The organism is Paraburkholderia sp. UCT31, assembly GCF_014397655.1.
GTDB lineage: Bacteria > Pseudomonadota > Gammaproteobacteria > Burkholderiales > Burkholderiaceae > Paraburkholderia > Paraburkholderia tuberum.
The window spans coordinates 1-57,671 of record NZ_VZQP01000045.1 but is presented as its reverse complement, the minus strand read 5'-3'; the positions used below and the strand labels follow the sequence as shown (position 1 = coordinate 57,671).

49 protein-coding genes and 3 pseudogenes (1 of these 52 running past the window's edge) are annotated in these 57,671 nt (G+C 60.7%); 16 read left to right on the top strand and 36 right to left on the bottom strand.

Annotated features, from left to right (window positions below):
- A protein-coding gene (locus tag F6X40_RS30350; RefSeq protein ID WP_187630368.1) for a L,D-transpeptidase crosses the window boundary here: on the bottom strand, positions 1-926 show its 5' portion. It extends 22 nt beyond the left edge of the window; 926 of the gene's 948 nt are visible here — the first part of the coding sequence; its start codon is at positions 924-926; its stop codon lies beyond the left edge, outside the window.
- A gap of 450 nt (positions 927-1,376) precedes the next feature.
- Here F6X40_RS30350 and nadE point away from each other — a divergent pair, with 450 nt between their 5' ends.
- Positions 1,377-2,237 carry an ammonia-dependent NAD(+) synthetase gene (gene nadE, locus F6X40_RS30345; protein WP_187630367.1) on the top strand — a complete coding sequence of 287 codons (861 nt, stop codon included), beginning with the start codon at positions 1,377-1,379 and terminating at the stop codon, positions 2,235-2,237.
- 111 nt (positions 2,238-2,348) lie between these two features.
- On the opposite strand, the gene F6X40_RS30340 is transcribed toward nadE, so the two are convergent.
- The 5 genes from F6X40_RS30340 to F6X40_RS30320 form a co-directional block, all read right to left on the bottom strand.
- Positions 2,349-2,615: an RNA recognition motif domain-containing protein gene (locus F6X40_RS30340; RefSeq protein WP_184036671.1), complete on the bottom strand. Its 267-nt coding sequence runs from the start codon at positions 2,613-2,615 to the stop codon at positions 2,349-2,351.
- A gap of 427 nt (positions 2,616-3,042) precedes the next feature.
- The gene (locus tag F6X40_RS30335) at positions 3,043-3,393 is read right to left on the bottom strand and encodes a hypothetical protein (RefSeq protein WP_184071367.1); all 351 of its coding nucleotides are present in this window, start codon (positions 3,391-3,393) and stop codon (positions 3,043-3,045) included.
- A gap of 78 nt (positions 3,394-3,471) precedes the next feature.
- Complete coding sequence (locus F6X40_RS30330; protein WP_187630366.1) at positions 3,472-4,146, bottom strand: hypothetical protein; 675 nt, start codon at positions 4,144-4,146, stop codon at positions 3,472-3,474.
- A 183-nt stretch (positions 4,147-4,329) separates the two neighbouring features.
- Positions 4,330-5,994, bottom strand: a complete 1,665-nt coding sequence (locus F6X40_RS30325; RefSeq protein ID WP_184071369.1) for a S10 family peptidase — start codon at positions 5,992-5,994, stop codon at positions 4,330-4,332.
- 80 nt (positions 5,995-6,074) lie between these two features.
- Complete coding sequence (locus F6X40_RS30320; RefSeq protein ID WP_187630365.1) at positions 6,075-7,634, bottom strand: protease pro-enzyme activation domain-containing protein; 1,560 nt, start codon at positions 7,632-7,634, stop codon at positions 6,075-6,077.
- A gap of 310 nt (positions 7,635-7,944) precedes the next feature.
- Here F6X40_RS30320 and F6X40_RS30315 point away from each other — a divergent pair, with 310 nt between their 5' ends.
- A complete protein-coding gene (locus F6X40_RS30315; protein ID WP_184071373.1) occupies positions 7,945-8,457 on the top strand; it encodes a DUF1993 family protein in 513 nt (170 codons plus the stop codon).
- Positions 8,458-8,492: 35 nt separating this feature from the next.
- Here F6X40_RS30315 and F6X40_RS30310 read toward each other — a convergent pair.
- Both F6X40_RS30310 and F6X40_RS30305 read right to left on the bottom strand, forming a co-directional pair.
- Positions 8,493-8,681: pseudogene (locus F6X40_RS30310) on the bottom strand (hypothetical protein).
- A gap of 145 nt (positions 8,682-8,826) precedes the next feature.
- A complete protein-coding gene (locus F6X40_RS30305) occupies positions 8,827-9,507 on the bottom strand; it encodes a LysE family translocator (protein ID WP_187630364.1) in 681 nt (226 codons plus the stop codon).
- Positions 9,508-9,661: 154 nt separating this feature from the next.
- Between F6X40_RS30305 and F6X40_RS30300 the strand changes: the two genes are divergently transcribed.
- Complete coding sequence (locus tag F6X40_RS30300) at positions 9,662-10,132, top strand: Lrp/AsnC family transcriptional regulator (protein WP_184071377.1); 471 nt, start codon at positions 9,662-9,664, stop codon at positions 10,130-10,132.
- Positions 10,133-10,219: 87 nt separating this feature from the next.
- Positions 10,220-10,453: a hypothetical protein gene (locus F6X40_RS30295; RefSeq protein ID WP_013091435.1), complete on the top strand. Its 234-nt coding sequence runs from the start codon at positions 10,220-10,222 to the stop codon at positions 10,451-10,453.
- A 51-nt stretch (positions 10,454-10,504) separates the two neighbouring features.
- On the opposite strand, the gene F6X40_RS30290 is transcribed toward F6X40_RS30295, so the two are convergent.
- A complete protein-coding gene (locus tag F6X40_RS30290) occupies positions 10,505-10,981 on the bottom strand; it encodes an OsmC family protein (protein WP_187630363.1) in 477 nt (158 codons plus the stop codon).
- 47 nt (positions 10,982-11,028) lie between these two features.
- Positions 11,029-11,412 (bottom strand): hypothetical protein, encoded by a 384-nt coding sequence (locus F6X40_RS30285; protein WP_187630362.1) that lies wholly within the window; start codon positions 11,410-11,412, stop codon positions 11,029-11,031.
- 151 nt (positions 11,413-11,563) lie between these two features.
- Here F6X40_RS30285 and F6X40_RS30280 point away from each other — a divergent pair, with 151 nt between their 5' ends.
- From F6X40_RS30280 to F6X40_RS30265, 4 genes are all read left to right on the top strand, one after another.
- A complete protein-coding gene (locus F6X40_RS30280) occupies positions 11,564-13,567 on the top strand; it encodes a bifunctional DedA family/phosphatase PAP2 family protein (RefSeq protein WP_187630361.1) in 2,004 nt (667 codons plus the stop codon).
- Between the two features lie 790 nt (positions 13,568-14,357).
- Positions 14,358-15,599 carry a phospholipase A gene (locus F6X40_RS30275; protein WP_187630360.1) on the top strand — a complete coding sequence of 414 codons (1,242 nt, stop codon included), beginning with the start codon at positions 14,358-14,360 and terminating at the stop codon, positions 15,597-15,599.
- A 297-nt stretch (positions 15,600-15,896) separates the two neighbouring features.
- The gene (locus F6X40_RS30270) at positions 15,897-17,129 is read left to right on the top strand and encodes a hypothetical protein (protein ID WP_184036638.1); all 1,233 of its coding nucleotides are present in this window, start codon (positions 15,897-15,899) and stop codon (positions 17,127-17,129) included.
- 16 nt (positions 17,130-17,145) lie between these two features.
- The gene (locus F6X40_RS30265) at positions 17,146-19,743 is read left to right on the top strand and encodes a response regulator (RefSeq protein ID WP_187630359.1); all 2,598 of its coding nucleotides are present in this window, start codon (positions 17,146-17,148) and stop codon (positions 19,741-19,743) included.
- A 36-nt stretch (positions 19,744-19,779) separates the two neighbouring features.
- Here F6X40_RS30265 and F6X40_RS30260 read toward each other — a convergent pair whose 3' ends face one another.
- From F6X40_RS30260 to F6X40_RS30240, 5 genes are all read right to left on the bottom strand, one after another.
- Entirely contained in the window at positions 19,780-20,886 is a 1,107-nt protein-coding gene (locus F6X40_RS30260; RefSeq protein WP_187630358.1) for a porin, read from the bottom strand.
- A 107-nt stretch (positions 20,887-20,993) separates the two neighbouring features.
- Positions 20,994-22,253: an MFS transporter gene (locus F6X40_RS30255; protein WP_187630357.1), complete on the bottom strand. Its 1,260-nt coding sequence runs from the start codon at positions 22,251-22,253 to the stop codon at positions 20,994-20,996.
- Positions 22,254-22,345: 92 nt separating this feature from the next.
- Positions 22,346-23,308 carry a PDR/VanB family oxidoreductase gene (locus F6X40_RS30250; protein ID WP_187630356.1) on the bottom strand — a complete coding sequence of 321 codons (963 nt, stop codon included), beginning with the start codon at positions 23,306-23,308 and terminating at the stop codon, positions 22,346-22,348.
- A gap of 14 nt (positions 23,309-23,322) precedes the next feature.
- On the bottom strand, positions 23,323-24,105 hold the full coding sequence (locus tag F6X40_RS30245) for an SDR family NAD(P)-dependent oxidoreductase (protein WP_090806258.1): 783 nt from the start codon (positions 24,103-24,105) through the stop codon (positions 23,323-23,325).
- A 105-nt stretch (positions 24,106-24,210) separates the two neighbouring features.
- Positions 24,211-25,485 carry an aromatic ring-hydroxylating dioxygenase subunit alpha gene (locus tag F6X40_RS30240; protein WP_184071569.1) on the bottom strand — a complete coding sequence of 425 codons (1,275 nt, stop codon included), beginning with the start codon at positions 25,483-25,485 and terminating at the stop codon, positions 24,211-24,213.
- Positions 25,486-25,626: 141 nt separating this feature from the next.
- Here F6X40_RS30240 and F6X40_RS30235 point away from each other — a divergent pair, with 141 nt between their 5' ends.
- A complete protein-coding gene (locus F6X40_RS30235) occupies positions 25,627-26,415 on the top strand; it encodes an IclR family transcriptional regulator (protein WP_187630355.1) in 789 nt (262 codons plus the stop codon).
- A gap of 452 nt (positions 26,416-26,867) precedes the next feature.
- Here F6X40_RS30235 and F6X40_RS30230 read toward each other — a convergent pair whose 3' ends face one another.
- Together F6X40_RS30230 and F6X40_RS30225 are read right to left on the bottom strand one after the other, a co-directional pair.
- Positions 26,868-28,352: a mannose-1-phosphate guanylyltransferase/mannose-6-phosphate isomerase gene (locus F6X40_RS30230; RefSeq protein WP_187630378.1), complete on the bottom strand. Its 1,485-nt coding sequence runs from the start codon at positions 28,350-28,352 to the stop codon at positions 26,868-26,870.
- Positions 28,353-28,445: 93 nt separating this feature from the next.
- Positions 28,446-28,631 (bottom strand): hypothetical protein, encoded by a 186-nt coding sequence (locus tag F6X40_RS30225; RefSeq protein ID WP_187630354.1) that lies wholly within the window; start codon positions 28,629-28,631, stop codon positions 28,446-28,448.
- Between the two features lie 152 nt (positions 28,632-28,783).
- Between F6X40_RS30225 and F6X40_RS43635 the strand changes: the two are divergent.
- Positions 28,784-28,966 (top strand): annotated as a pseudogene (locus F6X40_RS43635) (NAD-dependent epimerase/dehydratase family protein); the annotation flags it as partial.
- A gap of 154 nt (positions 28,967-29,120) precedes the next feature.
- Here F6X40_RS43635 and F6X40_RS30215 read toward each other — a convergent pair.
- From F6X40_RS30215 to F6X40_RS30205, 3 genes are all read right to left on the bottom strand, one after another.
- Positions 29,121-30,389 carry a glycosyltransferase family 1 protein gene (locus tag F6X40_RS30215; protein WP_316251863.1) on the bottom strand — a complete coding sequence of 423 codons (1,269 nt, stop codon included), beginning with the start codon at positions 30,387-30,389 and terminating at the stop codon, positions 29,121-29,123.
- Positions 30,390-30,709: 320 nt separating this feature from the next.
- Positions 30,710-31,720, bottom strand: coding sequence for a GlxA family transcriptional regulator (locus tag F6X40_RS30210; protein WP_187630353.1), 1,011 nt, complete (start codon positions 31,718-31,720; stop codon positions 30,710-30,712).
- Positions 31,721-31,724: 4 nt separating this feature from the next.
- Positions 31,725-31,946 (bottom strand): hypothetical protein, encoded by a 222-nt coding sequence (locus F6X40_RS30205; protein WP_187630352.1) that lies wholly within the window; start codon positions 31,944-31,946, stop codon positions 31,725-31,727.
- A gap of 245 nt (positions 31,947-32,191) precedes the next feature.
- Between F6X40_RS30205 and F6X40_RS30200 the strand changes: the two genes are divergently transcribed.
- On the top strand, positions 32,192-32,959 hold the full coding sequence (locus tag F6X40_RS30200) for a class I SAM-dependent DNA methyltransferase (RefSeq protein ID WP_187630351.1): 768 nt from the start codon (positions 32,192-32,194) through the stop codon (positions 32,957-32,959).
- A 223-nt stretch (positions 32,960-33,182) separates the two neighbouring features.
- On the opposite strand, the gene F6X40_RS30195 is transcribed toward F6X40_RS30200, so the two are convergent.
- Positions 33,183-34,343 carry a DegT/DnrJ/EryC1/StrS family aminotransferase gene (locus F6X40_RS30195; protein ID WP_187630350.1) on the bottom strand — a complete coding sequence of 387 codons (1,161 nt, stop codon included), beginning with the start codon at positions 34,341-34,343 and terminating at the stop codon, positions 33,183-33,185.
- Complete coding sequence (locus F6X40_RS30190) at positions 34,340-34,897, bottom strand: hypothetical protein (RefSeq protein ID WP_316251862.1); 558 nt, start codon at positions 34,895-34,897, stop codon at positions 34,340-34,342. Before F6X40_RS30190 ends, F6X40_RS30195 begins: the two co-directional genes overlap by 4 nt.
- 359 nt (positions 34,898-35,256) lie before the next feature.
- Here F6X40_RS30190 and F6X40_RS30185 point away from each other — a divergent pair, with 359 nt between their 5' ends.
- Positions 35,257-36,207 (top strand): GDP-L-fucose synthase family protein, encoded by a 951-nt coding sequence (locus F6X40_RS30185; RefSeq protein WP_187630349.1) that lies wholly within the window; start codon positions 35,257-35,259, stop codon positions 36,205-36,207.
- Positions 36,208-36,377: 170 nt separating this feature from the next.
- Here F6X40_RS30185 and F6X40_RS30180 read toward each other — a convergent pair whose 3' ends face one another.
- From F6X40_RS30180 to F6X40_RS30120, 13 genes are all read right to left on the bottom strand, one after another.
- Positions 36,378-37,427: an IS630 family transposase gene (locus F6X40_RS30180; protein ID WP_187630348.1), complete on the bottom strand. Its 1,050-nt coding sequence runs from the start codon at positions 37,425-37,427 to the stop codon at positions 36,378-36,380.
- 47 nt (positions 37,428-37,474) lie between these two features.
- On the bottom strand, positions 37,475-38,641 hold the full coding sequence (locus tag F6X40_RS30175; protein WP_187630347.1) for a glycosyltransferase: 1,167 nt from the start codon (positions 38,639-38,641) through the stop codon (positions 37,475-37,477).
- Positions 38,626-40,008 (bottom strand): hypothetical protein, encoded by a 1,383-nt coding sequence (locus tag F6X40_RS30170; RefSeq protein ID WP_187630346.1) that lies wholly within the window; start codon positions 40,006-40,008, stop codon positions 38,626-38,628. The genes F6X40_RS30175 and F6X40_RS30170 overlap by 16 nt, the downstream gene beginning before the upstream one ends.
- 45 nt (positions 40,009-40,053) lie before the next feature.
- A complete protein-coding gene (gmd, locus tag F6X40_RS30165) occupies positions 40,054-41,172 on the bottom strand; it encodes a GDP-mannose 4,6-dehydratase (RefSeq protein WP_184071416.1) in 1,119 nt (372 codons plus the stop codon).
- A gap of 55 nt (positions 41,173-41,227) precedes the next feature.
- Complete coding sequence (locus F6X40_RS30160) at positions 41,228-43,474, bottom strand: polysaccharide biosynthesis tyrosine autokinase (RefSeq protein WP_187630345.1); 2,247 nt, start codon at positions 43,472-43,474, stop codon at positions 41,228-41,230.
- Positions 43,475-43,785: 311 nt separating this feature from the next.
- Entirely contained in the window at positions 43,786-44,028 is a 243-nt protein-coding gene (locus F6X40_RS30155) for a DUF6429 family protein (protein ID WP_187630375.1), read from the bottom strand.
- A 142-nt stretch (positions 44,029-44,170) separates the two neighbouring features.
- A complete protein-coding gene (locus F6X40_RS30150) occupies positions 44,171-46,168 on the bottom strand; it encodes a hypothetical protein (protein ID WP_187630344.1) in 1,998 nt (665 codons plus the stop codon).
- A 99-nt stretch (positions 46,169-46,267) separates the two neighbouring features.
- Entirely contained in the window at positions 46,268-47,695 is a 1,428-nt protein-coding gene (locus tag F6X40_RS30145) for a lipopolysaccharide biosynthesis protein (protein ID WP_187630343.1), read from the bottom strand.
- Between the two features lie 141 nt (positions 47,696-47,836).
- Positions 47,837-48,988 carry a glycosyltransferase gene (locus F6X40_RS30140; RefSeq protein WP_222946200.1) on the bottom strand — a complete coding sequence of 384 codons (1,152 nt, stop codon included), beginning with the start codon at positions 48,986-48,988 and terminating at the stop codon, positions 47,837-47,839.
- A gap of 50 nt (positions 48,989-49,038) precedes the next feature.
- The gene (locus F6X40_RS30135; protein WP_184071426.1) at positions 49,039-49,908 is read right to left on the bottom strand and encodes a glycosyltransferase family 2 protein; all 870 of its coding nucleotides are present in this window, start codon (positions 49,906-49,908) and stop codon (positions 49,039-49,041) included.
- Complete coding sequence (locus F6X40_RS30130) at positions 49,871-50,509, bottom strand: putative colanic acid biosynthesis acetyltransferase (protein WP_221307854.1); 639 nt, start codon at positions 50,507-50,509, stop codon at positions 49,871-49,873. The genes F6X40_RS30135 and F6X40_RS30130 overlap by 38 nt, the downstream gene beginning before the upstream one ends.
- 66 nt (positions 50,510-50,575) lie before the next feature.
- Positions 50,576-52,126 carry a GMC oxidoreductase gene (locus F6X40_RS30125; protein ID WP_187630341.1) on the bottom strand — a complete coding sequence of 517 codons (1,551 nt, stop codon included), beginning with the start codon at positions 52,124-52,126 and terminating at the stop codon, positions 50,576-50,578.
- Positions 52,116-52,931, bottom strand: coding sequence for an aldo/keto reductase (locus F6X40_RS30120; RefSeq protein WP_187630340.1), 816 nt, complete (start codon positions 52,929-52,931; stop codon positions 52,116-52,118). Before F6X40_RS30120 ends, F6X40_RS30125 begins: the two co-directional genes overlap by 11 nt.
- Before the next feature lie 464 nt (positions 52,932-53,395).
- Between F6X40_RS30120 and F6X40_RS30115 the strand changes: the two genes are divergently transcribed.
- The 4 genes from F6X40_RS30115 to F6X40_RS30100 all read left to right on the top strand — a co-directional run bounded on the left by F6X40_RS30115 (position 53,396) and on the right by F6X40_RS30100 (position 56,646).
- Entirely contained in the window at positions 53,396-54,649 is a 1,254-nt protein-coding gene (locus F6X40_RS30115; RefSeq protein WP_184071432.1) for a glycosyltransferase WbuB, read from the top strand.
- A 93-nt stretch (positions 54,650-54,742) separates the two neighbouring features.
- A complete protein-coding gene (locus F6X40_RS30110; protein WP_187630339.1) occupies positions 54,743-54,958 on the top strand; it encodes a hypothetical protein in 216 nt (71 codons plus the stop codon).
- Positions 54,959-55,407: 449 nt separating this feature from the next.
- Complete coding sequence (locus F6X40_RS30105; protein WP_187630338.1) at positions 55,408-55,620, top strand: hypothetical protein; 213 nt, start codon at positions 55,408-55,410, stop codon at positions 55,618-55,620.
- 120 nt (positions 55,621-55,740) lie between these two features.
- Positions 55,741-56,646 carry a GlxA family transcriptional regulator gene (locus F6X40_RS30100; protein ID WP_316251861.1) on the top strand — a complete coding sequence of 302 codons (906 nt, stop codon included), beginning with the start codon at positions 55,741-55,743 and terminating at the stop codon, positions 56,644-56,646.
- Positions 56,647-57,045: 399 nt separating this feature from the next.
- Here the strand turns inward: F6X40_RS30100 and F6X40_RS30095 are convergent.
- Positions 57,046-57,495, bottom strand: a pseudogene (locus tag F6X40_RS30095) (transposase); the annotation flags it as partial.
- Positions 57,496-57,671: the final 176 nt, after the last annotated feature.

The window sequence follows — 57,671 nt, the reverse complement described above, 5'->3', positions numbered from 1 at the left end:
GCGGGCATTTTCGCTCGCGCAACCGCGCCCGGTGCTGGCGACCACGCCGGCCGACTCTTGCGCTGCGAATCGACCACGACGATAAAACGCCCCGCCCACGGCATGATCTGCCGGTCGCTTTTCAGCACCCACAGCGATTGGCCGGAATCGACGAGCTGCGCATATGCTGCGTCGAGAATCCCGTAGTGATCGAGAAACGTGTTCAGCGATGCGGGAATCCGCACGCAGCCCTTCGAATGACGAATGCCGAGCAGCGGTTCGAGCCGCTCGGGGTCGGTCGCGTGCATCTGGAAGCGCATCTGCGACATGCCGCCCTTGCCCCAACCGCGTTCACCCTGCGCCCAGCCGAGGTCGAAGATGCGCATATCGCGCCGTCCGTAGCCGCGAATATGGTTTTCGTTCTGCGTGCCCTCGGAGCGGAAATCCATGTTGTCGGGCGTATGTTCGAACACGCCGAGCGGCGTGATGAAGTGGTCGTACTCGCCGGGCCGTCCCGTGGATACCGGCGATGCGCCGATCATCTGCCAGTTGTCGGCGGGCGCCGGGCGGAAGTAAATCAGGAGCGCCTGCACGTTCGCATTGCGATCGACGAGCACCACGTACTCGCCCGACAGATTGCCAAGCTCGTTCTCATTGAGCGCCGTCTCCAGACGGTTGGCGTATGCACGCTGCTCCGCGACGGGCAGTCTGAGCCGGCGCGTCACGTCCCGCGCGAATACGTCGCGCAGCAGGAACGCGCGGCGCGGATCGACGACGCCAGCCGCGTCGGGCGCGGCGATGGTGGCGGCGTCGATCGTGGGCAACGTTCGGCTCGCGCCATTCCGTGCGTTGGCCGGATTGGCCAGACTCACCGTATGCGCCGCTGATGTCGCGGATGCAGGTGACTGAGCGCTACCGGGCGCCGCCGCATGAACCGGCGCCGCCATCGCACCGGCACTCGAGACGACGGCTGCGCAAACCCACGCGCAAATCCTCAGGCGGTTCAATCCAGGCTGGCCAGGCCGATCTGGGTATCTCATCGCGTCTTGGAGCAAACATGATTATTATTGATCGCACGCCGGGTCCCTGCGGCGTTCGGCACGACCGATGTTACTCAGCGAAGCGAGGCGTGTCGATGAAAATACCTTCTAACCTGCGAACTCTTCAAAAATGATCGGCTATTTTTCGACAATCGACATGCCGGCGAAAACGCAATTAATACGCAATTAAATCGGTCATCGGAAAATCAAACCCCAACAGGCGATATACGATTTCGTTCGACGAAAGGTAGACCGAAGACGGCGGCACGTGCCGATACTCACGCCGTTTTTCAACCTGCTTGCAATCTGTTTCAAGCCACTTCAATCGCTTTTTCTCTCGCGAGGACAACAACGATCATGGCTCAATCCGATCCAGCCGCGCGCCAGGCCCGCATCGCGACCGAAATGCACGTCGCCGCCGAATTCGACGCAAGCCGCGAAATCGAGCGCCGGGTCGATTTTCTGGCGAACTATCTGCGCAACAGCCACCTGAGAACTTATGTGCTCGGCATTAGCGGCGGCGTCGATTCGACTACGGCCGGGCGTCTCGCGCAACTCGCGGTCGAGCGTTTGCGGGCGAACCATTACGACGCGCGTTTCGTCGCCGTCCGTCTGCCTTACGGCAAACAACGCGATGAAGCGGATGCGCTCGAGGCATTACGCTTCATTCGCGCCGACGAAAATCTGACTATCGATATCAAACCCGCAGCCGATGCGATGCTCGAGTCGCTCGATAAAAGCGGCGTGTCGTTCAAGGACGAATCCCAGCGGGATTTCGTGCACGGCAATATCAAGGCGCGCCAGCGGATGATCGCGCAATACGCGGTGGCTGGCGCGCGCTCGGGCGTCGTGATCGGAACGGATCACGCGGCCGAATCGGTGATGGGCTTTTTCACGAAGTTCGGCGACGGCGGCGCCGACGTGCTGCCGCTCGCCGGGCTCAGCAAGCGCCGCGTGCGTGCGGTCGCGAATACGCTCGGCGCGCCCGACGCGTTGGCACACAAGGTGCCGACCGCCGACCTCGAGATGCTGCGGCCGCTTCGTCCCGACGAAGACGCGTATGGCATCCCATACGACGCGATCGACGATTTTCTCGAAGGCAAGCCGGTCAGCGATACCGTGCGTGACGTGGTCCTGCAGTTTTACAACGCGACGCGTCACAAGCGGGCGCTGCCGTATACGCCGTTCGATTGGCCGGCGTCGCCGGATGGGCAATGACGCGCCCGCGAACGGCGCTCTCAAACGAATAAAGGCGGTGGACATGCGCGCGTCGTCGCGCCTGTCCACCGCCTTCGAAAACAATAGAGCTTACTGCACCACCCGCGGCGCCTACTGCTCGGGCGGCGGTTCGTCGCTGAACAGATCGGCGCTCGCTTCGAGCGGTTGGCCACCCAGTTGCTTGCCGTGAATCTGCCGCGCGATCACGTCGCCGACATACGGCACGCTCGCGTCGAGTTCGACCGTCGCGTAGGCGCCGGGCTTGCCGGCGTCCACCACCTCGACGTGTTTCGCGTAACGGCCGAGTTCGCGCTTCAGAAATTCCCGCACGTCCTGCTCGCTGCACGATTCGGCGATATTGCGCACGGTCAGGTTCATGCGGCCTACCCTCGCCGCGCCAGGCGGTCCGTCCGTCGGTCAGCGCTTGCGATACGCACCGCTCGCAGCACGGCACGCTGCTTCGTCTGAGTCGCGCCGAGTGCGCGAAGTGCGACCACGCCGGTCGCGCCGGCCAACCCCATAGCGAGCCATGACAAGTAGAAGGCCATCGTTCAAATCTCCTGTGCGAATTGCATCGTGTTGTCAGGATAGCCCGCTTCGACAGCGAACACACTGTGACGCAGTGTCGTAGGCAATGGCGAAACGTCCCCGTCGATGCACTGTACCTGAATCGGTCGCGCCAATTTTGGGGAAACATCGGCTGCCTCGGCACCTTGCATGCTTGGCCAGCCCCGGCCCGGTACGCAGACCTATCGTCGAAGGCAGCGTGCGGGGGACGTGGGCAAAGGCGGACTGATCGCGCCGATCAGTCCGCCGCTTGCACGTTCGCCGCGCTCACCCACCACGCATTCTTACCCTGCGGCAGACGGACCAGCACCGCGGAAGGATCCTCGACGCCGTCATCGGCGATCTGGCATACCGGCAGGCCGTCGGGCAGACGCTTCACTTCGCCAGCGGCCTCGAACAGCGCGATTCGCTGCGCATCCAGCGGGCGCAGTTGCCGATACACGTCGAAGCTGAGCGCCGCGGGCACGTCGCCGCGAATCTCGAGCTCATTGGCGCGCGCGCAATGCGCGGGCGCGACGGCAACCGCGGCGGTGCTGCCGCTCAGGCAGCCGATCGTCAGCGCGACGGCGGCGAGACGGGAATGGGTCATTGTGTTTCTCCGAAAAAAGTGAGGGTAGCGAACCGTGGTTCCGCGAGGCATGCGCAAGCGTGCGGACGCGCGGCGCGCTCAACGCTGGCGGGCATGCGCGTCGCCGCGTCGGCTGTCTTCGCTGTCGACGCCATCGTCGTCGCGAGTCGCGAACTCGAGCCGGCTCACGTCGCAGGACGCCTGGCCAAAGCCCGCATACACCGCCGACCAGTTGCCGACGATCACCGCTTGCGCCTGCGCGAGACTCAGCTTGCCTTCGCAGACGCAACGCTTGAGCAGCGCCGCCGCGCGTGCCTTGCGGCGCTCGCCCTGCGGGCCGGACCACGGCAACAGATCGAGATTGGCCGGCGCATCGGGCGATCCGCCGAGCATGATCGGCACACGCCGGTCGAGCGCGAACGCGGCGACGTCATCCGCATCGATGCCGCGTGCGGCAAGCATGCGATCCTTGTGCGCCATCAGTTCGTCGAACGGCGGCGCGACGGTTTCCGCATAACCGGGGCGGCAAATCGTCTGGCCGATCGACTGCTGGGTCACGCGTTCGTCGAGCACGGCGCTCGGTTGCGCGGCGGCATCTCCGATGCGCAGCGCGAGCAGTGCGCCAACGGTGACGAGCAGCGCACGGTGCGTGATGCGCACGCGCGGACGAAGAACGCGCGTGCGTCCGAGCCGCGGCGCGTTGGCCACGTCATTGCTGCTGGTCGTATCGCGGGAAAGACCGCGCCGATGGGTGTCTGCGATGCCTGCGTTCATTCGTCGGCGCGCCGGCGGCGGCACGCGGTAGTTCAATTCGCAAGGCAATTAAAACACATTCACTATGGATGAGTACAAAAGCCGGACATGAGGGCGCGGCGTTTGCTGGCTCGCGGCAGCCGCCGCGAGCCAGCGCAGACCAACCCAGCGCGACGTCGCGATGAGTGGGGCGCCCCGCCGCCTCTACTTCGCCACCCGCGCCTGCAACGCGCGGATCCGCCCGAGCGCCTGCGCGTTCGACACCGTCTCTTCGTACATCTTTGCGAGGTCGGCTTTCAGCGCGGTGCGCGAACCGCCATCGAGATACACCATATGCCCCGATGGATAGAACCGTGCCGACAGGTTCTGCCGCACCTGCTGACTGACCAGCGGCATCTGCTGCAGATCGAGCACGGTCTGATAGAACGGCGTGACGAAATCGAAAAAGCCATTCGCCGACAGCACCTTGAGGTCGGGATTGAGCGCCATCACGGCGGCAAGGTCGCCGGCCGTGTACAGAATGATGTTGCCTGTCGAGTCGAGACCCTTCTGCGCGCCGGTTGGATCGATATGGCTGAAATCCCAGTACTTGAACGCCTGATCGTTGAGGTCGGTGAACGACGAGTTCGACGTGTACTTCAACTGCTCGTTCAGATAGACGTTCCACATCGTCGTGTAGACGCCGGTGACCGCGGTCATCGTCGGATCGTTGCCGCCGGAGTTCGGGTCGATCTTGCCCGCGATGCCGGTGTCGATCGCCGTTACGCGGCCGTCGTAGGCGCCGAGCGCGAGGCCTTGCGACTTCAGCAACGTGGTCAGGAACAGCGAATTGCCGCGGCTGTCGTAGCCCGCGATGTCGAGGCTCCACGCGAGCAGCGTCGTTTTGTCGATGCCGGTGTATTCGCTGAGCTTTTCGGTGGTCGCGGAATCTGTGGTCGGGAACTTGCGCAGCGCGGCCAGGTAGTCGGTGCGCGCGAACTGCGCGACCTCCTCGGCGAACGCGCCGAGATCGGTCGGCCGCGGCGCGACGCCGAGCTTCTTGTGATACCACGCGTCAGCGGCCGCTGTGGGCAGCGCGCCGACCGGATTGCCCGATTGCGTGTAATCGAGAATCGACGATTGCAGCGTAATGCCGTTCAGATCGACCCCATCCTCGTGCAGCCGGTACGCGAGCACGCAGCTACGCGCCGTGCCGTAGGACTCGCCGAATAGATACTTCGGCGAATTCCAGCGGTTGTTCTTCGTCAGGAAACGCTTGATGAACTGCTTGATCGAATCCGCGTCCTGATCGACGCCCCAGAAGTCGCGATTCTTCTTCGGCGCGATCGCCGCCGAATAGCCGGTGCCGACCGGATTGATGAACACCAGGTCGCTCTTGTCGAGCAGACTGTCCGGATTGTCTTCGAGTGAATAAGGCGCAGGCGGCGTGAACCCCGGCATCGACGTCTTGATGCGGCGCGGCGCGAACGAGCCGAGCAGCACGAATACCGACGACGACCCCGGCCCGCCGTTATAGAAAAACGTGACCGGCCGCGTTTCTTCCTTCTGATTGTCCTGCGTGAACGCGACGTAGAACATCCTCGCCGACGATTGCGAGCTGCTCGGATCGACGATCACCAGATGGCCCGCGGTCGCCGTGTAGTCGATCTTGTGGCCGCCGATCGTCACCGAATGATGCGTGATCGCGGCCGTCTCGACTGTATCGGTAACCGAATCGTCCGGGCCGTTGCCATAGGCGACCGGGTCGAAGAGCGGCTGGTCGCCGGCCTTGTGCGGCGCGCTCGTGGCGGTGGACGCGCCTGCCGAGGCGGTGGCATGCGTGTTGTGCGGCGAATGCTGGCTACCGGAAGCTGATTCTGTATTCGTCATGATCGCTCCAAGGGTTCGTTTTACTTGCCATGCGTCCTCGTTCTTACGTCTCGTTGTTGTGTTATGCGCTGTGTTGCAGACTATAGTGCGCCCGCCACCTTCCCGCCATTGGGGCTGCCCAGTCCCGTGCAGGCATCCCACCCCTTCGACGCCGCGAAGCTGCCGTTGTTGCCCTGCGTGATGTCGTTGCAGACGCCCGGCGCCTTGTACAGCTTAGGGTTGACGAAGCCGGCCGGCTGTCCCTTCGCCGCGTTGATGCGCGCGATCAGCGCCGCCCACAGCGGCGCGACCGCGCTGGTGCCCCCCACCACCGTTTGCATTCCGTCGACCAGCACGTCGTAGCCAGTCAACGGCGAGGCATCGCCCGCGACATCCGGCACGCCGCGCCCGCCGAGCGGCTGGCTGCCGCCGCCCGTCGCCGTGGCCGACAAACCCTGCTGCCACGCCGGCACCGGAAACGCGCTGCTCACGCCGCCGCCGCTGGCCCCGCCCTGCTCGCCGTCGTTCCACACGACCTCGCGCGTGATCGCCGAACCGGACGAGCTCAGGTGCGTGCCGCCGCAGGCGAGCACGTACGGGCTCGACGCCGGGAAGTCGACCGCGTCGCCGCCGCCCGAGCCGTCGCTCGACCCGCTGTCGCCCGAGGCCGCGCAGATGGTCACGCCGAGCGCCGCCGCCGATTGCAGTACGCTGTTGAGCGCCTGCATCGACTGGCTGGTCCACACTGATTCCGGCGCCCCCCAACTGATCGAGATCACCGACGGCTTGTTAGTTGTGTCGTGCACCGCGCGGCTCACCGCGTCGATGAAGCCGGCGTCGCTGTTCTGCGTGAAGTACACGGCGATGGCCGCGCCCGGCACGATTGCGCCGACGATCTCGATGTCGAGCGTGACCTCGCCGTCCGGCCCGTTCGGATCGCCGCTCGGCTTGTTGCCAGCCTGATCGACGCCGACCGGGGTCACGGTCGGCTCGCTTACACCGAGGCTCGAGAAATAGGTCTTGAGGTCCGACGTGTTGTAGCCGCCGCCGAGCTCGATGATGCCGACGCACTGACCGCCGCCGTCGCCTTGCGGAAACTGGTAGAGCGAGGCGAGCTGCGGCGGCGAGTACGACGTCTGCCCGGCGCGCGCCGGCACGAACGTCGGCCGGATGCGAAAGTGCGGACGCGCCTGCGGCCGGTTGTCGAGTCCGAGCACCGCCTCCACGACGCCATGCAGATCGTCCGGCACGCTGATCGTGCCGGTGCGGCCACGGAACTGGCCGGACGCGTGACGCCGGTAGAGCTCGAGCTTGACCTCGAACGCGCTCTGGAATTGCGCGATCGTGCCGCTCAGCAGCACCGAGCGCGCCGCCGGATCCTCGCGCGCGACGGTGAGCCCATGCGCGGCCGCGAACGCGCGGACCTTCGCGATGTCATCGGGCGCGGCGCCGTAGTCCTGGGCGAGCGCCTCGCGCGACAGCGGCTTCACGCTCGCGTCGCCGGCTTCGATGCGTTTCATCAAGGCGTCGAACTGCGCCTGCTGCTGGCGGCGCAGCATCACGAAGACCTCGATCCGCTCGGCGGGATCGCATTGCCCGATGACCGTCGTGCCCTGCGCGACCTTTCGCTCGCTGCCCGGCAATGGATGCTTGGTGACCATGGTATCGACTCTCCTGTTAGCGTGGCTTCGCACGCGGTCATGGACGACCGCGCGGCCCGGCGGCGGCCAGGCACACCACGCGCCTGCATGAAGCGCATCGTGGCGATACGCGGCAGGGTTGTTCAAGAACTTCGTCCACGCGTCCGACCAAAGCATTCGAACACAGTTCCGGCCAGCGCGACAGTCGTCCGCATGGCCAGGGTCTAATGCGCGGCGTGGATGCGACACGCTATGATGCTGGAGCGGCATTCCCGCCGTTTCATTGCCGCGCGCGCCGCCTGCGCGCACGATCGAGAAATCAGAGGAACCCATGTCAATTTCGATGTATCAAGCATCACTGCCTGTGCTGATTCGCGGCCTCACGAACCTGCAGGCCATCCTGGGCAAGGCCGGAGCGCACGCGGCCGCAAAGCAGATCGAACCGTCGGTGTTCACGAATGCCCGGCTCGCGCCGGACATGCTGCCGTTCATGCGCCAGGTGTATATCGCGAGCGATACCGCGAAGGGTTGCGCGGCGCGCCTCGCCGGCGTCGAGCCGCCGAAGTTCGACGACGTCGAGCAGACTTTCGATGAACTGCAGGCCCGTATCCAGAAAACGATCGATTACCTGAAGGAATTCAACGCGGCGCAGATCGACGGTTCGGAAAGCCGCACCATCACGCTGAAAATGCGGACGGGTCCGATCGAGTTCACCGGAGCGTCATATCTGTTCGGTTTCGTGCTGCCGAACTTCTATTTCCACGTGACGACCGCGTATGACATCCTGCGTCATAACGGTGTCGAGCTCGGTAAGCTCGACTATCTGGGCGGGATGCCGCAGTAAACGGAGCAGGCGGGTCGTCGATCGCGCGGCCGCCCTCACGTGTGCAGGCGCGGCTGGAATGCGATCACCGCCATGCCGGCCAGCGTCAGCGCGACGCCTGCCGCGTCTCACAGCGTGGGCCGCACCTCGTCCACGACCCACAGCCACGCAAGCCAGCGCCACGGCAGGTAACGGCCGGGAATCTCGGCGACAGCGGTCACGACATACAGCAGGAAGGTTTGCATCGATGAGCGTGAGAAGGTGGTTGTGTCGCCGCGCGTGCGCGCGGCCGGCTGCGCTATCGGCTTTATTAACACAATCACCTGGCACCGCGGCCTTTGCATCGGCTGTATGCGCACGCGCGACGAATGCAAAAGCCAGCTCCGAGTTTCAATCCAGCGAAAGCCGCAGCGCGAAGCCGATCAACGCAGCCGAGAAGGTCCACCGTTGTACGGTCTGCGCCAAAGGATGGACGCGCATCCAGTTGGCGATGCGCGCAGCGCCGATCGCATACAACGCGTCGAAGCATGCGCCGATCACGAGCAGCACGACACCAAGCTCGATCATCTGCCACGCTACCGGCCCCGCTTCCGGCCGCACGAATTGCGGCAACAGCACCGAGCAGAACAGTAGCGCCTTCGGGTTGAGCAGGTTCGTCAGCAGACCTTTGACGAACGCGGTCCGCAAGGGCCGCACCGCATTGCCCGCATCGCTCGAAGCAGTGGATTCCACTCGCGGCGCGCCGGCCGCTTGCCTGTCGCGCGACCCGGCCGGCAATGCGAACCCGGGCGAGCGGAAGATTTGAATCCCCACCCACGCGAGATAGACGGCGCCGGCATAGCGCACCGCGTCGTACAGCCACGGCGCGTTGCGCAGCAGCGCCGCCATGCCGCACGCCGACAGCGTCACGTGCGTCGCGCGCGATACGCCGAGCCCCACCGCGGCCGCGAAGCCGCTGCGCACGCCGCGCGCGATGCTGGTTTGCAGGATCAGCGCCATGTCCGGCCCAGGCATCGCATAAACGACAATCAATGCCGCCACGTAGACGGCCAGCAGGTGAGCGGAATTCATCGGAGCCTCCTTGTTGTTCGAGGCTCCATGTTGCTATCGGATGCGGAGCGTTTGCTGGCGACTTTCAGTCCTCTGCATTCAAAAAATAGCGGAATGCGCTAATATTTCAACATCTGGCGACGCCTTCCACCACCCTGCAGCCCCCCTCCCAACCATGTCCACGGACGATCTCGACAAAACCGATCGCGCGATTCTCGCCGCGCTGCAAAACGACGGCCGCATGTCGAATGCGCGTCTCGCCGAGATGGTCGGCCTCAGCGAGACGCCTTGCGCGCGGCGTCTGAAACGTCTGGAGAACGATGGTTACATCGACTGCTACCGCGCGGTGCTGTCGCGCGCCGGGCTCGGTCTGGGCGTGATCGCGTTCGTACTCGTGCGCTTCGCGGTGCACGACCGCGTGGTGGCCACGCGCTTCGAGCGCGAGGTGCAGGCGATCCCGCGGATCCTGTCGTGCCACAACGTGTCGGGCAGCGCGGACTACATCCTGCAGATCGTCGCGCGCGACCTCGACGACTACGGCACGTTCATGCGCGACGAACTGCGCGGCCTGCCGGGCGTGACGTCGGTGGAATCGGCGTTATCGTTGCGCGAAGTGAAAGCGTTTGGCGGTCTGCCGCTGTCGTGAGCCCGAACGTGGCATAGTCCCCCCCGTTAGTCCCCTTTTGAAGCGGCACGAGCCGTTCCGACGCAACCCGACGACCCCGGAGTTCTCATGGATCACGACAAGGCGCGAGCCGAAGAAACCGCCGCAATGGAACGCGTGTTGACCGCCACCAAGCGGGTGCAGACCGCGTTCGCGTCGCTGCAATCGCAATTCCCGCCGGCAGGCAGCGGCAAACCCTCGCAATTTGCGTTGCAGACTTTCGACGCCGCGCTGCAGGAACTCGAAGACGCACAAGCCGCGTTCGACGAACTGCTCGGCGATCTGCTCGACGGCAATCGTTGAGCGCTAGCGAGCGTCTGGCCGGCGCCCCGCTCGCCAGCCGCCGCATACGCCTTAACGCGCGTCCGTCTCCACCACCGGCTCGCAGAGAATCGGAAAATTGACGGAGTTCGCGACGTAGCACTTCTGATGCGCGACGTGATGCAGATGCGTGGCCAGCTCGACATCGCCGCTCACGCGGATCGTCACGCGCGGGTGCAGCACGATCTGCGAAAAGCGGCCTTCCTGCGCGGTATCGAGCATCGTGCCTTCGGCGTCGTCGCGATAGTCGAGCACGACGATGCCCGCCTCCGAGCACAGATGCAGATACCACAGCTTGTGACACGCGCTCGCCGACGCGACCACCAGGTCCTCGGGATTCCAGCGCGTCGCGTCGCCGAGAAACGCCGGATCCGACGAGCCCGCAATGTCGGGCTTGCCGCCGGAAGAAATCACGTGATCGCGGTCGTAGTCGCGGTAGCCGGAGGTGCCGCTGCCGCGGTTGCCGGTCCATTTCACCGATACGTGGTACTTGTGCTCGCCGTGCGCCATTCGCTTCCCCTTTGGTCGGATCGGACCTGCATTCTATCCACGCCACACTAGCGCGGCGGCGCCGCGCGGCCGGTCACGTTCGGCGCGCGTGGGTCGGGATTCATATAGAGCGCCGTGCCGTTCGCGCGCATGTTGTTGAGCGCGGCGCCTGAGCCGGTCGCGCCACCCGAGCCGAGCCCATACGAGCCGCCCGCCGACATGCCGGGCCCCGGCATGGCACTCGGACTGACGCCGGTACCGATGCCCGTCGCGCCGCCGACAGCCGCATTGCCGCTGCCCCCGCTGGTGCCCGCGTTCGTGCCCGCACGAGTGCCGTTCTGGCTGCCGCCAGGATTGCCCGGTTGCTGGGCCTCTACCGTTGCAGCGGCCCCCGCCGTCAACAGCGCCGCAAGCAACGCCGACCACACGATCCCACCTGTTGCTGTCTTCATAGCTACCCTCCAACCGCATCGATCCGCCGAGCACGATATCTATTCTGAGCCGATCGCGCGACCGATGCAGCGGCGCCGCTCCCGCCCGCGCCCACGGCGTGTCCGTGCGCGTTATGATCGATCGTTACGCCCGAACGGCCGATCGCGCACGATGGAGCACGCCTACATCCACCTTTTGCATCTGCTCGCCGGCCACTCGACGTGGATGCTCGCGGTCGTTTTCCTCGCCGCTTTTTTCGAAGCGATCGCGGTCATCGGCACCTTCGTCCCCGGCAGCACCGCGATGTTCCTCGCCGGCGCGCTGACGGGCACCGGCTCGCTGAGCCTTGCCTGGGTCTTCGTGTGGGCGATCGTCGGCGCGGTCGCCGGCGACGGCGCCAGCTTCTGGCTCGGCGATCGCTACAGGGAGCGCATCGTCACGCTGTGGCCGTTCCGCGCACACCCCGGCGTACTCGACGCGGGCCAGCGCTTCTTTCTGAAGCATGGCGCGAAGAGCGTCGTGCTCGCCCGCTTCATCGGCCCGCTGCGGGCGATCGTGCCGGTCGTCGCGGGCATGATGGGCATGCGGCCGCTGCGCTTCCTCTCGATCAACGTGCTCTCCGCGCTGCTGTGGGCGCCCGCGCACATCCTGCCCGGCGTCGTGTTCGGCGCGTCGGTGCTGCTCGCGGGGGCGGTGTCGTTCCGGCTCGTCGTGATCATCGCGATGCTGGCGTGCATCGTGTGGCTCAGCTTTCGCGGCGCGGGGTTTCTGGTGTCGCACGCGAATGCGTGGTCGAGCACGGCAGGCCGTCATCTCGGCAGCTGGGCATGCCGCCATCCGGGTCCGCTCGGCCGCATCGCGCGCCGCATGCTCGACCCCGACACGCCCGATGCGACCCACCTGCTCGCGACGTCGCTGATCGTGCTGGTGGCCGGCGCGCTTTTCTTCGGGGTCCTCGACGACGTCGTCAGCGGCGATCCGCTGACGACCATCGACCTGTCCGTTTATCACTTTCTGCAATCGATACGCACGCCGTGGGGCGACACGGTGCTCGCGGCGCTCGCGACGCTCGGCAGCGGCATCACACTGTTCGCGCTGGTTGTCACGGTTGCCCTGTGGATGGTGTGGGAGCGGCGCTGGCGCTCGATCGTCTACTGGCTCGCGGCGGTCGTGTTTTCGCAGCTGCTGATTCTCGGCCTGCAACTCGCGATGCGCCGCGCCCCACCCAACGAACTCATGAGTGGCCACTTCGTGTTTCCGAGCAATCACGTCGCCGCGACGGTGATCATCTACGGCTTTCTCGCGTTTCTGCTCGCGCGCCGGATCGGCAAGCTCGGAGGCGTGCTGGTTGCCGCCGCCAGCATCATCGTCGTGATCGTGGTCGCGCTCGCGGGCGTCTACTTCGGCCGCTACTGGGTGTCCGACGCGATCGGCGGCGCGGCGCTCGCGTCTGTGTGGGTCGCGCTGATTGCGCTGACGGCGATCTGGCGGCATCCGCGGCCGCCGCCGCCGCGCCGTTTCATGCCGCTCGTGGTGCTCGCGGTCGTCGCGCTCAGTGTCGGCCTGCAGCTCGGCGTCGCAATGCCGACGCCGCCGGACGGCGCGCCGCAACCACCCCCCGTGCAGTTCACGCAGACGCAGTGGAAGCTCTCCGGGTGGAAGCGGCTGCCGTGCTTTCGCTCCGACATGGGCGGCGATCGCAAGGAGCCGCTGACGCTGCAATGGGTCTCCGAGCCCGCTTCGATACGCGAGCAGTTGCGCGCGCAGGGCTGGGTCGAGGGCACCGACGTGTCCGCGCACAGCCTGCTGTCGCTCGCTTCGCCCGACGTCGCGGCGGTGTCGCTGCCGGTGCTGCCGAAGCTGAACAATGGCGTGCCGTCGTCGCTGGTCTTCATGCGACCGGGCAATTCGCGCGAGGAACGCTACGTGCTTCGCTTCTGGCCGAGCGGCTACGCGGTCGACAACGGCACCTCCGCGGCGCCGCTTTGGGTCGGCGCGTTCGCGCACGAGCGGCTGACGCGGCCGTCCTGGCCGCTGAACATTCTGCGCATCGATCACGACGCGAGCCCGTTCGACGCGCCCGCCAGGTCGGGCGCCGAGCTCGGCGCGACGGTTCTCGCGGAGGTCGATTGTCACGGCGTGCCGGTGTCGCTGCTGGTCTCGCCGAGGCAATGAGCTGCACATCCAGGCACATCCAGGCAACTTCAGGCATCTCAGGCATCCCCAACTCGACGATTCGATAAAGGAGACAACCGTGGGCCGCTTCGGAAGTCCACATCGACGTACCCGGCGCCGTCTATCAGCAATTGGCGCCACGGGCGAAACGCCTGCTGCGCCATATGCCGCGCGTGAGCGAACTCGACAGTGCAAGCGCGCCGGAGCAATACCGGGAATTCGCCTATTGAAGAAAGCATTCAGTCGCCGCATTGGCCGCGCAACGAATTGTCACGAAAGCGAATCGCCAATTGACGCGCAATTGCCATAACGGAAATGACTGAGGCGAACGCGGGGATACACCCGGTCGCGAATGACAATCGATTTGACATTTAAGCCTTCGTTGCGCAAATGCAACGACACACCGGCATTATCCCCACTTCCCTCCGCTATTTGCACCGATAGCGCTCCTAATTCATTTTTCCACTCACGCAATCCGTAATCGCACTGGCAGAATGAGCAGAATGCCAGATAGCGGGAACCGGCATGCGTCGCCATTTCCGCAATGAAACACGGCGGCCGCGATTTTCTACCCAATTGCACGCATTAACGCTATCGTCTCTTTGCGACCTGAACTCTCGTAGACCACCAGGAGCTTCGTGTGCGGAATCGATCGATGTCTCGCGTGAAGAAAAACCGCCAGTCCGCCGTTCGCAGCCACCGCTCGCGTGTCTCCCGATTATCTTCGAGTCCGCTTTCCGGCTCGGTTTCCAGCTCGCTTTCCAGGCTTCTCCCCCGCTTATCGCTTTGCATGACTGCGCTGGTGCTCGGCAGTTACTCCGCGTATAGCGTCGCCGGCGTTTCCGTATTGCGTCCGCCGCGCGAAGCGCTATCGAGCAGTCCACTCGAAGTGACAATCGTCTATGCCGGCGATCAACCCGGTGGCACCGAAGTCGACGTGCCGGCGCAATTGAATATCGCGATCAGCAATACCGACGTGGTACCGCATCGGCTCGCGCTCACGCGCGAAAGCGGCGCACCCGAGCATCTGAAGCTCGCCGCCGGCGAACTGAAGGCAGTGCGCTATACCGGCACGTGGCCCGAATGGACGCGCGGCGCGATGCAGATCGACGTGCCGGATCTCGACGTGTCGCCATCGTACGTGCTGCTGACGCGTCCGCCGCGCTCCGGCAAGGACGCGGCGCTCGCGTCGGCCGGGAGCGCCAATGGAGCAACGGCGGCGGCCACCGCGAGCGGCGCACCGTCGTCGACGAGCCTGATCGCGTCGTCGCCCGCGCCATCACGACCGGATGCGCCCGTGCCGCAAATCAACACTTTCCTGAGCCGCTTCTCCGCCTTCGAACCGATGTATTTCGCCGATGGCGGCGGTAGCGAGTCCCTCGCGAAATTCCAGCTCAGCTTCAAGTTCCGCCTCGTCGTTCCGGACGACCCGCGCTCGCGTGGTTTCGCGGACAACCTGTACTTTGCCTATACGCAAACCTCGCTGTGGGATCTCAAGAAGTACTCGGCGCCGTTCCGCGACACCAGCTATATGCCGGCACTCTTTTATTACCTCGAAGACACCGGCTGGAAGAGCACGTGGTGGAGCAGAATGGGCGTGATGGCCGGCTACGAACACGAATCGAATGGACGCGACGGTCCGGAATCGCGCGGCGTCGACTATGTGTTCCTCAAGCCGATCTGGGATTTCGGCGACATCCACAGCTACCATCTGACCATCCAGCCGAAGATTTATTACTATACGCACATCGCCGGCGAGAACCATGACATCGCCGACTACCGCGGCTATGTGGACCTGCGGTTCATCTACGGCAGCCCCGACGGAGCGCAATTGGACACGACGCTGCGCAAAGGAACGCAAGGTGGCAAAGGCAGCGTCGATACGCAGTTCACCTATCCATTGGCGAAGCTGATCAATAGCCGCTGGGGCGGTTATCTGTGGCTCGGCTTCTTCAGCGGTTATGGCGAGGACATTCTCGACTACAACCAGCATCGCTGGATTGCGCGAATCGGCTATAGCATCACACGCTAATCCGGAATTCGCCTTGCATGCAAGCAAAGGGCCGCCGAGCGGCCCTTTTCCATTCGATGACGGCCCACGACGCGCCGTAATACATCGAAAGTTCTGCCGTAATCCTTTCAGAAGTTTGCCCAAAGCCGACCCCCACCCGGCGGGCAACCCGTCATGGACCGCTCGTGAATGCTGTGTGCACGAACAGACGGGCATATCGGTGTGGATTTCTCTAGAGTTGAAGGGTCACCGGTCCAACCGGCTGGCCACGCCGCGCGCTGACTTTTCCAGCGTCTAATCAAAACCACGGAAAAACCAATGAAAACCGCTCTCCTTAAAGACGTGTCGCCTGTTTCAAACGAGCCAACCGGACTTCTTTTGCATAGGAATAGTGCACCGCTTGCGCTCAAGCACGAAATTCACCCGGAACAGATCCGGGATAGCCTGCCGGCCCGTCAGGGGGGAGTCGGCTTTCTGTTCCACGCGACCGATTGGGAAACCCTTTCATTTTCTTTTCACAACGTTCGCGAACGAAGCGAATCGTTCGAAGAGGAGTTGTGGAAAACCAGGCCTTTCATCGCGTCGCCGATCTATTCGGGCGCGCAGGTGATCGGCGCGAATATCGCCTGCCCGGTGCCGCTCGAAATGTGGCTCGGCAGCCCGCGCGGCATCAAGCGCTTTCGCGAGACGCAATTCTTTCCGGCGCTCGAGCTCGCCCGAAAGGCGGGCTTGAACATGGTCGCGATGGGCGCGTCGACGCCCTACGCGTGCAACTACGGCGCGCTGCCCCGGCCGGTCAAGCCGCCTCACATCACGACGGGTCACGCGGCGACCGCGGCGATGCTGAAGGACTGGGCGATCCATTGCTGCGAACAGCTCGACCTCGAGCTCGGCAACACGAAGCTCGCGCTGTTCGGCGCGGCCGGCCGGCTCGGCACGACGGTCGCGAAGTATCTGCTCTACAAGGATGCGCCGAAGGAGCTGGTGCTGATCGATCTGCCCGACAAGATCAACCTGCTGATCGATCAGGCGAACGAGCTGCTCGCGTCGGACCTGCTCGGAAAATCGAAAGTATCGGTGCATACCTTCAGTCCGGACACGCCGCTGCCGGACTTCGACGGCGCGATTCTCGCGAGCAGCACGAGCGTGCCTTACCTGAGCGCGGCCGATCTCAAACGCGCGCAATTCTGGATCGACGACTCGCATCCGCGCGCGGCAAGCGTCGAAGCGGAACTCGCTTCTCGCGGTCATACGCTCTATATTGAATGCTTCGCGCGCGGGCCCGCCGGACTCGACACCGCGTTCCCGTTCAGGCTGCCATCCACCCGCGACTGCTATACCTGCTTCGCCGAAGGCTATTCGGCATGGCAGGAAGGTATCGCCTCCGATTTCATCATTGGCAGCCCGCCCGTGTGGTCGGTCTCTTATACTCATGGTCTCCTGAAGAAGTATGGCTTTTCGGTCGGACCGTTTCACGGCAAGAACGGCGATTCGCTCGCCGAAGGCGTCGAATCACAGCAATTCAATACGCATGAAATGATGGGTTCCTAATGAACTCGGAGGCCTGATGGCGATACCGCGCGAAAGCATGCGGGATATGCTGGAACGAAGCAGGTTCGCAATTCGATGGGGAGGCGCACTCGGCCTCCTGTGTCACCCCATCTATTACGTCGTCTGGACCTACATCCTTCCGCAGCCTTACGACAACCTGCTGCTGCGGCTCAGCGCGGCGGCCGTCTGCGTTCCCCTGCTGTTCCAGGCGCGCTGGCCGAGGCGCTACAACCCCGCGCTGCTGATCTACTGGCATTGCTGTCTGATTTACGTGCTGCCGTTCGTCTGCACGTTCCTGACCGTCAGAAACGGTTTCTCCACGATGTGGATGATGACCGAGGTCATGATGATCTTCATTCTGGCGCTGTGTATCGACAACCCCCTGCTGCTGATAACGTGCATCGGTATTGGCGTGTTTTCCGGCGGGCTCGCCGGCGTGTTGAGCGCGCCGACGCCGGTCGTTCTCAGCGCGCAGGACAAGTCCAATCTCGCGTTGCTGCCGGTGGTCGTGCTGTGCAGCATGGCGTTCAGTCATGCGATCAGCAAGGGACGCATCTTTGTCGAAAAGAACCGCGCGTTGCAGGCGCTCGCGGGGTCCATCGCGCACGAGATGCGCAATCCGCTGAGCCAGTTGCGGCACGTGCTCGACCGCGTCGAGGAAGCGCTGCCCGCGGCGACCGAAGCGGGCGCGGCGCCGACGCTGACCGACGGCACGGCCTCGCTGATGTACAACCACCTCGCGCAGGGGCAATTGTCGATCGAGCGCGGCCTGCGCATCATCGCGATGACGCTTGACGAAGTCGCCGCGAAATCGATCCGCCCGGATAGTCTCAGCTACCTCCATGCTGGCGCGACCACGCGCAAGGCGCTCGCCGAATACGGCTTCGACAACGACAAGGAACGCGCGAAGGTGAGCGTCGTCGTCAGGCGCGACTTCGTGTTCAAGGTCGACGAGACGGTCTATCTGTTCACGTTGTTCAACCTGATCAAGAACGCGCTGCATCACATCGTCGCGTATCCGCAGGCGACGCTCACATTGACCGTCGACCGCGACTCGGTGATCGTACGCGACACCGGCCCCGGCATCGCGCCCGAGATCCTGCAGCATCTGTTCGAGCCGTTTCGCACGGCCGGCAACGCGGGCGGCACCGGGCTCGGGCTCGCGTACTGCCAGCGCGCGATGCGCGCGTTCGGCGGCAGCATCGACTGCGAATCGGGACTCGGCAAGTTCACCGCGTTCACGCTGCGCTTTCCACCGGTAGCGGCCGACGAGGTCGAGGAGCACGAGCGGCGCCTGTTCGAACGGGCGATGCCGGCGTTCAAGGGCAAGCGCGTGCTCGTCGTCGACGACGACGACACGCTGCGCGCCCGCACCCACCGCGTGCTGACGAAGGCCGGCGCCTATGTCAGCGAGGCGTCGGGCGGCGAGCTTGCGCTCGCCACGTTGCGGCGCGCGCCGCTCTACGATCTCGTGTTGATGGACATCAGCATGCCCGCGATGGACGGCTACACGACGACCGAGCGCCTCCGCGCCGACAGAGACTGCTCGAACCGCAACGTGCTGATCGCCGCCTATACCGCCGAACCGGGCATCGCGGTGCGACTGCGCGCGCGGCGCGCCGGCATGGACGAGATCATCAGCAAGACGTCGAGTGTGCAGGAGCTGCTCACCGCGTTGCAGACCCTCTTCGACAACGGTGCGCATCGTCAGCCGGGCGAACTGCCCGATGTCTTCGCCGGCAGAACCTTTGTGATCGCCGACGACGACACCTACGGCCGGCTTGTCGCGAAGGCGTATCTGGAGCGCTGCGGCGCGAGCGTCGTCGAGGCCGACCACGGTCAGGCGGTGCTGACCAAACTGCACGAAGACGGCTTCATCGACGCGATCCTGATGGACGTGAACATGCCGGGCATGAACGGCATCGAGACGACGAAGTCGATTCGCGCGCGCACCGATGCCTACGCGACGCTGCCTATCATTGCGCTGACCAGTCACACCGATGCCGAAGCGGTGCAGGCCTGCGTTGCCGCCGGGATGAACGAGGTGTTGATCAAGCCGGTGCAGGCCGGCTCGCTGTACGCATGTCTCGCGCGGCAGTTCGGCACACGCGGCGCACTGGTTGCGGACGCTCCGCAACGAATCACGGAAACCGCGGGCGGAGCCGCGCAAACGGATTTTGCGGCGACGCCGGTGGCATTGCCCCCCACTGCGAACGCGCCCGCGGCCGCCACCATCGCTGAAGAAAGCCTGCTCGACGAAGCGCACCTCAAGGAACTGGTCTCGCTCGATCTGCTTGACGAATCGTTCCTGAACGGCATCGAACAGATTCGCTCGCTCGTCGTGCGCCTCGCAGGCAACAGCGCGGCCGTCGATATCAAGGCAACGCACGCGAGCTTGCATGCGTTGCTTGGCGTCAGCGGCAACATCGGCGCGAAGGCACTGCATCGCTACGCGCGGCAGATCTATCCAAGCGTGATCGCCGGTGAGTGGCCAGTGGAAACCGACTGGCACGCCCAGATCCGCGCGTTGAGCGCGCGCTCGACCGACGCCTTGCAGCGGTATTACGCGTCGGCGAAAGGCCGGCGCGATCATCGCGACGCACTGAGCGATTGAGAGGGCGGCCTCGGTCGCCCTCTTTGCAGCGTGAAGTCAGAACTTGTGCAGCACGCCGACCGCAACAGCGAGCTGGTTCGCGCCGGTCTTCACGGTCGTCGTCGCGACCGAAGTCGCCCACCCCGTCGCACTCAGCGCGGCCTTCGAGCTGTTGATCACATACGTGATGTCGGTGTACAGCGCCGTGCGCTTCGACAGCCAGTAGTCCGCGTTGACACCGGTGCTCAATGCGTGCGCGTCGACCTGGCGATACGCGTGGTAGTAAGTCGCGGCTGCGAGGTCCAGCGCCGGCGTCACCCTGTAGCGCACGCCCGCGAACGCCATCGACTGCGGCGGCGATGCCGCGAGCGTCGACCGGACGTCGTTCAGCAGCAATTCGTAGCCGCCGTACAGCGTCGCCTTGCCGATCTGATACGAACCGCCGGCCACGTAGCGGCGCTCGCTGTCGCCCGATGACGCAATGGCCGAGCCTTGCCGCTGCTCGTACACGAACGTCAGATTCAGCGGCCCCTGCACATAGCGTCCGCCGATGTCGTACTGCTTGCCGACGCGGAACGAGCCCGCCACCGGCACGTTGTAGGTGACTGCGTCGTAGCCGAGGCTGTAGAGCGCATTCAGCTCGAATGGTCCCACATGGCCGAGATACGACACCGCGTTATCCGCGCGACCGACGAACTGCGCGTCCTGCGCGGAAAGGCCGTAACTCGAATAACCGAGCGGGTCGAGCGCGAGGAAGTAGCGATACATCGGCGTCATCTGCCGGCCGAGCATCATCGCGCCGTAGCGGTCCGATTCGAGTCCGACGAACGCCTGCCGGCCGAACAGCCGCCCTCCTTGCTGCAGGGCACCGGTATTCATCGACATGCCCGATTCGAGCGTGAAAATCGCCCGCAGTCCGCCGCCGAGATCTTCCTTGCCCGTGAAACCCCAACGCGAATTCAGCCGGTTGCCGGTGCCGAGAGCGACCTGCGTGCCCGACGATCCCTGCGGCGTGACAGCGTGAGTCACGTAGGTCACCCCCGAGTCGACGATGCCATAGAGCGTGACCGACGACTGCGCATGCGCCGCGCCGCTGATGCCGATACCAATACCACATGCAAAAAGGACCTTCGACGGCCTGGCGAGAGGGTTGTGCTTCACCATGTGTCTCCTGCTGGAAAGTGAGTTGTTTTGTGATGCGGATTAGTTATCGTCCGACCTCTGTCGTCGCGGTAGCCGGCGCGGGGCCGAGTCGGCTACCGGAGAATCGGTCATTCGCGTGCGATGTGCGGGTTGACGAAGAACATCGCGATGACCGCGATAGCGGGTCCGATCGCGAGTGTGAGGAGCGCGAGCATGAACGAATGGCTCGCGCCATACAGCGAGCCGACCACCATCGGCGACACCGCGCTGCCGGACTGCCAGATAGCATTGGTCCAGCCGGCGCTCGCGCCCGCGAGACGCTTGCCCGATGCGTCGCTGACCTGAGCCATCAGCACCGGCAGATAGCCGAACGAGAACGCACCGAGAACCGGCGCGACCAGATAGAACTGATCCACCGTCGAGCAGTAGCCGAACACCAGCAGCGCGATCGCGAAGGCGATCAGGCAGCCGATCGACATCATCCGCCGCGACACACCAGGCAGGTCGGAGATCCAGCCGAGCGTCGGCTTCGCGATCACCGCGCCGATGCCGAACGAGGCGACGATCGATCCGGCGACGATCGGCGCAATGCCGTATTGGCGCGTCATCAGTGCGTTGCCCCATGCACCGAAGCCGACGGTCGCCCACAACCCGCCGCAGCCCGCGATCGACAGCGCGATCAGGTTACGGTTGCGCAACAGGCCGAGCATTTCCTGGAGGCTGTTGCGCGCGGGCTTCGCTTCGTTCGAAGGCCGGTTCTTCAGCAGCAGCAACGTGACGATGCCCCACGCGAACGTGACGATGCCGAGCATATGGAATGCGTTCGACCAGCCGTGCCGCGCGGAGAACGACGGCACGACCGCATTCGCGATCACGACGGCGAGCGACGTCGCGGTCGTGTAGAGGCCCATTGCGCGGCCACGGTCGCGCGTGAACCATGCGGGAATGATCTTCATGCCGGCCGAGTAGTCGGCGCCCGCCGCGAAACCCATCGCGGCCTGAATCACGATGCCGAATGCGAGCGAATGCGTATAGCCGAACGTGAACGTGAGCACGCCGAGCGGCAGCAGCGCAAGCGTGAGCATCGCGCGACCGCCGAGCAGATCGGTCAGCATGCCGCCAACCACGTTCGCGATCACATAGCCCGCGTAAAACGCGGTCACGAACGCACCGAGCATCGACACGCCGATGCCGAGCGACCCGCCGACCGGCGCGGCCACCGTACTCCACGCGACGCGGACCACATAGCTGAGCAGAAACGCGGCCCAGACGATGAACAACGCGACCCAGCGATACGGGCTCGTGTCGGCGCTACTCGCCGCCCTCGCATCGTTCCCGGTCCAGACGCTCGCGGGCATACCCTCCGACGACGCCAGATTCTTCTCCATGACTCCTCCGATGCCGGGCGTGCCAGCGGCCGCCCGTTTTCTTTCTGATGGATGGCGCCGACCGCGCCTGGCGGCCGGGCCGGCGATTACGGTTACAGATCGAGCACGAGCACCCTCGACTTCGCGCGTGAACAGCACGGCAGGAACTGATCGTTGCGGGCCTGCTCTTCTGGCGACAGGAACAGGTCGCGGTGGTCAGGTTCGCCTTCGAGCACCCGCGTGACGCAGGTGCCGCAAATGCCCTGCTCGCACGACACCGGCACGTCGACGCCCGCCGCCGCGAGCGCCTGGGTGACCGTGCAATCGGCCGCAATCGACACGACGCGGTCCGAGCGCGCGAGCCGCACGTCGAACGACGCGCCATCACCCGACGGCTGCGCCGCCGCGAAGTATTCGTAATGCAGACGATCGTCACTCCAGCCGAGCGAGCGGGCCGTGTCGAGCACCGCGTTCATGAAGCCCTGCGGACCGCACACATATAGATGCCGGTCCGCGCCGCCGTCCGTCAGCAGTGCATTCAGATCGAGCTTGCCGTGCGCGTCGTCGAAGTGGTATTGCACGTTGTCCGCCCACGACGACGCGGCGATTCGCTCGACGAACGCCGCACGGCTCTTCGAGCGCGCGCAGTAATGCATTTCGAACGCCGCGCCCATTGCCGCCAGCTGCTCCGCCATGCAGAGAATCGGCGTCACGCCAATGCCGCCCGCGAGCAATAGCGGCTTCGCGTCATGCCGGGCGAGCGGAAAGTGATTGCGTGGCACGCCGATGCGAATCGCGTCGCCTTCGTTCACCGCGTCGTGCATGCGCTGCGATCCGCCGCGCGAACCGGCGGCGCGCAACACCGCGATCTGATACCGGTGACGCTCGCGAGACGCGTTGCACAGCGAGTACTGCCGCACCGGCCCACCGGGCACATAGACGTCGATGTGCGCGCCCGCCTCGAACGGCGGCAGGTCGCGGCCGTCGATGTCGACGAACTCGAAGCCGGCAATCCCATCGGCTTCGTCGCGCCGTGCGGCGACACGCACCATCAGCGTGGAATCGGTCATGTTCATGCCACCTCCTCCGCTCACATCGCCGACAGGCCGCCGTCGACCATCAGTGTCGTGCCGGTTATGTATGAAGCCTCGTCGCTCGCGAACCACAGGATCGGCCATGCGATCTCTTCGGGCGACGCCCAACGGCCGATCAACGACGTGTCCTGGCGTTGCGTCTTCAGCACTTCGACGCTTTTGCCGGATGCAATGGCCCGGTTCATGTGGAATTCGGTGAGCGTCGAACCCGGGCACACCGCGTTCACGCGCACGCCGTTCGCGGTCTCCTCGAACGCGAGTGTGCGGGTCATCGCGAGCATGCCGGCCTTGGTCGCGTCGTACAGGCCCATGCCCTTGCGGCCGGTCACCGCGTAGCACGACGACACGTTGACGATGCTCGCGCGGCCCGCGCGACGCAGGAACGGCAGCGCTGCCCTGCAATAGTTGGATGTGCCGACCAGATTGACCGACACCATCGCCTGCCACTCGGCCGGCGTCGCGTCGGCGAGCGCGCTGTAGTTGCGCATCGCCGCGTTGTTCACCAGCACGTCGAGCCGGCCGAACGAATCGGCGGCGAGTTGCGCCGCGCGCACCGCATCGGCGTCGTGCGACACGTCGGCCGCGAACGTCTCGACACGCGCGGACGGATCAGCCGCCTTCAGTTCGTCGGCGACGCGCGTGAGCGCCTCCGGGTTCGCATCGACGAGCACCACCGCGGCGCCCTCCGCGCAGAACACGCGCGCGGTCGCGGCACCGATGCCGCCTCCGCCGCCGGTGATCAGCGCGACCTTGTCCTCGAGTCTTTTACGTTGCTGCATTGCATGCCGGCGCGCAGCCGGCCTCCTTTTGCGGAATGGGCAGAAGGTCCAGTCGGACCAGACGACGACACGCGCAGCCGGACCGAAGTCCGGCTCCGCGGTGCATCAGATCGAGTAGATCGGCTGGTCCTTGCCGTCGTGCAGATGGATCACCGCCCATTCCTGCGGCTTCTGATCGCGCGGCAGCAGCACGCCGGCAGCACGTACGCGCTGCTGGTCGGCGTCGATCGCGGGCGGATCGGTGTCGGGCACCAGCGCCGTTGCCGCCTCGTACATCATGCGGCGCGCCATCACGATCGCGCGGTCGGTCGGCAGCAGCTTTTCCTTGCTGTGATCCTGGATCGGACCCATGCTTTCCTGCAGCGACGCGTCCTGCATCGCAAAGCCGAACACGCCCGAGTACGCGCGCTTTTCCTTCTGAGCCTGGCGGTCGATCAGGTAGTCGTTGTCCTTGTTCGCTTTCGGCCGGAACGTGCCACCCTCCTCGTACTCACAATGAATGCCCTTGCCGGCGTTCAGGTCGGCCAGTTCCTGCTCGTCGAGCGGACGGTCCGGGCGGAAGTTGATGCTCCACGCCCAGCAGGTGTGATCGTCGATCGGCACCCATACGTGGCCCGCGAGCGAGTGATCGCCGAACGGCGGGATCAGCGTGTACCACGGGAACAGCCACTGCGTGACGCGCCAGTAGTACGAATCCGGCTCGCCGTTGCGGCGGCCGAACAGCGTGAGGCCGAACGGCTGCTTCTCGATCTCGAAGATCACGTTGCCGTCCGCCTTGATGTAGTCGAGTGCCTTCGTGCCCTGGTGCATCGGGTCCTCGTCGACTTCGTAGCGGTGTACATACGACACGTGACTCGTGTCGATGCCGCCTTCCATCGCCTGCAGGTAGTTCGATTCCTGCAGCCGCTTCGAGACGAACACGTGGCTCTCCGGCAGATTGCACCACTCGAGATCCGGCGGCGCCGGCTGGCGGTCCTTCGGCCCCATGTACGCCCACACGATGCCCGCGCGTTCGATGCACGGATACGCGGTGATGCCCATGTGCTTGCACGCCTGCGGCGCGGACGGCACTTCCACGCAGTTGCCGTTGCGGTCGAATTTCAGACCGTGATACGAGCAGCGGATGCCGTTCTCTTCATTGCGGCCGAAGTACAGCGACACGCCGCGGTGCGAGCAGAACTCGTCGATCAGCGCCGGCTGGCCGTCGGAATCGCGAAAAGCGAGCAGCTTTTCGCCGAGGATCTGCACGCGCACCGGCGGGCAATCAGGCTCTGCGATTTCGCTGGCGAGGAGCACCGGCACCCAGTAGCGGCGCATCAGATCGCCCATCGCCGTGCCTGGGCCAGTGCGAACCAGAGTTTCCGACATGTTCTTGTCCATCATTCCTCCGAATCCGGTTGTCCGTTGTATGAGAATGTATTCTCATTGTACGGACAGATTGATCGACGTCAAGTTCTTGCGGCTAGGGACTTTCACTACAATGTGCAATCGACGCGGACCGCTGCAGAAAGGAAATTTCAAATGGAAGAAAAAAAGCCGCACGAAAATGTACGGGCAGTCGAACGGGCGCTAGAAATTCTTCTGGCGTACCGACCCGGGGACAAAGAATTGACCGTCGCGGAGCTGCTGACCCGCGTGGACCTGAGCCGACCGACGCTGTACCGCCTGCTGAATACGCTCGAACAGAACGGCTTTCTCGCCTCGTCGGGCGAGCCGCAACGCTTCAGGCTCGGCAGTTCGGTCGCGCAACTCGCGCACGCGTGGATGGCGAACAATACGATCGCGCAGCTCGCGCAGCCGATGCTGCGCGAGCTTTGGGAAGCGACATCGGAGACGGTCGCGTTGTTCGTGCCGGAGGGGACGTACCGGATCTGCGTGGCCGAACTGGAAAGTCCGCAGCCGCTGAGTTTCCGGCGCGGGGTCGGCTATCGCGAGAAGCTCGTGCTCGGCGCGAGCGGCCGCACGATTCTTTCGCAGATGCCGCTGTCGACGGACGATCTGCGGCGCTATCTGACCGATCCGGATCAGGACGTCGCGGCGCTAGCCGCCGATCTCGACGCGGTCCGCGCACGAGGCTTCGGCACCAGCCATCACGAGCTGATCGCCGGCGCAGTCGCGGTAGCCGCGCCGTTCTTCAACGGCGCGAACCAGGTGGCAGGTTCGGTGTGCATCTTCGGGCCGAGCGTGCGCGTAACCGATGAGCGCGTCGCGCAGTTCGCGGAGTTGCTCAAGCGCGAGGTGGGCAATCTGTCGCGTGCGCTTGGGCATCAAGGGGAAACTGGACGGCCGCCGCGTACGGCACGTCGGTGAAATCGGCCTCAAAGGCGCTGGCCAATGCCGGGAGCGTCGTCAGAAAGGTCGACGCTTTGCTCGGGCTCTCGCTGATTCAGGGCTGAAGCCGAAACCTCACGCCTCTGGCTGTGCGTTTATCACGCGCCCCGCGAGCGCCGTGCGCCAGGGACCGGACGGCATTATGTTCGGCATAGCCATTGCCGCTGCGATGCCGGCATAAGCGTTATTGGCGACATCGTTGATAGCCTGGTTTGCCTGGGTTAAACAGCTGGTCGCTAGAGTTGTTGACCGGCTGTACGCCCTGTGCGCCATCGGACACGCGCACGATACGGGCAACCGCGCCCGTCGTGATCCGTCCGAATGGCGAGACACAGCAGAATCATCTCCAATGAGCAGTGAGACGCTGCCATCATGTGGCAATCCTCAAGTCGATAGGATTGGGTTCCGATGCACTATGCAATGCGATAGGGTCAAATTCGGCCGTAGCAGTCGTCCAGGCGCACAATATCGTCCTCGCCGAGATAACTGCCCGATTGAACCTCGATGATTTCGAGCTGCACTTTGCCCGGATTCTCCAACCGATGCTGCACGCCGAGCGGAATGAAGGTCGATTGGTTTTCTGAAAGAAGAAACTGGTCCTCGCCCCGTGTCACGAGCGCGGTGCCGCGCACGACGACCCAGTGCTCGGCGCGATGGTGGTGCATCTGCAATGACAGGCGAGCGCCAGGCGCAACCACGATGCGCTTCACCTGAAACCGCTCGCCGCGCTCGATCGCATCGTAGAAGCCCCACGGACGGCGCACCTTCCGGTGCGTCTCGGCTTCAGGCGCGCGCTGCTCGCGAAAGCGCGCCACCAGCGTCTTGATGTCCTGCGCGTGTGAGCGGTCGGCGACGAGCACAGCGTCGTCCGTGTCGACGACGACTACGTTGGCGGTGCCAACGCATGCAACCAGCCGCCCGCCCTCGGCGCGCACATAGCTCGAGGTCGCGCCTTCGAAAACGACACGCCCGCTCGCGACGTTGCCGAGCCCGTCCTTCTCCATCGCTTCCCACACGGCATCCCAGGATCCGAGGTCCGACCATCCCGCCGCCAATGGCACGACCACGCCTTTGCAAGGCGAGCCGGCCGCGCCGATGTGCTCCATTACCGCATAGTCGATGGAATCCGCCGGCACACGGCCGAACTGAAACGGGCAAGGACGAATGAAGTTGTCGTCCGCCTTGCCTTCCGCGAACGCCGCGGTGCAGGCCGCATGCATGTCGCCGTTGAGCTTGGCTAGCGCTTCGAGCCACACGCCCGCTCGCACGATGAAGATGCCGCTGTTCCACCAGTAGGTGCCTGCAGCGACGTACTGCGCGGCGAGTTCGGTCGTGGGCTTTTCGACGAAGCGGTCGATCAGATGTGCGCCGTTTTCGAGGGCGTCGCCGATTCGGATGTAGCCAAAGCCGGTATCCGGCCGTGTGGGCGCAACGCCAAACGTCACGATCATGGAGCGTTCGGCATATTCAGCGGCAATTGCGATCGCACGATGCAGCGCCGGAATGTCTGAGATGGAATGGTCAGACGGCATCACCACCATGATCGCGTCGTCATCCTGATTAACGGCTGCGAGCGCCGCGAGCGTGAGCGCCGGCGCCGTATCGCGCCGCGCAGGCTCGACGATAATCTTCGCGCAGACGCCGCACGCCCGCACCTGCTCTTCTGTCTGGAACCGGTGTTCCTCCCCACACACGATAATCGGCCGAGTGTCGACGTCGAAGCCGCCGACGAAACCCTCCATCCGTGTGACGGTAGCCTGCAGCAATGAATCCCGTCCGACCACATCGATCAATTGCTTTGGAAACTGCTCACGCGACATCGGCCAGAGGCGCGTGCCCGATCCGCCTGCGAGAATGACCGGGACGATGCGCCGACAGGAGTGCCCGAGCGACGCTTCTGCCTTCGCCGCTGCCATTGCGTCTTCAGAACTCACCGCGTCTTCCATCATCCACCCCTCTGGTCTTGCGTCGAACACGTACTTCCCGGCATCGCCAATTCGATTCATCGGTTATGGGTTCGCCGTGAAGCGCACTTTCTCCTGCTCTCCCACATAGGGGCCCTGCTTGACTTCGATGAAAGATACGTCGTCGATGACCTCGAACCCGTGCCCACCTGACGCCAGCAAGATGACATCACCCGCGCACAGCACGCGGCTCGTCAGGAATTTTCGATCGGCCGTATAGAGCCTGACCATCACGCGGCCCCGCTTGATGAAGAGAGAACGACCTCACGCGTCTGCAAGCATAGGAGCAGTTCCAGGGTCACTAGACGGGTTGACCGAATATGCCATGACGTTGGCTGAAGCGAGTTTCGCGGTACCAGGTGGTCTCACACGCACCACCTGATCTGCTCTTCTTTGGTTCATCATGCACTTATCCAAAGTGTTGCCCGCAGCCCATAAAGGAAGAGTACCTGCACACGAGCAGCTTCGAGCATACCAACGAAGCCTACGCTATCGCGAAGGTCGCCGGGCTCAAGCTTTGCGAGGGGTACAACCGACAGCACGGAACGCGGTACATATCGGTGATGTCCGAACGACAACGATGATTTGCAGAACGACCCCGGGTCCGCCGTACTGGCCTTGCTCGACGCCGACGGGGCCGCAGGCGTGTTCAATATCGGATACGGACGGGGACACTGCAATCGCGGATCTCGCCCGTCTCGTCTGTGACCTCACCGTACTCTAATTCATCCAGACTTCCTCTCCCCAACACACCGCACGGGTGCGATATCGTTCGAGCACCCGCGCTAGCGTCGACAAGCGGGCTGCGTCATCGTTGCTCGCAAGACGCCGCGTGCCGCGCTCGATCATCAACTGGCGCAATGCAGGCTGGTCGATCAGACTGAAAAGCGCATCCGCCATGCTGTCGGGCCGAGCCAGATCGACCAGCAGTCCCGCGTCGCCGACTTGCTCGCGCAGCGCCTCGAGGTCCGGGTAAAGGACCGGTACGCCCAGACTGAACGCCTCGAGCGGCGGCAGATTGGTCGGGCCGAAATATGTGGGCATCACTAACGCGATCGACTCGCGATACAAGTAAGGCACGTCGCCGTCCGGAACGAAACCGAGAAAGAACACACGCTCGCCCAGACCGAGATCGGCGGCGACCGAACGCACGTATCTCATGTTGCCGAAATCGCTTCCTGTGAATACCGCACCTACACGGATGCCATAGCGGGACTCCAGCGCGTGCAGTCCCTTCAACAGAAACACATGGTTCTTGTGCGACCAGAACTGCGCGGGATAGTAGACGTATTTCAGATCGCGCGGAATTTTGTACTTCGTCTTGACATCGACGAAGTGCTCCGCGTACGCCTCCTCGGAAAGCACTGTCGCGCGGGCAGGCGAGAATGGCATCAAATGCACGCGTTCGCTGTCTACTCCATATCGCCTGACAACCTTCTCGCGGCCGGCCTGCGAATCGACGAAGATGCCGCAGGCCTTCTTCAAGGCAGATCCGTACAGAAATTCGCGACGCTCGAATTCGTGCTTGATCCGGACTTCGGGAAACTCGACGTCGTCGCGGTGGGACAGATCCCAAACGGTGAACAGGTAGTTGAATCGATCAATCGCCAGTGCGAGGCGGGACGGCGTTGTGAAGTACGCAATGTCCGCGCGCATCACCGAAAGCAAGCGGTCCACCGAAGCCATCTTGCCCGGTTTCCGCAGAAACGCGCGCGGGCCTCCACGGCTATATATTGAACCGAGTCTCGCCGCCAGTCCGCGCAAGCGGGGCACCGGAAAAAAAATAGGCTCAATGCCGCTGCGTCGCAGATCATCGATGGTGGATCGCCGCGTCGTCACAAACTCAACCGCGCAAAGTTCCGGCGGAAGACTCTTTAGCAGCAAGGCAGCATTCTTCGCCTGCTGATAACCTCCACCAGAGGTATGTTCATAGTCTATAAACGCGACCATGCGAATAGGCCGTTCCAAGGAATCGTTTGAATTCGTCACTCCTCGCTCCACGTTTCTTGGCCATCTATATGATTGCAGCGCTCGACAACGGTTTTCGCGCTCGGTTTGAATTTAGATTGCGCGAGCTTGCTGGTGCCGTTCGTGACTGATTAAGGCAGGTATTTGGCCGGTCCGACGGCTTCCTGAGAAAAGCCCTTGTGCAAGGCTCATCTGACGCTCACGCGGCCCTCGGACATCGAGCTTCCGAGGCGAACAGATGCGCGAAGATCTGTTGCTCCTCGAAAATATTTGAATCTGAATGCCGACCAACTGATTCGAAGGCCTCCTTGTCTCGCGGCGAAACTTTCCCTGGCCAGCTCCTAAGCGGACCTCTCCACAGGATCGGCCGTGGCGCCGCTTTTCTTTCGACAGCGGTATTCCGTCGCCGACATCGAGAATTGCCTCCTGAACACTTTCGAAAGCCGCTCGCCATTCGTCAGTCCAACCCTGCGAGCGATCTTGTCTATCGGCAAGTCGCTTCTGACCAACAGTTCACAACTGAGATCGAGGCGCGCTCGCAAAAGATATTCCGACGGTGTCACTCCCATCTCGCGCTTGAACAGACGCAGGAAGTTCCGCTCGCTCATCGCCACCGTACGAGCCGCGTCACCTATTGAAACCGGGCGTCCGCAATTTCGCTCGAGCCAGCGCGCGGATTCCTGTGCCTTTTCCGCCTGCGTGTTCGTTCCCATGGTGCTCAGCATGGTCGTCAAATTCTGATCTTTGGAGACGGTGAAGTGATCGGCAACCGCTGTCGCGATGTCGTATCCGAGGTCCCGCTTCACGAGCGCGAGCGAGTTGATCAGCGCATCCCCGCCTTCGGTCGACGCCGCGACGTTAGACGTCTCCGGACTCCAGATGCCCGGATCGACCGAAGCCCAATCGCGGCGAGAAATGCCCGCTGCCGCCAGCAGCAAGTCGCCGTTGCCGAGAGGGTTGACGACGCCGGTCTGCGAACATGCTATGGTCAATAACCCAATGAGCACCTCGTCGGCGGCTGCACGCTTTGCGCCGGGTCCGCCCGCAATATACAGTGCGTCGAAGCCTTGGAACCGCTGGCCGCCCAGGCGCTCGGTCCAAACGCAAACGGATGACGAACAGGCTATCATCCCACCGCAGGCAGAGACTAGACGGACGCTGTAAGTTGCGTTTCTTCTCAGACTGCGAGACTGAATCTCGTTGGCGATATGAAGCACCTCGGCAAGGGTGCCCGCTTCCAGCAGCGAAAAACCGTCGTACAACAAAATTCCTATGAGCTTGACTGCGCGTTCTTTAAATCGGTGGAAAATACCGTTATTTCCTGCATCGCCTAAGCTGGTAGCGTGGGACATGCCGTTACCTCCATTTTGCTTCGGTTCCAGATCGCTGCTCTGGCTTGCGTTGGAACGCTGTGGAAAGCGAATGACCTCGTGAGCTTAGTGCCATATTCGATCCACCATTGCCGCGGTGTCCGCCAAAAGCATGTTTCTGGCCGAGAATGTCGCTCCCGGTATCAACAAGACCAAAACATCGTCTGATTTCTTCAGCGCTGAAAGTGAAAACCATAAAGCCGCTCATCAGGGTTTCCCGACCCACTGGACTTGCTGAGCGATAGACCGATCAGACGGCGAATGCTTCAGCAAGGAAACGACCCGTCAACACCTTGCTGAAAACGGTCATGCATGTAGTCTGAAAATCCCCGCTAGATACCCTTTCTCATGAGCACCCTGAGCTTTGGCTTTGGTTGCCTTCGAATAAACAAGAGTGCGTTCGCGTCACGCGTGACTTCGCCACCGCCATACGACCAGACATGGAGTCGCTTCATGAGCTTCAGCACGAGATATTCGCAATACTATGATCTTTTCTATCATGACAAGAACTACAAGGCGGAAGCGTCGTTTGTCACCGGATTGCTCGGGCGGTACGGAATAGTTGGAGGTCACGTGATGGATCTAGGTTGCGGCACCGGACGCCACGCGGCGGAATTCGCAGCCGCGGGATTTTGTGTTTCTGGCGTTGACATGAGCGCCGATATGCTTGCCCGAGCCGCTGCCAGGTGTACCACTCTGCCAGGCGCAGTAGCGAAGCGACTGACGTTTCAGCAAGGCGACGCGCGGATCGTCCGCACGAATGAACTCTACGACGCAGTCGTCTCGCTCTTCCATGTTGCGAGCTATCAAACGACCAACTCCGATTTCATGGCGATGTGTCACACCGCTGCGACGCACCTGCGGCCATCAGGACTGTTCGTGTTCGATTGCTGGTACGGTCCCGCGGTCCTCGCCGCTCCGCCCGACGTACGCATCAAACGCGCCTCCAGCGAAGAAACCGCGGTGATACAAATCGCCGAGCCCACGATGCGTCCTCATGACAATACTGTCGCGTTCAACTACACCGTCCTGCTAACGGATTTGAAAACGCTGTCGGTCGAGACCGTCCTCGAGACGCATGTGATGCGCTACATGTTCAAGCCCGAGATCGAACTGATGCTGGACCTCAGCGGATTCGAGGTCCTGGACAGTTTGAAGTGCATGGGCGGCGAGTTGGGTGCTACCGATCTCTCAGCGACATTCGTCGCGAGAAAACGGTGATGCGCGGAAACAGCCCGAGCGAGAAAACGTCGGAAAATACAACGAATGGCATATCATAGCCAGCCTCGTCGATGAGTCGAGGCTGAACCGCCAGGCAGTCCTGCGCTGGCTAAGCGCATCGCGTCAAAGCGGCTCGCCGAAAGCCGCGTGCCACCACCTGCCACCCGGATCAAGTGTTTGTTCCGTTGCGTGACGGGCCATATTTGCTGCGGCGAGCAGTCGGTCAGCACCGCGCTGAACTTGACCTGCTGTTGCAGAAACTTCGCGAAAAGGCGGTGGCCAGCATGTCGCGCACCACGCCCACCGTGTAGTCCTGCTGTGCTTCGGTAAGCGCGAGACCACTCGGCAGATACAATCCCCTTCGACTCATGCGTTCGGCAATCGGGAAATTCTCGCCCTTGAACATCCCTTGCTTGAGAAAAACCGGCTGTTCGTGCATCGGCCAGAAGAACGGCCGCGCGCTGACACCTGCCTCCGCCAGCATGGACCGGAGCTCGTCGGCATCAAAGGGCAAGCTGTCGTCCAATACCATACCGAAGACCCAATAGATATTCTCGGCATATGGCAATGCCACCGGCGCCATCCCGATTCCCGGCACTCCCCGCAAAAGGCTTTCGTAGCGGCGGCCCAACTCGCGTTTTCGCGCGATGTGCGCATCTAGCTTCTCGAATTGCGCTAGCCCGACAGCCGCCTGGAGGTTGCTCATCCGATAATTCCAGCCAAGCTCTTCGTGGACGAATCGCCTCTCAGGCTTGAAACACAGGTTTCGCAAACTTCTCGCGCGCGTAGCCAGCTCGTCGTCGTCGCAGACGATCATGCCCCCTTCCCCCGTCGTGATGTGCTTGTTGGCGTAGAAGCTGAAGCACGATATATCGCCGAAACTGCCGCACTTCGCTTCGTTATAGGTTTGTCCGATTGCCTGCGCAGCATCTTCGATCACAACGAGGCCGTATTTCCTTGCGATATCCAGCAACGGAGCCATATCCACCGGCAGACCGAAAGTGTGCACGGCCATGATCGCCCGCGTCCGGCTCGTGATAGCGCTTTCGATCTTCGTCACGTCCATGTTCCACGTATCCGGACTTGAGTCGACCAGTCTCAAGCGGGCACCGGTGCGAACAATGGCCGATGCGCACGATATGATCGTGTGCGTGGGGATGATAACTTCGTCGTCGGGACCGAGCCGCAGAGCCACCGCCGCCACGTCCAACGCAGCGCTGCCGTTCGCGACGGCAATCGCGTGTCTGCGGCCGACGTAACCCGCCATCGCACGTTCGAAACGCTCGACGAACGCCCCGTCCGAAGAAATCCACCCGCTTTCAATGCATTCGTTCAGATAGACGCGCTCCTTTCCGTCGAGCAGGGGTTCGTTGACCGGAATCATCGCGCGCCGTCCTTAACTTCAAGCTCGACGCCTGGGCCGTTGCTCGCTTCACTGCATCGGCTCAGGTTTGCGGACGCGAAGCGCGATTTTTCCTGCTCTCCCATATAGGGCCCTTGTTTGACTTCGAAGAAAGACGCGTCCTCGAGCATCTCGAAGCCGTGACCGCCCGACGCCAGCAAGATGACATCGCCCGCGTACAGTACACGGCTCGACAGGTAGTCCTTATCGGGCGTATAGAACTTCACCAGGACACGGCCACGCTTGACGAAGAGCACCTCTTGCGTCCATTCGATCTGCCGCACCAACTTGCAGTGAAGATGCGCGTCGATCACTTTTCCGGCGGGATGTTCCATGTACGCGAGTTGCTGAGGAAACTCCTTCGGAGTAAAGAAACTCACACCACTTCTCGAGAACGAATCCCGGATGATCATGGCGAGCGTTTCACCTTCGAACGAGACTACTTCGAAATTCGAGTCATGAACGACCTCTGCGTTGCCCGTTATCGATAGAGCTTCCATTTTTTTCCTCGAAGAGAGCCGGTAGTATCCCGACACACCGAACCTTCCGGGAGCAGAGCCGCTTACGACATAAATTGGCCCACGGAGGTCCTTCATGCGTCCCCGAAGCATAGGATCGGTTCGGCGGTCACACGGTCAGATGGCCGAATACGGAATGAAGTTGGCTGACCGGGGTATTACATTGCAGCGTCACCTCGCGCATCCTTATATCCTCGGCAACGACCGCGGAGAGGCGCACACGGACCGCGCCAATATATTGGCACCGTCCGCCATGACCTTGAATGGTCCATACGCATTGCTAAGCTGATGAAATCGCACGTCGTAGCCCTTTGAATCAAGTGGCGGGGCAACTCACGTTCCGACCGACGTGTCTCTCTCGACTATTGGCCATTCACATGAACAGAAACTCTCGCATCTATGTCGCCGGACATAAGGGAATGGTCGGCTCGGCTCTCCTTCGGCGCCTTGCCAGTTCCGGATATGATCACGTGATCACGGCCTCCAGACAGTCGCTCGACTTGCTGGATCAGCGCGCCGTGATGGATTTTTTCGCTCGAGAGCACATAGACGTCGTCCTCCTGGCCGCAGCCAAAGTCGGCGGAATTCATGCCAATTCGACTCAGCCGGCTTCGTTTCTCTACGAGAACCTCGTCATCGAAACCAATGTGATTCATGCTGCATTCAAGAGTCACACGCAGAAGCTCGTGTTCTTCGGTTCATCGTGCATCTATCCAAAGCTTTGCCCTCAGCCCATAAAAGAAGATTACCTGCTCACGAGCGCTCTCGAACAAACCAACGAAGCCTATGCCATCTCAAAGATCGCGGGTCTCAAGCTTTGTGAAGCGTATAACAAGCAATACGGAACGCGCTTCATATCGGTGATGCCCACGAATCTCTATGGCCCCAACGACAACTATGATCTTCAAGGCAGCCATGTGCTGGCTGCGCTCATCCGCAAGGCGCACGAGGCAAAGCTGAACGGACTCGAATCGCTCCCGGTATGGGGCTCCGGATTGCCAAGACGGGAATTCCTTCATGTAGACGATCTGGCGTCCGCGGTTTTCGTCCTGCTGAGCAACGACCTGGTCGAGGGCATGTTTAATGTCGGATATGGAAAGGACATAGCGATTGCCGACCTCGCACGACTGATCTGCGATGTCGTCGGTTTTTCTGGATCGCTGAGATTCGACTCGTCGAAGCCCGACGGGACGCCGCGAAAGTTGCTCGACGTATCGAAGCTCGCCGCTCTGGGTTGGGCGCCCACGATTACGCTCAGAGAGGGCATCGCCTCAACCTACGCCGACTTCGAGAATGACGTGCAGCGTACCGGGCTCGCCAGCGCCTGACGAATTCGCGCGGCGTCCGCGATCCTGCACCACGGATTGAAGTTCCGCCTTTGGTATCCAGGGTACCCGTCTGCCGACTGCGGTTCCTGTCCCTCAATGCCAGCAAATCACGTCACTTTCAAGGCCACGACAGGTCATTCCGGTTAGAGCGGCTTGATCAAAGCGTCGGCCTAGTCCGTTGAACCGGATGAATTGCGCCGGATTCGCCGCGATGGATCGGAGTACTTCCATTTCAATGGGCGCGCCTGCTTGTTGTATTGACAGATATAACGCATGAGCTTTTTGTTGAGATCCTTGGTGCTGGTGAATACGCCACGCGCAATGTCGTCGCGCTGGATGCGTGCAAACCAGTTCTCGACCTGATTCAGCCATGACGAATACGTCGGGGTGTAATGTATCGACACTTTCGGATGGTCAACCAGAAATGTTTGAACGGCGTTGGTTTTGTGGCTGCTCACGTTGTCGCAGATCACGTGAATCTCCTTTCCGCGCGGCTGTGCCCATACCACCTCGGTGAGGAACGCAACAAACTGGGCACTGGTATGGCGTGGCGCGGTTTTGCCCAGCACCTCACCGGTGGCAACATTCAATGCGGCGAACAGGCTCAGGGTGCCGTTGCGTTTGTATTTAAAGCCATGGCTCTCGGCGCGTCCCGGCGAGAGCGGCAACATCCGGTCCTTGCGATCCAGCGCCTGGATGGCTGTCTTGTCGTCCACGCAGAACACCACTGCATGCAACGGCGGATTGAGGTACAGCCCGATCACGTCGGCTACCTTCGCCTCAAGGTCGGGATCGTTGGACACCATGTGGGTATCGAGGCGATGTGGCCGAATGTCGTGCTTGCGCCAGATACGCTGCACCGTCATGAAGGCCATGCCCAACTGTGCCGCCAGTTTGCGGCTGCTCCAGTGTGTCGAGCCGTCGGCCGGCTTACGTCGCAGTGTGTAGTCGAGCACTCTCGCTTCGAGAACCGCCAGGTCAGGTCGCGGTGCCCGGCCTGGATGTCTGCCGTACAAGCCAGCCAAACGCTCACTGGTGAAACGCATTTGCCACGTTGTAATGAAACGCGAATCGCAACGCAATTCCGCCATGATCGCCGCACGCGAGGCTCCTTCGTCGAGCAGCAAGATCAACCGCGCACGCCTCACCTGGCCAACGGCCATCGTGCGGCTGCGCTGCATCGACATCAGCTCTTCGCGCTCGGTTTCGCTCAGATTCATTTTGCTTATGCACTATTAGCTCGGTGCAATTTCATTGGTTCAATGGACTAGTCCTTGATTCGACTGCTCAAAGCCCTGGATATCGACCTTTCTAGCGCGTCTCGCGTCAGAAGTTGGGCGGCTGCTTTCATTGCCCGCTCGATGCTCATGCGTTTGCGGCGATACGTCTGCTCTGCGTTTGCCAACGCATCGGCGATGGACCTTGCATCCGCGGAAACAAAGCATATGGCGTCGTGAATCTCCTTCATGCTCATCGGGGGAAGTTCGGTGGAAATGACCAATCTTCCCGACGCGACATATTCGACAACCTTGAAAGGAAAGACCCCGTTACCCATTTTCTCTATCGAAACATGCGGGTTCACCAGCACGTCACAGTCGGAAATCAATTTGAACAAGACTCTTTCGTCCACCCGACCGTGGAAGTGCACCGGGTAATCTTCGGCGGACAGCCTTACGAACTCGCGTGCCAGCGGACCCGTTCCGCAGACGTGAAACATAAGGCGTCCGCCGGACTTCCGGATCAGGTCGAGAACCACGTCAGCACCCTTCTCGACGCTCAGCCCACCGAAATAGCCAACCATCGTTCTAGCATCTGCCGTTCGCGAGAATGGACGCCGCTGTCCACAAGCTTCAATGAGATCGTCCGACACCACGCCCGGACACAGCACCACGGGACAACCGCTGCGTTGATGTTCGCGTGTCGATAAGTGATCGTTAACCGCAAGACATAACGATGGAGCGGGTAATACGTATCGCCATGCGATGAAGTCGAGCAACGGCTTCGGATGCCAGCGGCGACGAGAAAGCAGCCAATCTTCGAACTGGAGGATCAGACGCGCACCGAACCGGTGCGTCAGCACGCGAGCGAGCATCGACTCGAACGCGTACGCGTTATAGATCCATACGGCTTCAGGCTTGCCGACCTTCGCTATCTCATCGCTCAGCGCCAAGACTTCGAAGAGGTTCAGCAGCTTGCCGATGGGCCTTACAGGGTAGCAGCGAAGCGAAATCTCCCGAATGCGTTGCGTGCCGATGACGGAATCCCGAAATTTTCTACGTGACCATCCTGCCTCTACGTGGCCCGTATTGATCAAAAGAACATCCTTGGAAAGTTGCAATGCCAACGCCAGAAAAAACTCCACCTTGCGTGCGGCGCCCAGATTCACATTCGCCCCACGATTAGAGGCGCTGTAAGGCGCTATGAAAACAAGCATTTCTGCTGCTCCACGTCAGCGACTTCTGCTTCAGTGCCAGGCGAGTCAACGCCACGTGATCGACGCGCGGACAAATACGCGCCGAGAGAGCACCCGTAGATGTCCCCAAAGCAGAGCATCAGAGTCGTCACCAGTGGATACTGCTCGAATAGGTTGACGTCCATGCAGGCCGCAATCGTGATCCCAACGAACACCACATATCGAACTGACTGACGCCTCGAATGACGCGGACGGATGCGCCAGAAAAACGCCGTCGCACCCGTCGCGAAAATTAGCATACCCACGATTCCGATTTGAAACTGCATCGTCACGAAGGCGTTATCGATGATCTGATTGAACCGGTATTGCTCAGGGTCGACGCCCGCACGCTGGAGGAGCATGACGGCTGTGTTCGTGCCTACGCCGAGGCCCCGCCCCAGAAAAAGTTCTCCCGGAGTTGCCTCTGACAACTGCTCCGCTATCTTCCCAAGGTTGGATAAACGACCGCCTTCGTCGAGTTGATCAGTCAGCACATCACCGCGGCCGACCGCTTCCACCATGTGAGAATAGCCAACGATTGCGAGGCAAATAGCAATCGGTAGCGCAGTCACCACCAGCAGCATCCGATCATTACGGCTCAGCCGTCCCCCAAGCGCTTCCCAAACTACTACGCCGACGATGGACGCGATACTGAGCATAGCGAATCGCGTTCCCGAAGAGACGGCAATCGCGACTGCGAGGGAGAGCAATATAAGCCGATAAAACAGCCGGGCGCGGTCCAGAATGAGCACCATGCTTGCAAGCGAAATCGCATACATGCCTGCTAGCGCCGCGTTACTGAACAGGCCCGTGTACCGATCCTGCGTAAATAGAACTTGCTGTATTTGTCCGAGTTGTATCCATTGTCGCAGGACAACGTAAAAGTCCAATGCGGCAAGCGCGAGCAACGCCAGGACGAGAACCGTTTGTCCCTGCTTCTCGGCCGGCAGCAAACGCGCGAACAAAAACAGGCCGAATGACGCATGAATCAGCAGAACCCAGCGCAATCCCGCCGGTAGGAAGAACAATGGCGTCCAACCTGCGATGAACGGCACGAGTCCCACCGATACGATGCAAAGAATCCACGTGAAGAACATCAGAATAAACGTACGCATTCCCCCCCGAAAGCGATTCAGACCGAGCGCAAGAGGCCACCCGACTCCGATCAAGGCGATGCTCGCGTCCTTCACGTACTTGACAGCACCTGCGTCATCCATGGCGGCCGAATTCAAGTTCCAGACGTTGATTGCTCCGGTGCCGAGCGCGCCAAGCGCCTGATCCGCGTATTGTGCCAAGCCTGCCGCGAAGACCGTAAAGACTGCGAGTGAAAATACGAAACGCGGCGACATTCCACACGCTCCTGAGTTACATGCCGACTCGGCCAAACTTCGTCCTTACTCGTGATGCTCCAACGCCCTGTAGCCAGCCAGCGTGATCAGCGCATCCCGCTTGGCGATCTGATAGTCGGACAACACCATTTCCCTGACAAGAGCGCCGAACGTCACGGTCGGTGCCCATCCCAGCTTCGCGTGGGCTTTCGACGGATCGCCGAGCAAGGTCTCGACCTCTGTCGGTCGAAAATAGCGAGGATCCACTCGCACGATGACCGTCCCGGGCGCGACCCGGCACTCCCGGCTGCTCACACTTTCGACGATCGCGACTTCATCGACTCCGCTTCCGTCAAACCGAAGCTTGATGCCGAGTTCGCACGCCGCCTGCTGAACGAATTCGCGCACGCTGTATTGCACGCCAGATGCAATGACAAAGTCTTCAGGCTCGTCCTGTTGCAACATGAGCCATTGCATCTGGACGTAATCGCGCGCGTGTCCCCAGTCGCGTTTCGCCGACAAATTGCCAAGGTAAAGGCAATTCTGCGAACCGATTGCAATACGTGCGATGGCGCGCGTAATTTTGCGCGTAACGAACGTCTCGCCCCGAACGGGTGATTCATGATTGAACAGAATGCCGTTGCAAGCGTATATGCCATACGCCTCGCGATAGTTGACCGTGATCCAGTACGCGTACATCTTCGCTACCGCATACGGACTGCGCGGATAAAAGGGCGTGCCCTCCCGTTGCGGCACTTCCTGCACGAGCCCGAACAACTCCGATGTCGACGCCTGATAGAACCGGGCCGTCTTCTCGAAGCCCAGAATTCGCACGGCTTCTAGCATGCGCAGCGCACCCAGGCCGTCCGCGTTCGCCGTGTACTCAGGCTCTTCAAACGAAACCGCAACATGGCTTTGCGCGGCGAGGTTATAGATCTCATCCGGTTGCACCCGCTGAATAATTCGCAAGATGCTCGACGAGTCGGTCAGGTCACCATGGTGAAGATGAAAGCGGCGCTGCGATGCATGGTCGTCCTCGTATAAATGGTCGATGCGATCCGTGTTGAAGAGCGAGGTGCGCCGCTTGACGCCATGCACTTCATATCCTTTGTCGAGCAGGAATTGAGCAAGATAAGAGCCATCCTGGCCTGTGATACCGGTGACCAGTGCAACCTTGTTCGACATGGTTCCTTCTCCTTGTTTTGATACTGCGCTGTGCGTGATATTTCTTGCGATTCGTTCAGGCTGTCCTGACATTGGACTCGCCGCCGCTTTTGCCGTACCCGTCGTACCTGCCGTAGCCTGAACCGTATCGCGCCTTGTCGAGCGGAACATCGGTAAAGAGAGTTCCTGCCACGTTCACGCCACTACTGCGCAACCGGTTGAGCGCCTCATACAGTTCGTCCACCGGATGCCGACCGTGCCGAACGACCAGCAGCGTTGTACCGGCCTGCCGGCCGATCAGCGTTGCATCGGTGACAGCAAGCACAGGCGGCGTATCGACGACGACAGCGTCATACCGCCGCGATGCAACATCGAGTATCTCGCTCAGTCTCCGAGTCGTGAGCAAGTCCGCGGCGTTTGGCGTCTCGCCCCCGCGCGGGATCAGGTCGACGCCATTCATGACATCGCGGACGACCACGTCGTCAAACGCCGCACCTTTTAGCAACTCGGTCAAGCCGGGGCCGCCAGCCGGGTTGAAGGATTTGTGTATGTCGCCCATGCGCATGTCGGCATCGATCAGGAGCACCTTTTTCCCGCCTGTCGCCAACACGATTGCAAGATTGGCCGCGACAAACGACTTTCCTACCCCGGCACGGGAACTTGTAATCATCACGACATTGTTCCTGACTTCCGATCCGATCGATTGCAACGCTGTTCGCAAGCTTCGCACGCCTTCGACCGCGACATCCCCTGGCCATACCGCAGCAAGCACATGTATGCCCGGAGCCTTGCGGCGCATTGCTTCCTGCAAACGAATTTGCCGTTCGCTGTGCGGCACGACAGCGCAAACGGGTATTCCAAGGGCTGCCTCGATCTCGGCGCTTCGCTCGATTCCACCAGACAACGCCTTGCGAAGGAACGCGGTGACGATTCCCAGTACAAGCCCAAGCACGGCAGACAACGACAATAGTACCTGCCAGTTAGGCTTGCTCGACTTCTCGGGGGGCACCGCGAGATCGACAATGCGCACGTTGCCTACGTTGCCCGCCTTGACGACACGAAGCTGTTGCGCACTGTTCAGGAGATTCGTATAGAGGTCTGTGTCGACCTGAACGTTGCGCATCAGTCGCACTGCGTTTTGCTCCTTGTCCGGCAAACTGGCAACACGCTGGCTCAGCGCTTCGCGGTCTTGTTGCAATCGGGCGATCTTCGAGTCCACCGCCGTAAGTAGCGGGTAACCCTCCTTGTAATGCTGCGAGATGTCGTCACGCTGCTGCAAGAGTCCGCGCAAGGCGGTATCGAGATCGACAACCTGTTGCAGCAACAACCGGCTTTCCACACTCAGATCGACGGTTCCATTGCTATTACGAAAAGCGTTGTACTTATCCTCTGCTTGCTGTAATTCGTCCCGCAGCTTCGGCAATTGATCCTCGAGGAAGAGAAGCGAGTGTTCGGCCTCGGACGTACGCCTTGCAAGATCCTGAGCGAGATACTGCTGAGCAACCGCATTGACGATGTCCGCAGTGCGCACCGGGTCGGGTCCCTCCAGGGCAACACCGATCATGCCGGTTTGCGACTTTCTTTCTGAAATGACCAAAGCATCTTTCAGCGCGAGGATCGTGCCCTCTATCGAACTTGACTTCAGTGTAAATTCCCCGCCGGGAGAAGCGGATAACCTATTGACGAGAAGATGCACCTTGCCGTCGCCGAAAGGCACCACCAGCTCGTGGCCGACTTTTCCTATTCCGAGCGCTTTGCCGTCAGGCGCAATCAACTTGAAGTACGGGGCCTGTCTCGCCTTTACGATGAATTCGTGGCCGACTGCAGCGTGAGGAACATCGAATTTCGATACTTCGATCGACTCGTCGCTCCAGGCGAACTGCCGCAGTCCAAACAGGGGTTTCATGCTGGCGGATCCGCTGCGGAGTCGCGCGATCCAACGGCCAATAAGTGGGAAGTACCGAGGTTGCGCCGTAGTTTGGAGATTCAGTTGCTGCACCGCCTCGCCGACCACCAGGCGTGAGCGAATGAGTTCCATCTCGGCGTCTGCACTGGCTTTCACCCTCGAATCGAATATCGAGGCGAGCCGGCCCAACGCTTCGGCTTCGGGAGAGCTGGACGCGGGTGTGCCAATCTGTATGAGCGCATCGGCCCGGTACAAGGTCGGATGCATCAGGCCGTACAACAATCCCAGCGCGAGAACGCCGAGCGCAATCATGCCGATTAGACGCCAGCTCTCGCCGATTGTGCGAAGGTAATCCGAGATGGAGATCTCATCGCCCTGCAGCGGATCATCGCGCGTGATCTGTTTCCTTGAGGCCATGGTTTCTCGGGTGGAGTGCTTTGCGCCCGCCAGCGGGATAACGCCAGGGGCAACCAGTTACGGGAGCGACGACGCGACGCATTGACCGTGCGTCCATGTGGACAGGTACTCTGCTACTACTTCAATGACTGAAATTCGAGAACGCGGAACATTCGCCGCCGCAGTCTATTTTAGATAAGCCTGCTGCTTGCGCCGTGTCGAGACCGAAATCGCCAAGATGTTGTCGGGTACGATAGGACGGTCGTTTGGAATGAAACGATCCACTGGCCAGTAGCGTGACCCCTGGTGTCGTGAGTTGGAAATTCGTTTCATTAATTGGTTTTGCTGCCAGCGGTGACGAAGTGCTGCTTGAAGAGGCGTTCAGATTCTCGCAGGCCGTCCTCCGTCAGCACCACGGATTTTTCTTTGTTGACCGGATCGGCAATGAGCCCTCGTTCATGCAGTCGGTTGAGCGCATCCCAATCGAAGCTTTTCCAAGCCCGGCTATGGTCATGCAGGGTCAAATAGAGGAGCGCGAGGACAGCATCGTCAATCGCCGCAGTATTGATGTTCATGGCGTTCATCCTGATACCATCAGCTGCCATCGGCAGCGTCTGCTGCTTCATCCTGTTCTGCCTTCCTTATTCACTCCGATCTATAACGCTCGGAGTAGCTCTGCGGTGGCCTTGATCAGCTTTGCCCCAGATGCGGGTCGGTCTAAGTCTCGAACGGCCGGTTGCCGATCATCACGACGTGGTGTGCGCCATGGACAGTAGCTCGTAGTTCCAGCATGTTCCGCGGACTTACAGCAAAACGCAGGACATCGCTCCCCGACACGAGCGTTCCAACCGGAGCGCTCGTACTATTACGCGAAAGCTGCAGCAGATAGAGACCGGACGACGCGCTCTCTACGCGGTTCGCATCGCGTGACACCAGCACCATGACTGCATGCCCTTCTTCGTCCTTCGGGCAGGAAATCTCAGTGTCGAAACTGCCGCCATCGAAATGCACGGTGTAGAGGCCCAATCCACCGATCCGATGCCTGGCATCCTCCAATGCGCGAAACGCTCCACTGCGTATCGTCACATCGTCGGTGAAAGTGGTGGCAGGCAGGGTGTAGCGAGGCTGGGGTTCTTTGAAAACACAGTCCGATAACTGGACGGATCCGACAGGTCCGTCAGATCGAACGACCGAAACGCCGAAAGACTGCTGGATGTTGACACCGGAAACGCAGGAGGAGACGTCGAGTTCTCCTATGAACGCCGGGACGAGGACGCCATGACCAAGGTAAGGATCGTCCCATCCGGCGCCAACGGCACCGGTTCGCTTGCGATGGTCGCGATAGCCGACGCGTTCCATATAAACGCCGTTGAAGACAGCCGATTGGCATGCATCAACCAGCACCGCTGGACGCGGCGAGTAAGCGTGCGTTATTTGCATGAAGACATTGCTATTCGAAGGGCGCGCATAGCGCGCCATGACGCGTATGCAGAATCCGCAAATGCCCCGATAGGGATACGCCCTCGCCGGTGACGCGGCATTAGTCCGCGCGCTGAGTCTGCGCTCGCTGTTGATTGACTTGAAGAACGTGGCATCGAACCATTGATCGATCTTGCGCTCATCGTCGCCATAGACGCGGTCATAGATGTTACGTACGTTGATGATGGTGCACTTGTCCGCGAAGCCGCCTCGTTCGTTGTAGTCGTCGTTGCGATCGACCCATTGCCCTCCGACAAGAACAGGGACGCCCGTGCGCAGCGCCTCGATATTGCTGAACGTGCACTGTTCCAGCACAGCCGCATAGATACCCACCCCGCAGCCGACAAAGTGAAGTCTGTCAAAGATGCAGCCTGCGAGCGTCGCGGACAGGGCGCCAAAAGCCATGAAGCAATCCACGCATGTCAGATTCTCGAGCCCTGCATCCATCGCCGTGTCGAATTGATCGAGCAAGCCGAAAGTGACTGGCTGCGACGCGTCCGCCATGCCGTAGCGATAGTTGCCCTTCACTACGGCGTTATGCCCATATAGTTTGACCCCCGGCCATACGCCTACGCAATAGGGCTGTCGCATGGCAGGCTCAGACGGGAGTCTTCCGCCTTTTCCCTGCTTAACCGTGCCATCGTCGTGACAAGGGATGGCCAGCGTTCCGCGCGCGGCTGCAAGGTAGAACGTGCCGTTATCAAGCACAACGCACTGAGTCCGGCCCGTCGACGCATAGAGCGATCCTGCGAATGCGACGGCGCGATTGATCGCGTCACCGTCATCCGTCGTGCCGTCACCGCGTGCACCGAACCATCGGGCATGGATGTCGCCCTCGAATACGCGCTTCCAACGCTTTCCGCTTTTCGAAACCAGCACTGTGCCACCGTTGTCCCGGCTCGAGACGTCGGTAGGATCGAGCCAATAATATGCAGCATCCAAATCGCGTTCGCCCGCAGCGTGCTGAAAAACGAGCAGTCTCGTAAGCGGTCCGCCGTAGTCACGCAAGCTGGCGTAGCCCTGAATCGGACCTTGCGCAAGCACAAATTCAGCGAGGTGTCGGATTTCGGTGTATGCGAGCGAAGACCTGGTGACTATCACCCTGTCGTCGGGCGACAAGTCGCTCACGGGCTGCATCGAGGTCGAACCGCTCTGCGTGTGCGACGGCTGCAGTCCCGATGCCTGCCGCTGCGCCGCTTGTGCAGATGCGCCAGACAGGCTGAAGCAGGCGGCCATGATTCTCCTCAAGGCTCCACGTCTGTTTTTGAGCGCGTCCCCCGCCAACCGCAACTTTTCCTGGAAGTCGGCCATACGTTCAGAAGGTGGGTGTGAAAGTCACGAAAGCGGACCGAGCGACGCGTGCGCAAGAATCTGCTTCCTGAAGAGGCCAATATAGACGCCATAGTCGGCGATGATGCTCGCAATGATGGACGACCAGACCACCCATTCCACTGTGCCGAACGTCAAGAGCAGACATACCTTGAGCGGAATGGATACCGCACTAAAGATCAGCACGGCAAGCAACTGCGGGCGCAATTCGCTCATTCCATTCAGAAAGATGGTGAAAGCGTTTCCCATTGCTTCAACCACCGCCAGTATCCCCGCCGCGCACAGCAATGAGAAAGGTACAGCCAGGTGATTGCCCGTCCAAACCTTCAGAAGCCAGGGGGAAGCTGCCAGAATCAGCGCGCTTGTCAGCACCGCGATGCCGCCCGTGACGCCCATGGACACCTTCAGCGTGTGCCTGATGAACATTTTCTCACCGCGCGAGTGTGCGTCGGCATAGAGACCCCAGAGCGGCCCCGACAGCATGGCCATCCCGACGGTGATCGCCTGGAACAACCGCTGCGCAACGGCCAGTGTCGCCACTTCCTTCGCGCCGAGAATGTTTGAAACGATCAGGGGATCGCATGCGCTGCCGCATATCATGCCAAGTTGAAGAATCAGGAACATGCTGCTCGTCCGCAGTAGCAGCCTCGAGTCTTGCCACCCCGTTCCCAGCCATATGCCGCGATGAACTCGAAAAATCCCCTCACGTCGAAGACGCCAAACGAGAATCAACGTCGAGCCGACCTGCATGCCATAGGTAGAAAGCACGAGATACGGCAACGGTGCGCGATAGCGGTTGCAGAGATAAAGAAGCGGTAGCGAGAAAAAGTATCCGATCGCAGCAGCGATATGTGGCTCCCATGCTCGCTGAAGACCATGAAAAACCTTTCTCACGCCGCTTAGTGGGATGTTCACGCAAAACAGCGTGATGAAAACCACGGTTGACTCCATCGCTTCTCTTGTGACGTCTGCCGATTCGATCTTGAGCAGCCTTTGGAAGTCCAGCAACCTCACGGCACCAACGAGCACAGCTCCAGCGGCTGCGCCGATCACCACGAGCAGCAGTACGCCGCGAGTCGCAATCGTCTGCAGTTTCTCTTGATCGTCGCTCGTTTTCGCGTCCGCAACCAGGTTGACGAGGCCATTCGCCACGCCAAGGTCAAGCACCGACAACATCACTGCGAGGCTTGATATTGTCATCCAGATGCCAAAGCGCTCTTGCCCGAGATACGGAAGCGTTAAAGAGACCGAGAGCAGCACTACCGCAAAACCCATCGCGGCACTCACCGCATTGCATGCAGCGGAACGCGCGGCGCGCACATAGCGATCCCTGTCGCGCCCTTCCGAGGCTCCGATACCAAACGGCAAGCGACGAAAACAGAGCCGCAGGATGGAGACCGGTGCGCGCACGAAAAAATTATCTGCAAGCGGCATTGGAGCGTGTGATCCTCTGACGCTGCTCTTCCGCGAATGAGATGTCCCGGAAGGGGCAGCAACGGTTGAGCGTAAAATCGCGCTGACGAACTCAACTTCCTGCGACAGCCATCCTGCACGCGTGTGTTAAAGCAGAAATGCTTACGCTACCTGCTTGCTCATCAACGCGATATAGTTCTGCGCGACTCTGGAGATATGAAACCGATTGTTGAAACACTGCTTTGCCGAACATTGCATCGCAACCTTCTCGTCGTCCGGCAGCATTGCCCATTGCGTCAGAAGGCGGGTGATACCCTCTCGCGTGTCGTCGTCCACGAACCCGGCTCCATCGGCAACGACCTCTTGCCAGATTCCGACCTTATCGGTCAAGAGCACCGGCACGCCGCACGCTAGTGCTTCGGCCACCACCACGCCGAAGTTTTCCTGATGCGAGGGCAAAACCATGACGTCGGCAGCGCGCAGCAGGGACCACTTGTGCGCCCCCGTTACCATGCCAGGCCAGCTAACACGATCCGCGATGCCGAGCCGCACGGCCTCGCGACGCAATCTCGCTTCGAGTCCATGATCATCGGGGCCTGCGACGACGAGGCGATAGTCGGTGCTCAAGTTCTGGAGATCGTGAAACGACTGGATTAGCAAGTCGCAGCCCTTCTTCTCGTGAATTCGCCCGAGAAAAAGGATAATCTTGCCCGGCGTCGCTAGCGAATGCCGCTGCGCAACGTCCAACGTTTCCGTCGAAGGTGGCGGTGCCGTGCCAATCATCATCATCAGCTCCTTCGCCCTGTACAGCGGAAACGCCAAGCGCGCCAGTTCGCGCTCACTGTCGGTGGTGAAGAGAACCCCCTTCGCATTGCTGATGACATGACGCTCCACAAATGTCCAATAGACTAGCTTCTTGGCATGTTTCAACGGGCGGCCGATGTTGAACCATGGATCGAGCATGCCGTGCGGCATCACGAAATATGGGATCTTTTGCGGAAGAAGCGAGAGAACGGCCGCCGCGCTGTGGAACTGCCATATGCCGTCTACGATAATTGCATCGTACTGCTTCGCATGCTGTGTCAGCCACCCAACAAGCCTGAAGTTGAGCGCGTATTTGCCAGCGTGGTGGCCTAGCCTCACAACCAGATCGAAAGCATTGTCGTCCGATTTGTCAGCATCAATCGATGAGTCAAGACAGACAATGTCGGTAGTGTGTCCGCAAAGCCGGAGCTCCGTCGCGAGCCGTTTGAGCGCCTCAGCAGGACCACCATACCTTCGCTCGATTGACGAGATAATGTGAAGGGTTCTCAACGCGGGATCTCCGGCTGACACTGACATTCATCATAACGCGCATGCGCGGTTCAACTCTTCAATTCTTCGCTTAACGTAGGGCGATCGACTTGCGTTCTCGCCGCCCTCATCTTCTCCCTGACTTTCAGAACGATGAAGTACTCATAGACCGACTGCAGCGTCGCATACACCAAGCCCGGGTGTCCGTCGAGAAAGCCTCGACGAACGAAGTAAAGTAAAACGAATTTGATCACCGGGCGGCATGGAAGCTGGTAGAACAGGCGCTTTTGATGATAGCGGCGAGTCTGAAAATCGGCCGCAAACAGCGCCTTGGAAAGGCTGAACTTGTTGCCGTTCGCCTTATTGCGAAGAAACTGATCTGCTTCCAGCGAACTGTAGGCGTTATGCCGTGAAAGCCAGTGCGATAGCCCCTTGCTGAAAGGGAAGTGATCGAGATAGCCGTCGAGCCGGCCAGTCTTGCCATCCACCACGGTGACGGGATTGACGAGCCGTTCATAGTGGATATGCTCGGGTCTGAAAAGCCGAACGAAGTACGGTGAAGCCTGCACGTGCCTGAGCCACCTGTCATTGAAGAAGTCGCGGCGTCTAATCTGAAACGCCACCGCATCGCCGGCGTTCGAGACCGCCGTTTCAATCTCCGGCACGAGCAATGGGGGAACGCGCTCGTCGGCATCCAGATACAGCACCCATTCGTGCTTGAATGGGATGTTTTTCAATCCCCAGTTCTGGTGAGTGGACCAGTCGTCGAATGGTCTGGAGATCACGTTCGCGCATACCGAGCGGGCGTACGCGACGGTCCCGTCTGTGCTGAGCGAATCAAATACGTGGATGTCGTCGGACCACCCGATGACGGTCTCAAGACAACCAGGCAAATCCTGTTCTTCATTCTTCGTCAGCACTAGTACAGACACTTTGCTCATTGGGCTCTCCGTGCTTGACTCTAAGAGAAATCTTCCTTGCTGGCATGCCGGCATACACAGTCCACTCATCCAGCAGACTCCGCGTTACCACTGATCGCGCGCCTACAACCGCTCCCGGCGCGATATGAATGCCAGGGCAAACGAAGACTTCAGAGCACACCCACGCGTCCGATCCCACAATAATCGGCTTTGCAGTTAGCTGAAACGTCGGATGGTTGTAGTCGTGACTTCCTGTACAGAGCTGCGCGCCCTGCGAGATCGTGCAACGCTCACCTAACGTGATGCGTTCGATGGAATACAAGTTCACTCCATTGGCAACGCCTGTAAAGTCGCCGATCGAAAGATTCCATGGCGCCCAGATGCGCACACGCGGATAGACGTGAACACCTGCGCCTATAGTGGCCCCGAATAGTCGCAGAATCCAGCGACGCCACGCATGAAAGACACGCGGCGTCGGCACGAAAAAAACGATGTAGATGACGCCCCAAAGAACCCTCAGAAATCTGTTCGACAACGAAAATGAAGGTCCCTGTCTCGAATTCACGCCTTTCAGGATGATGCTGGGATGAACGCCTTCCCGGTTGATTGCATCTTCAGGCATAGACTCCTCTCTCAACGGACCATCGTAGCGTCCACACGGTTCAATACCCGCGGTTGGCGGAAAGCATCAAGCTTTTGGCGGGGTGCTGCCGGCAGCGTGCTGATTGACACATCGCATCCCCAGCAGCAGGAGCATCATAGTCGGATTCGCCCCACCTCCCGTCGGCAAGACTGACGTGGCAAGCAGCTGGACATTCGCGACACCGAAGAGGTTGAGGTTTTTGTCCACCACGCCATCGGCGGGGCAAGCACCCATGCGAGTCGAACCTGTCGGATGGAAGATGCCTTCTGCGTTATCGATGTTGGCCCAGATTTGCTGTGGCTGGATCGATTTCCATAAGCCAAGCGAGGCGAATTTGCTCGTTCTCCAAGTTCTTTTGAATAGTTCCGATGTCTCGATTACGTTTTCTTTGTCTTCCGTGGACAACCTCCAGTTGATCTCTGCGAGTGGCAAGCCGAAGCGGTCGCAGCACGTATCGCTGAGAGTGATACGATTGTTGGGAGATGGAAGCTGCTCAACCACCGCATGGACAATCAGGCGCGAGTGGGCGGGAAACAGTAGACGTTTGTTCACGAGCCTCCACCACATAGCGCGCGCAAGCCAGGGGGTATTCGCAATCAAATCGAAGATTACTCGTGGCGGCGGTGACTTACGACGCTGTACATTCCGGAATATCTCCCGTAGCACATCAAAGCCACCGGGTTTCTCAACCTCGAACCCGATGTGGCAGAAACCTGGCGGCAGATGCCGCCGCGCCTCCGCTTGTGGCGCTAGCTCGAAACGAATATTGCGCATTGAACCGGCGGCGCCGAATCGAAAGCCGACGATCTTATTTAGCAAAGCGCTTTCGGAGGCGACGATTTCCGCTACTTCTGCGGAAATATGATCCGTGAAGTTATGACCGAGCGCAGACGTAATGGCGGAGACGGCTCCATTGTTCTGACGGTCGATTAGCAATGCCAGACGGGTTGTTTCGATCGCGCCAGCGGCGACGATGAGCTTCCTCCCCGAAATAGCTAGCCTGTCACCATTTTGCGATACCGCTTCCAGTCGGACGCCTTCAGTCTGAGTTTTGATTTTGACGACATGGGCATTCAACCAGACCTGAAGGTTGGCTGCCGCAGCGACGTCAGCGTCCAACAACGCCGCTACATTGCGCTTCCGGAATTCTGGCCACTTGGCGAGACGATTGACATGGGTCCCACCGAGCTCGAACGGAAAGGAGACGTCGGAATACGGTCCCGGTTCCAGGGAGAATAGCCGCTCGACGTCACCGATGAAAGGGCTTAGTTCATCGAGTGAGATCGGCCAGTGGGCATTGCAGAGATCAGAGTTTTGGAAGGGAATGAGGGCACCGCCCCATCGCATCGAGGTACCGCCCAGGCATCGGAAACGTCCGTGCGAGGCACCCTTGTAGAACATCCCCTGCTGGACGACTTCATTGAGCGGATGCGTGTCCTCTTCCTGGCGCAATCCGCCGGTTTCCAGGCAGATGACGGTTGCGCCTGTCTTGCGCGCCAGTAGTACGCTGATCGGTAGGCCGACGGTTCCCGCGCCGATGACTATGAAATCGGCTGCCCGCGAAATCGCGCCCTGCCCGCCCAGGTCATTGAGCATCGGCCGTTTCCTCCACGAGCCGGGCATATTGCTGCAGCCTGGCCAACTGCTTCGTGCTCACGATGATTGCGCCATTGGTATTGCGAAGTAGTGCCCGACGCAGAACCTCTGTCACGGACAGCGGCGACCCCTCCTTGCGGGACGCGGAGACATAACCATAAGTGATCTGGAAGGGCTTGCGGTAGCAGGTCAGTACGTCAGCCTCGCGACCGGAGAGACTGTCGTGGACCTGAATGAAACGGGTCAGTTCCGAGCCGGCAGCGAGGAACGGTTCGACCTTATCCGTAGTTAGCGCGAGGCCGAAAGTACGGATTGTTCCGTCGCGTAGGAGACTCTCGAGCCATTTCAACCATTCATCAGTATTGAGCAGGGAAAGTTCAGGCTCGTGCAGCGCGTAGATGTCGATAGAGTCACGCTTCAGACGACGCAAACTGCCCTCGAGTGTTCTCTTCGCTCGGGCGACTGAAAAGTCCACCGTTGGACCCGAGATGGCCTTTATGAAGCGCCCTGTCGCCTTGCGAACAAAAACAGCGGCCCCGCTTTGCTCCTCGCCGCCGGGCGAATAGATACCGACTTTGGTGGTGACAGTGACCTCCGGTCGTGCTTTGAGAACGTGGCCAAGATCGCGCTCGGCCAAGCCAAAGCCATAGTAGGGGGCCGTGTCGAAATGGGTGAACCCGGCGTCCACCGCAGAGAATAATAGTCGTCGCCTTGCTTTTTCGGGGCCACTGTTGAAAAGACTGGCGGTGCCGAATATGAATCGCGAAAGTACGATGGGAGTCCCGGTCAACTGAACGCTTTGCACGATTAGCTCCCGCTAAATGCTCGTCAAGCCCGCGCCTTGAATTGAATGACGAGAATGTTCTACCCACGATCAGCGTTACCCCGACGTGAAAGGAATATAAGCGCCGCGCCCTGATGCCCCCCGGTCAAGACGGAAATTGGCAAGAAGTTGTCGGCTTTCGCCCACCGCGAGTGGGAAGAGACCGGCACCAGGCCTCCTGCGCCCACACGACTAGCGATCATATGTCCTGGCTGGCGAAGCCCATCTAGGCGAGGCACGACAAGCATTTGTCCGACCGGGCAATTGGATATCTGCGATCTTCGAATCAGGAAAGCGAACGCGCAGCTTTGACACAACGCGAATACGAATGCGACTGCGAGCAAGACACGGAACGATAGCCTCCATCAGAGTCCGAACGCATGGGTCGTACATTCCCGTGCCCAACGCAGACTTGATCTTCTTTTTCCCAAGATGTGGATTACTCAATGAAAGTGCTGATAATCTCGCTCAACTATGCCCCAGAGGTGACAGGGGTGGGAAAGTACTCCGCGGAGCTTGCGGAGTGGCTCGCATTACAGGGGCACACGATACGCGTGATAACCGCGTCTCCATACTATCCTGAGTGGCGCATCAAGGCTGGCTATAACGCGTTGACGTACTCGACTGAGCAAATCAACGACGTTTCCGTCATACGCGTTCCCTTCTGGTGCCCCAAGCGCCCGTCGGGTCTGAAGCGCGTGCTACATCTGATGAGCTTCGCGGTCTTCGCGAGTCCGGCCGCCCTATGGCAGATCGCGTGGCGTCCGCACGCCGTGTGGCTCGTAGAGCCACCTTTGTTCGCGTCTCCCGTCGCGTTGTTCGCCGCCCGCGTCGCCAGCGCCTCATGTTGGCTTCATGTACAGGACTACGAAGTCGACGCAGCGTTTCGACTGGGCATATTGAAAGGCCATGTCGCAAGAAAGCTGGCTTTGCGCGTGGAAAGATGGTTGATGTCACGCGCCGACGTCGTCTCGACACCCTCCGCAGCGATGACACGGCTCGCCGTGCAGAAGGGGGTCTCCTCGGAAAAAGCTTTCACCTTTCCCAACTGGGTCGATACTCAACACGCGCATCCAAACAGCACGGACAACCCCTATCGCGCGCAGCTCACCATCGGCCACGGAGCGCTGGTCGTCCTCTACTCAGGCAATCTCGGACTTAAGCAAGGTCTGGAAATCATTGTCGACGCTGCAAAGCTTCTCACGTGGCGCGCGGACATCATGTTCCTGATCTGTGGCGCTGGACCAGCAAAAGATGTCCTGCTCGAAAAGGCCCGTGACGTACCGAACGTCAAGTTTCTCGGGCTGCAACCTAAAGAGCGGTTCAATGAATTGCTATCGCTTGCGGACATACACGTCCTTCCACAGCTTGCGGGCGCCGCGGATCTCGTCATGCCTTCGAAGCTTGGCCCAATGCTGTCGAGCAGCCGACCGGTAATTGCGACTGCGAATGAAGGTACCGAGTTATGGAGCGTCATCAACTCGGTCGGCGTCGCAGTCGAGCCCGGCTCTTTCACGGCATTGTCACACGCCATCCTTCGTCTCGCCGACGACCCGTCGCTTCGTGAGCGCCTTGGCACCCTCGGACGGCAATACGCCGCATCCAATTTCTCGAAAGAAACGATTCTTCTCCAGTTTGAGGCACGGCTTCGCAGCTCAGTTCTCGGCAAACGAGACCTCGGAGACCGCGCGACGACGTAGGCCCACTTAACAGTCTTCGGATCCGGTGCTAGCGCAAATGAGCGAGATCCAGCTTGCTTCGTAAGCCTCACAAGGTATCCTAAGGAGGCAGGGATGAATTCAGAAGGGCTTAGTGCTGACCTTCCCGTAGACTGGACGGATGAGGAGTCGGAGTTCTTTATGCGTGCAGTGGAGGCGATCGCACTGGCCTACAAAGAACAGACCATCACGCTTGAAGAGGCCGGAGACCGGATTTGTATGGTTGCGGTCACGAGACTCGGTGAAGCCATGGGCATGAATGATTCAATCAGATATATTGGCCGGGACTAGATCTGAAGCGGCTTCGCCTTGCAGCGCTTTTCGTCCACCCAGACGTCGACACCTGGACTTTTGCAGACCTTCCCTACTAATTCACCAAGGTATGCGGCCAGTTGAACGCGCCGTAGTTTCATTAAGTCAAAACTTAGCCCTGTCCGGCCGATAAAGGTTGAAAGTAATTGGTGGGATTTTTTTTCACGCGGTAAGTTAGGCGTGTAACGATATTTACGTGGCACAACTCCTCATTATTTCGCCAGTTTATCTTGAAAGACTACTATATGAAGAATACGCTTGAACCAGGAATACCGATATATGGGAATCTCGCTGATTCGCATCAGGCGCAGACTCCCGATATCGTTATACGAAACGGGAAGTCGATGCTTTTATTACTATTTTCTTTCTGATTACCGGGGTTGCTGCCTATATTGCAGTGACGCCTCTGCTATTTTGAAGCGGACACCTTGCATCTCGACATTGAGGCAAGGCCGCTGCATTTTCCGCTGACAGTCGTTTTTATCGCGCGCCGCGACCCGGATGCCGGGCTTGCACCACCGCCCTTCGGCAACGTATTTTTCTCGCCTGAAACCTTGTCGATTAAAACGGCAAGGATAAATCTGAAAACGAGAAAATCGAAGTCCGATGACACATGGAAATCCTGTCTTCTTTCCGTGTGACGAATAGAAACCTGCCGAACTGGAGGCCGCATGACGCCAATCTTATCTGACGCGCTAGCACCGCTTGATTGTCCGAGACAGGACATTCGGTCTGTTCAGTGTTCGACAATCGTGAAGCACGTGGCGATTATTTTGTATGACGGATTTTCGTTGCTGGCCGCCGGTACGCTCGCCGAAGCTCTGCATGTCGCTAATGAATTACAATCGCAAAGTTCGAATCATTCCGTGACATATCGCGTGAACCTCATCTCGGCTCGCGGTGGAGGGGTTGCGTGCTCGTCATCGATGATGGTTTGGACAGAGCATTTTTCCACGCGCGATTTCGATCGTCTCGACAACCTCTTCATTCCCAGCGGAAGTGGTGTCGCGCACGCCTCCGTCGACGACAACCTCATTGATCTGTTGCGACTGGTTTGTGCAAGAGGCGTCAGCGTCACCGCGATCGGGAATGGGCACATGGTTTTGTCGGCTGCCGGCGTGGCGCGGTGCGATTGGCCTTCGATGAAGCATGATATCCGTCTCCGATCGTTATCCGCGAGCGCTGCGGAGCATGATCGCGATCAGGCTTTGGTGACCTCGCTCGCACTGCTCAAGATGGATCTGGGAGCGGAGTTGGCCGCGCGCGTGGCGGACCGTCTCGGCTCGGATGGCGGGCGTACATTGGCCCCCGCGTTCGAAGAGATGGATGCAAAGACGCTCGCCGAGAAAGCGCGTGCGTCGGCGCGTTGGATCGTCCAGAACTGCGCGAAGCCCATATCGGTGGGCGATGCGGCGCGCACGTCTTCGATGAGTGAGCGCAATTTCCTGCGTCTGTTCAAACGGGAGCTCGGTGTTACGCCTTCAAAGTACCTTCTTGGTGTGCGGCTCGATCTTACGTGCAAGCTGCTCGCCAACAGCGATCTTCCGGTGGACAAGATCGCTCGTAGAACCGGTCTTAGCAACGGAGAGAGACTGTCGAAGCTTTTCCGTAAAGAGCTCTCGATGTCGCCTACTGAGTTCCGGACGCAGAGTCGACGAAAGAGTTGACGTACGAACAGCAATCCAGATGCGCAAGTGGGGAGTCACGTCAAGCGCACCGGTGAACCGCCCCGGGAATCGTGGAGGCTGGTTGGTTTAAGTTAATGCGAGTTCGGCGACCGTTGTTTCAAGTTGCCGATAGTAGTTTGTATATGAACGTCTCCCGTTTGAGCAAGCTCTCTTGTGCGTAGACGGACAGGATGGGTTGCAGCTGTATATCCGGCCTTGCTGCAGCTGGTTCTTCCGCTGCGGGCCACTATGGAATCCGCTGACCCGCACCTCATTTTTCTCACGAGCTCGGAACTCCTGGAGCCATTCAGGTTTAGTGAATCACGGTCCGACCTGTGTTGCCATCACTCTCGATTCCCGACGCAACCTTCGACGCTCCACTTCAACAGGGTCAATTTCTTACGAGACGTTTCCCACTTCCGCTGGATGTATGCTCACGTATCCCTTCTGGTACGGACGATCATTGGCTAGTACCGCCCAGATCGTCCGCGCCATTCTGTTTGCCAGTGCGACAATCACCACGTTCGGATGCCACCGCTTTTTCAGCTGCTCGACCCACGCGCCTGGTTCTTTCGCATTTATCAACACCCTGCGTGCACCGTGGATTAGCAGCGCTCGCAAATATGTGCCGCCGCGCTTACTTATGCCGTGAAGGTTTACCTTGCCACCCGAACCGGTCTGCTTCGGCACCGACGCCCGTCCTTTAGCCGTAACTTCGCCGTACTCGGTTAGCAGTCCGCGCAAGCCGTTGGTTTGCATGGTCCGGAACTTCACAAGTTGCTCGCGCATGCGATGCAGCGCCAGCATTGCCTGCTGCATTTCAGTTTTCACCGCAACGGCCTTGCTAGGGCCTGTTCACGCTAATAACGGGCTTGCGAACGTGCCTTTCCGCGCGTAGTGCAAGGAGAGAGGAGCGCCGTTTGGCCGAGCCAAACAAGCGACGACCGACGCCGCAATACGCGCGGAAAGGCACGTTCCCCTGTTTTAAAAAAATCCTTCCCGGGGCTGGCCGCCAGAAGGGCCGA

Excerpts from the sequence above, each read along its gene's own strand:
- nadE (WP_187630367.1), top strand. The coding sequence starts at position 1,377 with ATGGCTCAATCCGATCCAGCCGCGCGCCAGGCCCGCATCGCGACCGAA.
- F6X40_RS30340 (WP_184036671.1), bottom strand. The coding sequence starts at position 2,615 with ATGAACCTGACCGTGCGCAATATCGCCGAATCGTGCAGCGAGCAGGAC.
- F6X40_RS30335 (WP_184071367.1), bottom strand. The coding sequence starts at position 3,393 with ATGACCCATTCCCGTCTCGCCGCCGTCGCGCTGACGATCGGCTGCCTG.
- F6X40_RS30330 (WP_187630366.1), bottom strand. The coding sequence starts at position 4,146 with ATGAACGCAGGCATCGCAGACACCCATCGGCGCGGTCTTTCCCGCGAT.
- F6X40_RS30325 (WP_184071369.1), bottom strand. The coding sequence starts at position 5,994 with ATGACGAATACAGAATCAGCTTCCGGTAGCCAGCATTCGCCGCACAAC.
- F6X40_RS30320 (WP_187630365.1), bottom strand. The coding sequence starts at position 7,634 with ATGGTCACCAAGCATCCATTGCCGGGCAGCGAGCGAAAGGTCGCGCAG.
- F6X40_RS30315 (WP_184071373.1), top strand. The coding sequence starts at position 7,945 with ATGTCAATTTCGATGTATCAAGCATCACTGCCTGTGCTGATTCGCGGC.
- F6X40_RS30305 (WP_187630364.1), bottom strand. The coding sequence starts at position 9,507 with ATGAATTCCGCTCACCTGCTGGCCGTCTACGTGGCGGCATTGATTGTC.
- F6X40_RS30300 (WP_184071377.1), top strand. The coding sequence starts at position 9,662 with ATGTCCACGGACGATCTCGACAAAACCGATCGCGCGATTCTCGCCGCG.
- F6X40_RS30295 (WP_013091435.1), top strand. The coding sequence starts at position 10,220 with ATGGATCACGACAAGGCGCGAGCCGAAGAAACCGCCGCAATGGAACGC.
- F6X40_RS30290 (WP_187630363.1), bottom strand. The coding sequence starts at position 10,981 with ATGGCGCACGGCGAGCACAAGTACCACGTATCGGTGAAATGGACCGGC.
- F6X40_RS30285 (WP_187630362.1), bottom strand. The coding sequence starts at position 11,412 with ATGAAGACAGCAACAGGTGGGATCGTGTGGTCGGCGTTGCTTGCGGCG.
- F6X40_RS30280 (WP_187630361.1), top strand. The coding sequence starts at position 11,564 with ATGGAGCACGCCTACATCCACCTTTTGCATCTGCTCGCCGGCCACTCG.
- F6X40_RS30275 (WP_187630360.1), top strand. The coding sequence starts at position 14,358 with ATGACTGCGCTGGTGCTCGGCAGTTACTCCGCGTATAGCGTCGCCGGC.
- F6X40_RS30270 (WP_184036638.1), top strand. The coding sequence starts at position 15,897 with ATGAAAACCGCTCTCCTTAAAGACGTGTCGCCTGTTTCAAACGAGCCA.
- F6X40_RS30265 (WP_187630359.1), top strand. The coding sequence starts at position 17,146 with ATGGCGATACCGCGCGAAAGCATGCGGGATATGCTGGAACGAAGCAGG.
- F6X40_RS30260 (WP_187630358.1), bottom strand. The coding sequence starts at position 20,886 with ATGGTGAAGCACAACCCTCTCGCCAGGCCGTCGAAGGTCCTTTTTGCA.
- F6X40_RS30255 (WP_187630357.1), bottom strand. The coding sequence starts at position 22,253 with ATGGAGAAGAATCTGGCGTCGTCGGAGGGTATGCCCGCGAGCGTCTGG.
- F6X40_RS30250 (WP_187630356.1), bottom strand. The coding sequence starts at position 23,308 with ATGAACATGACCGATTCCACGCTGATGGTGCGTGTCGCCGCACGGCGC.
- F6X40_RS30245 (WP_090806258.1), bottom strand. The coding sequence starts at position 24,105 with ATGCAGCAACGTAAAAGACTCGAGGACAAGGTCGCGCTGATCACCGGC.
- F6X40_RS30240 (WP_184071569.1), bottom strand. The coding sequence starts at position 25,485 with ATGGACAAGAACATGTCGGAAACTCTGGTTCGCACTGGCCCAGGCACG.
- F6X40_RS30235 (WP_187630355.1), top strand. The coding sequence starts at position 25,627 with ATGGAAGAAAAAAAGCCGCACGAAAATGTACGGGCAGTCGAACGGGCG.
- F6X40_RS30230 (WP_187630378.1), bottom strand. The coding sequence starts at position 28,352 with ATGGCAGCGGCGAAGGCAGAAGCGTCGCTCGGGCACTCCTGTCGGCGC.
- F6X40_RS30225 (WP_187630354.1), bottom strand. The coding sequence starts at position 28,631 with ATGGTCAGGCTCTATACGGCCGATCGAAAATTCCTGACGAGCCGCGTG.
- F6X40_RS30210 (WP_187630353.1), bottom strand. The coding sequence starts at position 31,720 with ATGTCCCACGCTACCAGCTTAGGCGATGCAGGAAATAACGGTATTTTC.
- F6X40_RS30205 (WP_187630352.1), bottom strand. The coding sequence starts at position 31,946 with ATGAGCGGCTTTATGGTTTTCACTTTCAGCGCTGAAGAAATCAGACGA.
- F6X40_RS30200 (WP_187630351.1), top strand. The coding sequence starts at position 32,192 with ATGAGCTTCAGCACGAGATATTCGCAATACTATGATCTTTTCTATCAT.
- F6X40_RS30195 (WP_187630350.1), bottom strand. The coding sequence starts at position 34,343 with ATGATTCCGGTCAACGAACCCCTGCTCGACGGAAAGGAGCGCGTCTAT.
- F6X40_RS30185 (WP_187630349.1), top strand. The coding sequence starts at position 35,257 with ATGAACAGAAACTCTCGCATCTATGTCGCCGGACATAAGGGAATGGTC.
- F6X40_RS30180 (WP_187630348.1), bottom strand. The coding sequence starts at position 37,427 with ATGAATCTGAGCGAAACCGAGCGCGAAGAGCTGATGTCGATGCAGCGC.
- F6X40_RS30175 (WP_187630347.1), bottom strand. The coding sequence starts at position 38,641 with ATGCTTGTTTTCATAGCGCCTTACAGCGCCTCTAATCGTGGGGCGAAT.
- F6X40_RS30170 (WP_187630346.1), bottom strand. The coding sequence starts at position 40,008 with ATGTCGCCGCGTTTCGTATTTTCACTCGCAGTCTTTACGGTCTTCGCG.
- gmd (WP_184071416.1), bottom strand. The coding sequence starts at position 41,172 with ATGTCGAACAAGGTTGCACTGGTCACCGGTATCACAGGCCAGGATGGC.
- F6X40_RS30160 (WP_187630345.1), bottom strand. The coding sequence starts at position 43,474 with ATGGCCTCAAGGAAACAGATCACGCGCGATGATCCGCTGCAGGGCGAT.
- F6X40_RS30155 (WP_187630375.1), bottom strand. The coding sequence starts at position 44,028 with ATGAACATCAATACTGCGGCGATTGACGATGCTGTCCTCGCGCTCCTC.
- F6X40_RS30150 (WP_187630344.1), bottom strand. The coding sequence starts at position 46,168 with ATGGCCGCCTGCTTCAGCCTGTCTGGCGCATCTGCACAAGCGGCGCAG.
- F6X40_RS30145 (WP_187630343.1), bottom strand. The coding sequence starts at position 47,695 with ATGCCGCTTGCAGATAATTTTTTCGTGCGCGCACCGGTCTCCATCCTG.
- F6X40_RS30135 (WP_184071426.1), bottom strand. The coding sequence starts at position 49,908 with ATGAGCAAAGTGTCTGTACTAGTGCTGACGAAGAATGAAGAACAGGAT.
- F6X40_RS30130 (WP_221307854.1), bottom strand. The coding sequence starts at position 50,509 with ATGCCTGAAGATGCAATCAACCGGGAAGGCGTTCATCCCAGCATCATC.
- F6X40_RS30125 (WP_187630341.1), bottom strand. The coding sequence starts at position 52,126 with ATGCTCAATGACCTGGGCGGGCAGGGCGCGATTTCGCGGGCAGCCGAT.
- F6X40_RS30115 (WP_184071432.1), top strand. The coding sequence starts at position 53,396 with ATGAAAGTGCTGATAATCTCGCTCAACTATGCCCCAGAGGTGACAGGG.
- F6X40_RS30110 (WP_187630339.1), top strand. The coding sequence starts at position 54,743 with ATGAATTCAGAAGGGCTTAGTGCTGACCTTCCCGTAGACTGGACGGAT.